Source organism: Psychrobacter sp. AOP3-A1-26, from assembly GCF_052378235.1.
Taxonomy (GTDB): Bacteria; Pseudomonadota; Gammaproteobacteria; order Pseudomonadales; family Moraxellaceae; genus Psychrobacter.
The window spans coordinates 1-57,671 of sequence record NZ_JBQSXN010000006.1; the positions used below are offsets into that span (position 1 = coordinate 1).

A 57,671-nucleotide genomic window follows, 5' to 3' on the forward strand; every position below is an offset into this window, starting at 1 on the left:
TACAAACTATGCAAGCTTGATGCAGTTAATCATATTTTGTGGATTTATTATTAACTATCAAATAACCGCTCATCTACCTGTTGACGAAATTTTTGTCCCGTTTTAAAGGTGACCACGCGACGTGCGGAAACAGCGACTGGCTCTCCAGTTTTGGGGTTACGCCCAGGACGGCTATTTTTATCTTTAAGCTCAAAGTTGCCAAAGCCTGAAAGCTTGACCTCTTTGCCATCAATCAAGCTATCTGACAGTTCATCAAAAAAGTTCTCTACTAAACAGCGGCCTTCTTGACGCGTCAAGTGAAGATGACTCATTAAATGCTCAATCATGTCAGATTTGGTTAAGGTGCTCACAGTACGACTCCTATGCTATGTCGTGATGTCGAATATCATGGTTTAGCGGTATGAGGGTTAATGTTGGCTATTATAAAGGTTTTCTGCCATGTTTTTAACACAGTCTGCATGAAAATCCTTTATTAATAACCACTTAACGTATTCTATAAATAACGGTTTTTATAATTAGCAACTGTTATGAATAGCAATGCCCTATAGCCCCAATAATCAAAAGGCTACAGAGCATTGTCATTCTTAATAGTAATTTTTAGCTATCACGCAACTGTACTGAGTGCTGTTCGGTTAGCGCTTGCACTACCTTGTCAGTAGCCGTTTTTACAGTATCATCAGATAGAGTCTGCATTTTATCCTGCCAAATTAAGGCAAAGGCTAAAGAACGTTGACCATCTGGTACTTTGTCGCCTTGATAGACATCAAATAACCATAGATCTCTCAATAGCGCGCCTGCCGCTGTGCGTATTGTCGATTCTAAGGTCTGTAAACTGATGTCGCTATCCACTAAGATGGCGATATCACGACGTACTTGCGGGAATTTACTTGGTGTGGTGATCTCGTACTGCTCACGAGCGAGGGTTAGCAATGGTGCCAAAGACAGTTGCGCGACCCACGTAGCAGGTAAGTCTAATTGTTTGGCGGTACTCGGATGTAATTGCCCTAACCAACCGATATATTGGTCATCAATATACAGCTTGGCGCTTTGTCCAGGATGCAAGAAGGCAAGCGCGCTACGCTCGTAGCGGATACGGGCGCTATCTATTTGCGCGGGTAATAATTGCTCAATATCGTGCTTAAGATCGTAAAAATCTAACGCACGGTTTTGATAAGCTTGTTCGTCCCAAACTTCACCGACCGCCACTAAAGCGATACTGGGTGTTTGTACTAAGTCACTAACACTATGACCGACGAAGCTTAGACCGGTTTCAAAGAAACGCACCCGTGATTGTTGACGATTGAGGTTATACTGCACACAAGGCAGTAAGCTCGATAGTAACGTACGGCGCATCACCGCCAAATCGCTAGAGATTGGATTGGCCAGTGCCAACACTTCACCTAGTGCGTCATCATCAAGTAAGGCTTCTAACTTTGCATCGCTAAAGCTAAAGCTAATCGCTTCCATATAGCCATTATCGACCAGCGCCAGCTTCATCTCGTGCGTCAAATCTGCGGTATCGTCATAATCCATGCTGACTTGCAAATGCGGCAATACGCTTGGGATATTGTCATAGCCATAGATACGCGCAATCTCTTCGATTAAATCCTCTTTGATACTCATATCAAAGCGATAAGATGGCGGTGTGCAAATCAGGCTACCCGCTTGCTGCTCTACCTCAAACCCTAATTGGGTTAAGATACGCACCATAACCGCTGGCTCAATCTCAATACCGATGACATCACGAACCTTAGTAATTGGTAAGTTAATTGGCGCACGAGCTGGCAGATGCTCGCTACTTTCAGCTTTTACTATTTGACCGGCTTGACTAGCTGTGACGCTAGTAATTAAATCACGAGCGCGTGCCAGTGCTAGCGCTGGCAACTCAAAATCGACCCCGCGCTCAAAACGTTGTGAAGCATCGGTATGCAAACCAAAACGGCGGGCGCGTGCAGCAATAGCTAGCTGATTAAAAAAGGCACTTTCTAAGACAATATTGGTGGTGCTATCGGTAACGCTACTACGCTGACCACCCATGATACCAGCAAGCGCTAGCGCACCTTTATCATCAGCAATGACTAATTCATCGCCAGTTAAGGTAATGGTTTGCTCATTTAATAAGGCAATAGTTTCCTCAGGCTGGGCCAAACGCACCACTATATCACCCTCGATAGTATCCGCATCAAACGCATGTAGCGGTTGACCCAACTCCATCAATACATAGTTGGTCACATCGACCAAAAAGTTATGCGAACGCAGTCCTGACTGTACGAGCGCATCTTGCATCCATTTTGGTGTCTCAATGCTACGATCAATATGACTGATTGATTGCAGTAAATAACGCGGACAAGCTTCGACTGCGTTTACGGTTACTGCGGGCGTAGTAATCGCAGTAACGTTATCAGTGTCCGCTACGTTGTCTGCAATTTCTGGCATTTGCACCGGCAAATCATTAATGACGGATATCTCGCGGGCAATACCGCGTACGCTAAAGCAGTCACCACGGTTTGGGGTGATGGAGATATCTAGGATTTGATTATCCAAACCCAAATACTCACGAATATTCATGCCAATTGGCGCATCAGCTGGCAATTCAAGCAGGCCATCAATGCTATCGGTTAAATCAATCTCAGAGGCACCGCATAGCATGCCGTTTGAATCTACACCACGTAGATTACCGTTCTTAATTTCAAAGCCCGCTTTACCATTACTGACATCATCACTTGGTAACACAGCACCAACAGTCGCAACGGGCGCTTTCATACCGACAGTGACATTAGGTGCGCCGCAAACGATTTGTAATGGCTCAGCTGCACCAATATTCACCTGCGTGACGCGCAGTTTATCGGCATCTGGATGTGGCTCAATACTGATCACTTCACCGACAACCACACCGCTAAAATCACGGGCAACCGCATAGCGATCGTCAATCTCAAGTCCTGCCATCGTTAACTGTTCGGCCAATTGTTCACTGGTATTACTAGGATTCACCCATTGACGTAGCCACTGTTCGCTAATTTTCATAAATATCTCGGATCAGAATTTCATAATAAAGATTTTGGAGTAAAGGTAGGCCTATTAATAACGACAATCTAGCCAAACTGCTTTAAGAAGCGCACGTCATTTTGAAAAAACAAACGTAAATCATCGATGCCGTAATACAACATTGCAAAGCGCTCAATCCCCATCCCAAAAGCAAAGCCAGTATATTTTTCGGCATCAATACCGCAGTTGGTCAGCACTTGTGGATGCACCATACCGCAGCCCATAACTTCAAGCCATTTACCATTATCATCTAGGATATCTACTTCAGCAGAAGGCTCGGTAAACGGGAAGAATGATGGGCGGAAACGCACGGTTAGCTCTTTGGCAAAAAACGCTTCTAAGAATTCACTAATCAAACCTTTTAGCTCAGCAAAGGTGCTCGATTCTGTGACCATCAGCCCTTCTAGTTGGTGAAACATTGGCGAATGGGTTTGATCTGAGTCGTTACGATAAACGCGACCGGGACAAATAATACGAATCGGCGGCTCATTTTTTTCCATGGTGCGAATTTGCACCGGACTGGTATGAGTGCGTAGCAGATAGTGCGCATCAAAGTAGAAAGTATCGTGCATGGCACGTGCTGGGTGATGCGAGGGAATATTGAGCGCTTCAAAGTTATAGTAATCGCTCTCAACTTCAGGACCAGTTGCCACATTAAAACCCGCTTGCACAAAATACTGCTGCATACGCTGGGTAATCATCGTCACTGGATGCAAATGGCCTTTTTGACCACCGCGAGCAGGTAAAGTGATATCAATACTTTCCGCTGCAAGCTTGGCATTTAATGCTGCTACTTCTAGCTGCTGCTGACGAGTTGTTAAGGTTTCTTGAATACGGCTACGAACTTGATGTAACCAGCCACCATAGGTTTTTTTATCATCAGCATCAAGTTTACCCATCTGCTTTGACCAGCCAGTTAATGGGCTTTTTTTGCCAGTCAGTTGCACACGCAAGTCTTGTAGCGTACGCGCATCGGTTACCTGAAGAATCAAAGCTTCAGCAGCACTAGCAAATTCAGTCAGTTGAGTTTCATTAAGCTCGCTTAGCTCTGTGGACAAGGTCGGTAGCGCCGACAAATCGGTGGTGGCAGCAGGGGTAGTCATAAGACGCATTCTTCCTGATTTAAACGGACTATTAATTACAGTAATTTGTAATTGTAGGGATTTGACCAAATATTGCAAACCATTTACCGATTCATTTTAAAATAAAAGCTAATCATATGAATGGCTTGAATATTTAGACAATTAGAAAAGCCGTTTGCAAAAACATGTATTCAGCTTTCATGCTCAAAACTGGCAGTAAGATAATGTTATATAAAAAAAGCCACCGACCAGCGGTAGCTTTTATTAATATCGACCTATTAATTAATATTATCTCTATCCATATAGATAATTGCTTATGGACAATCATTTAACAAGCAACATACCTAAATAGAATGGTTAATATTTATGCTAGTTCCGCTTTTGCTTTTTCAACCAATGCAGTGAAAGTCGCTGCATCATGCATAGCGATGTCAGCAAGTACGCGACGATCGATTGCGATGTTAGCTTTTTTCATGCCATTGATAAAGCGGCTATAGCTTAAGCCGTTTAAGCGTGCACCAGCATTGATACGTGCAATCCAAAGACGACGGAAAGTACGTTTTTTGTTGCGACGGTCACGATAAGCATATTGACCAGCTTTGGTCACTGCTTGTACCGCTACGCGGTAAACACGTGAACGGGCACCGTAGTAGCCTTTTGCGCGCTTTAGGATTTTTTTGTGACGACGATTCGCCTGTACACCACGTTTTACACGAGCCATAAATTACTCCAAGATTTCTTTAATTACTGTTAAACGAATCACGATGTCATTGAATAAATAGAATAATAGACATCGTTATCAGATTGCAAAGTCAGGTATTTTTAATTCAGTCGCTATTAATTAAAACAGTTCTTAATTAAAACAGTTCTTAATTAAACAGCGCTTAATTAAAGATAAACGACGATAGTCGACTAGAGGTATGGGCACATGCGACGAACTGCTGCTTCGTCAGATTTGTCCACCATCTTTAGGCCGCGCAACTGGCGAATACGCTTAGCTGATTTCTTGGTCAAGATATGGCTTTTGAAGGCTTGCTTACGCTTAAAGCCGTTCGCTGTTTTTTTGAAGCGTTTAGCTGCACCGCTTCTGGTTTTCATCTTAACTTTCATGATGACTTGCCTCTTTGTCTTTGATAGAACCTGGTCGTCAAATAGTCAATAACGAATAGTAGCTTTAAAAACAAGCACTAAACGGCTATTTGCCTCGAGGTGGGAGGCGCTATTTTAGCAGATAGTGCGCTGTTTTGCCAAGGAAAGTTTTTACCCCGCCCTAGTAGACAATCACTGAAAATGAAAATCATAAAACACCTCGCAATCTTTGCGCTCAAAACATTAATAAAACTGCAAATTTCCTGCCAAACCGATTGAATGTCCGCTTAAGCTGTGCTTAAGTAGAGACTGAATATTGCTATATTTTCAGCAACACTCTAACGAGCTATAAAATAACGTCGTTTATTACCTTTTTTAATCTCTATAGTAATGTATAGCACTTATCGTCTACCCTTAGCTTAGGAGACAAGGTGTCAAAAAAAGAGTTAGACTTTGACAACGACCTATTTGTCTTTGAGACGTTGATGCGTGTGCGTCACACCGAAATCGACACAGGTCAGCATTTAATGCTCGAATCATTGGTAGCGTTGCTCACTGAGGCGCGGTTGAGGTTTTTGCACTCGAGAGGTGTTCAAGATATCAACTCGGACTATCAAGGTTTGATTATTGATGAGTTACAGCTGAATATTAGCGGCCGTGTGCGGGTGCGTGAAGAGCTGTTATTTGAGGTAGGCGTTGAGCCGCGGTATGATAATGGCGGCAATATACTGATACGAGTGACACGTATGCATACTGGTGAAACGGTGGCTAAAGCAAAGCAGCATTTTATCAATTACGACTTTCGTCTTAATAAAATTAGCACCCTTGATAACAGCATTAAAAAAGCACTATACCCCCATCTATTTAGGATTTGATTTTTTCTTAAAACACTGTTTTCGTTTAAATAACTTTTTCACTTAATAAATAATTTTCTCCCTTAAATAGTATTACTAGTAACTCGTTACCTTTTTATTCCCATTTACTTATAAGACGACAGATACATGATGACTTTACCTGCTTGGCTAACTGCCGTAAATTTTAATGCTGATGGCTTAATTCCTGCAATTGCCCAAGATAATGAGTCTGGGCGTATTTTGATGATGGCTTGGATGAATGCCGAATCATTACAGTTGACGGCACAAACTCAAACAGCGGTTTATTTTTCGCGTTCGCGTGCCAAATTATGGCATAAGGGTGAGTCATCAGGGCATACTCAGCGAGTGCATGATATTCGTTTGGATTGCGACGCCGATGTGATTGTGCTTAGCGTCACTCAAGCAGGTGGTATCGCTTGTCATACCGGCCGTGAGTCTTGTTTTTATCAGCGTTTGGATTTGTCTGGGCAAACACCTAAATGGCAAACAGTCGATAAAGTATTAAAAGATCCTGCAGATATCTATAAATCTGATGCAGGTCTCAGCACTACACACCAAGACACCGCTGTTGATACAAAGACTGATATTGCTGATGGAGTTGATAACGCTGCTAATATTATGGGGAACTCGAATAACCAAGGTAAAGCTGCGATTCACTCTATTTTGCAGCAACTTGATACCGTATTGGCAGAGCGTAAACAAGCCGATGCCGACAGCTCTTATGTGGCAAGCTTATACGCCAAAGGGCTCAATAAGATACTAGAAAAAGTGGGTGAAGAAAGTACAGAAAGTATCATCGCTGCCAAAGATTTTGCCCATTGCGATGAGAGTAGAGACAAGGAGCAATATGATGAGGCGCGTCACGAGCTTATTTATGAAGTGGCCGATGTCTGGTTTCATACCTTGGTTGGCTTGGCATGGTTTGATATAGAATCAGATGCCGTGTTAAACGAGCTAGGACGACGCTTTGGTTTATCAGGTATCGATGAAAAGGCTGCTCGATAGTTTTTATAATTTTGATAGTCTCAGTCATGTGGGCAGTGGTTATAAACCACTGCCCTGTTTGATTATTGTTGCATTACCCTTTTTATAGTCAGTGCGAGTTATAATGTTCTTATAATCTGATGCTGTGCCATTTGACGTGATGCGTCTGTAGTTTTATTCAAAACATTCTTTCACATATCAATGGCTAAGTTCTCTCAAAATATTTTGTAGACATAAAAAACAAAACATAAGGATAGCATTATGGGTAGTTTTTCTATTACGCATTGGCTGATTTTATTGGTCGTCGTCGTTGTGGTATTTGGCACCTCTAAACTAAGAAATGCGGGCAAAGATTTGGGCGGCGCCGTCAAAGGCTTTAAAGAAGCCGTTAAAGACGAAAATACTGAACATGCTAAAAAACATGTTGTTCTTGACCATGACGGCAATGCGCGCCCAACAGACCCTCAGGCAACCAGAAAGGTTGATGAGGCTGACATCAACTCTAGCGCAACCGATGACAATCATAAGGTTTGATGTGTGCTGTACTTAAATAGTGATATTTAACCATTATGTTTGATATTGGATTCTCTGAGTTACTACTCTTTGGCGTTATTGCTTTAATTGTTTTGGGGCCAGAAAAGCTGCCCCAAGCAGCACGTACCGCTGGGCAATGGTATGCCAAGATTCGCCGTACGGTTTCTACTTTACAGTCTGAAATAGAAGCTGAGCTCGACCTGGCTGAAACTCGGCAACAAATGCAAAAAGAGCTGGCCAAAATCCGTCAGACCGAGGCGGATATGAGACGTGAAATGGCAGAAATGCGCGGTAATATAAAAGAATTTGAGTACTCTCAAAACCAACATTTAAAGGCAACACATAATGCAGTGGTCGATGATAAACAAGACAAAAGTGTTGATATTGAAAGCCAGCAAAGCAGCATTCAACCAGCCACGCCAAAAGAATTTGACTACCGCTATGAAAAAAACGAACAAAATGACAAGTCAGAAGTATCCGGCGATAGTTTAAAAGCTGACGCCAATGATACCAATGACACTATAGATCAAGTCACTCAAACCATCAGCACCAAGCCGTGGGAAAACATGTGGTTCCGTCTGGGCGCTTATGATAAAGCGCGTCGTCTACCTGCGCCGCCATACCTACCAAATTATAAAGCCGATATTTTGTTAAACAACCATTTAGACAGTCATTTAAACACACAGGCTGCTGCCCATGAGCAGGAGACTGACTAATGGATTTATTTAAACGCAAAAAATCGCGCCAAGAAAAAGTCGCTGACACAGGTGTAGAAGACACCAATGCATCGACTGATCAAAAAGACTCCGGAGACATCCTAAGCTCATTGGCCGATATGCCCATTACCGAGCATTTGATCGAGTTACGCCGCCATCTCATTAGAATATGCGTTGCTATATTAGTGATATTTTTGGCGTTAGTCGGATTTTCACGCGAGTTATACAATTTTTTATCGGATCCCTTGGTTGCGCAGCTGCCCGCCAATTCAACGATGATTGCCACAGACATTACCTCAAACTTTATGGCGCCTATTCGCCTGACTGTATTTGTCGCCGCATTTTTTGCTATGCCCTATATTTTGTATCAAATTTGGTCTTTTGTGGCACCCGGTTTGTATAAAAAAGAGAAAAAAATCGCCATTCCAGTACTGCTCTCCTCTATCTTTTTATTTTATGCTGGCGTGGCTTTTGCCTATTTTATAGTGCTTAAAGGCGTTCTAAAATTCTTTATCATGTTTGCGCCGCAGAATGTTCTGCCGATGACTGATATAGACAGTTATCTGAGCTTTGCACTCAAGTTATTTATGGTTTTTGGGCTGACTTTTGAGATTCCAGTCGTCACTTTACTATTGATATTGGTCGGTATCGTCTCCATTCAGAGCCTAGAGGATAAACGTCGTTATATTATTGTCGGCTGTTTTGCCGTTGCTGCTGTGGTCACTCCGCCTGATGGGGTATCGATGCTGATGCTAGCGATTCCCATGTGGTTATTGTTTGAGCTGGGGTTGTTTTTAGCAAAAGTCTTGATTAAAGAAGAGCGCAGCCCTGCTTTAACAAACGACACAGAATTAAATAAAGAATATTGAATTATGTCACTCGTTAGGCACTTATATAAAAGATACTTGTGCAAAAAACAGCCAATTCGTTAATCTGTTAATATAAATGCCTTATTGGCCAAATTATTCTCAGTTAATTTATCTTTATTATTGTCGCTTACGACGACCAGCACTTCATAGTGACAACGATTCATAACGACAACGATAATTACTCATCAGCCATTGTCTATGCAGTGGCTTTTTTTACCCCCATTATTTTTGATCATACTCTAGTCTTTTAGGTAGCTTTGTTATGTCCGCATCTATGCCAGCTTATATGAGCGATCCCACTGATGAGCAGCTGAACGCCCTTAATATGGCGATGGATCACAAGTCATTTAAAGTGGTCGCCTATGCCGGTGCCGGTAAAACGACGACGTTAAAACTGATTGGCGAACGCCTGCGCGGACGCGGTTTGTATTTAGCCTTTAATAAAGCAATCGCCAATGATGCGCGGCAGAAATTCCCAGGTCACGTTGACTGTCGCACCTTTCATTCGCTTGCTTATCGTCATGTTGCCCGTGATATCACCGCAAAACTGTCCTTGCCGCGTTTTTCACCCAAACGTCTTGGCGACGATTTGGGCTTGCAACCGGTACAAGTACGCAGACAGATGGATGGAGTAAATAAATACATTACTCTCACGCCAGCACGGCTAGCGCGATTCGTTAGCGATGCAGTGAGCAATTTTTGTAGTACCCACGCCAGTTATCCCGCACCAAGGCATATATTATTCCCAAGCTGGCTTGATGACTCAGATGCTGAGCAGCTGCGTGAGATGCTCTACCCTGCTGTAGAACAGCGTTGGCTACAGTCGATTGATGCGCGCCATCCTGCTGGTATCGGTCATGATATTTACTTAAAACTTTGGGCATTGTCCAAACCAAGTATCCCCGCGGACTTTATCTTATTTGATGAAGCGCAAGATGCGGACCCATTAATGATGGGGATTTTGACTCAGCAACCGAAACAAGTTATCTACGTAGGCGATGCGCATCAGCAAATTTATGAATGGCGCGGCGCAGTCAATGCGATGAAAAAGCTACCATTGCCGCAGACTTTATTGACTCAATCCTTTCGCTTTGGCGAACCGATTGCCGAAATTGCCAACACGCTACTTAAAGCATTACAAGAAGATGTACCGTTAAAAGGCAATCCAAACAAGCATTCTTCTACTGAAAAAGGCATGGTTCACAGTAAAAAAGATGCCATCCTTTGCCGCACCAATGCTGCGGCAATGTCACAATTATTAACTGGTCTAAAATTAGGTCACCGCGTAGCACTACAGGCCGATACCGATCGTATGCTTAAATTCTGTCAGGCAGCAGAAAACTTAAAAAATGGTAAATCCGCTTACGGTGTCCCTGAGCTGGCCTATTTTTATAACTGGGGTGATGTACAAGAATACTCTGAGACCAGCGAAGGCAGCGACTTAAAAACGCTAGTGAAGTTGGTCGATGACCATGGCACCAATGTATTGAGCCAAGCAGTCAACAGCTTAACCAGTATCGAAAATGCTGATTACGTCATCTCAACTGCGCATAAAGCCAAAGGGCTTGAATGGGGCAAAGTACAACTCGATGATGATTTTTATTATGATGTGACCACCAGTGCGGTAAAAATTAGCCCAGAAGAGCTGCGTTTGCTCTATGTTGCTTGTACGCGTGCGCAAAGCAATTTGGATATTCACAATATCAAAGACTTGATATCAGGATTACAGACGGGGAAAAAGGTCATTTTTGGCAACTCTTAGCTTTTTCACTTCCTTACTTTGATAATTCCTTAAAAGGAATAAAAAAATGAACAGCAAGCAATGAATAATAACCAACCATCTAGTTCGTTTAGTACGTTGTCACAACAACTTCAAATACGTCAAACAACCATACAACAGTTATTTGCTAATCCCGTTCGCCTACTTGCACCGATGGAAGGCTTAACTGATCCATTAATGCGGCAAATCCTAACTCAAATTGCGGCAGATTTAGGTCGTCCTTATGATTGGTCGGTCAGCGAGTTTATTCGTGTCACCCAGCATGTCTTGCCAGCCCATGTGTTTTATAAATACGTGCCCGAGCTGCATCATGAGGCCAAGACAGCATCGGGTACGCCGATTCATATTCAGCTACTCGGTAGCGAAGCGCAGCTGATGGCAGAAAACGCCGCTTACGCTTGCGAGCTTGGTGCGCCGGCAATTGACATCAATTTTGGTTGTCCTGCCAAAACCGTCAATAATCATCGTGGTGGTTCAATTTTGCTTGATGAGCCAGAAGTGATGTATGAAATCATCAATGCCGTACGCCAAGCCGTTCCTGCTCATATCCCCGTGTCAGCAAAAATTCGTTTGGGTTATACCGATAGCAGCCGTATGGACGATATTCGTGATGCGATTGCTGCTAGCGGCGCCGATTGGCTGACCATTCACGCACGGACCAAAACCCAAGGCTATAAGCCGCCTGCTTATTGGGATAAAATTCAAAACTTTAATACCTTAGCTATTCCAGTGATTGCCAATGGTGAGATATGGAATAGCGAGGACGCGCAAAACTGTATGGCGCAGGCAGGTACGACGCATTTAATGTTAGGTCGCGGTGCCGTTACCCGTCCCGACTTGATTACACAAATGGATAATGACAATCGTCAAAATCTGGATAAGACAGCGACACTGGTATGGCAGGATCTGATTGCTCATCAGATTAAGTTTCTAGAAGGTGCAGCGAAAAGTGATGTGGTGTTAGTCGGACGCTATAAGCAGTGGCTTGGTATGCTGACCAAGGGTTATAGCGAGGCGCAACTATTATGGGAAGGTATCAAACGAGAAAAAAACAAAGCAGTAATTATAAACGCGCTGCAAACCAGCGTACGCTAATAATCACTGCTTTTATACAACTATGAGTTCAATAAAGCTCGCCATATTAAAGGCTCAAAGAAGCAACAAGCTAAAAACTGACCCGAATGGCTAAATAAAATAGCATTAAGCAGCACGCAATAGATAACCCCCAAAGAATCGAGCGAAACGTTGCTAAGTTGGCAATATATGCGGCGCAATATCCAACACGAATCAGTACATATAGCCAGGCGACGGTGTTGATAATCAACTGCGGCACAAAGAACAACATGGCCACCACTACCGCTGCTAAAAATACCGGTAAAGTTTCATAACTGTTCTGCTGAGCCGCATTCGCACGCGCAGCGGCTCCCGTCGTATGTTGCAAAAAATCACGCGGATGCGCATTGTCAGCCAAATTAAAACCGCCAAAGACTTTTGCGATCAACGCCATCGCTAATGGTAACAAACTCGCCACCACCATCGCCCAAATGGCTGCTGCTGCAGTATCAGGAATTAAGCCAAAAAATACATTCATTAGTTTGTTCGCCCCTACCCTGCGATCATTTCAAAGTCGTGAGTGACATTCACCCCGCCCTGTACCAACATCCGGCTGGCTGAGCAATATTTTTCTGCTGATAAGTGAATAGCCTTTTCAACTTGCTTGTCTTTGATATCTTGACCGGTCACGATGAAGTGCATATGAATGTCGGTATAAACCGCTGGAACAGTTTCGGCACGTTGGGCAGTCAGCTCACAGCGCACGTCTGTCACTGCTTGGCGCGACTTTTGTAAAATTGCAACCACATCATAACTGGCACAACCACCTAGTCCTAATAAAATCAGCTCCATTGGGCTGGCGCCTTTTTCTTTATCGGCATCGATTTGGACGTTATGCCCTGACGGCGACACACCCATAAACGCTTTATTCTCTTGCCACGTAACGCTAGCTTTTGACTCTGACATCTTAAATGGTCCTTATTTTAGTTGGCGCGTTGTCTACTTTGTATTTCCTGAAAACATACTATCTTTCGCTAGTGTAGCATAAGCGAAAACGAGATTTTATGGACCATCCCCTTGGATTACTTTTATAAACAGTAACAGGGCTATTTTTTTATTAACGCTTTGCTGCATCACTGCCTCTGAAAGATAGTTTTCGATACACACATTGATAGTGACGCATCTTCCATACTGATCGCACTAATAACTATCGTTATTATAAGACCTTCCAAAAAACCTACAAAAGCCTGCTTATAAATAGCTGATTTTAAAGGATTAAACTTGTGAAACATTTTATAGCAAAATACTGTTACACATTTCGGTTGTTTCTTGGTTTAATAACGGTAATGAATCTTGTTTTGACATCGTATCGATAACTATCACCCTATAATAACTATGATTGCTATCACTGTACCTTGTTGAAACAAGTTATTTTTAAACAATTTAAAAAGGTTTAGTCATGATAGATGCAGACGGCTTTCGCGCCAATGTCGGCATCATCTTGGCAAATACACAAGGGCAGGTTCTGTGGGCAAAACGTATTGGTCACAACGCTTGGCAGTTCCCTCAAGGCGGCATCGACCGCGGGGAGACGCCGATGGATGCGATGTATCGCGAGCTCTGGGAGGAGGTCGGTTTACATCCGCGTCATGTGGATTTACTGGCGGTCACGCAAGACTGGTTGCGCTACCGCTTGCCAAAATGCTATGTGCGCCATGGGCAGTATCCTTTGTGTATTGGGCAAAAACAAAAATGGTTTTTGCTGCGCTTAGATGAGCCAAACACTCAACATATCCGCTTTGACGAAGGGAAACCAGAGTTCGACAACTGGCAGTGGGTCAGCTACTGGTACCCACTTGGACAAGTGATTCACTTTAAACGCGGGGTATACCGTCGCGCCTTGCAAGAATTGGTGCCCGAACTACCGCTTAAACAAGGACTAATCATTCCAAAACAAAACAACCATTTGTTGGTGGAATAATGTCGCTGATGGCTTCCACAGCTTTAGCATAAAAAATACCCGTATTGATGAACAATCAGTATGGGTATTTTTTATGCTAATTTTTCTCAATGAGAGCATTCGCGGCTGACGATTTTAGCTTGAATATCTGTACCTAAGGCATAATTTTTACGCACGGTTAAAATACTTTGTGTTCGTGTGCCGTAGCTTGGTGTGGTTTTACCATCGATAGCTGTATTACTAATTTCTGTTAAATTCGCCCCTTCAATATAAATAGACGACAGTGCTTGTTCTATTTTGATATCGACACCCGTATCTGGTAACGCATCTGCTGGTGCTTGAATACTATCTGATAGCACCTCAAAAGCGGCAGCTTGCCAGTATTGGTCATCGCTATCTTCGCTAATTAACGGCAGCACTTCTTGGCGTAGTCGACCGCGCAAGCGCTCAGTTTTAAACCAACCCTCTTCTGGTTGACCATTAGAAATCACATGTAGCCCTGCATATAACGGCGTGGGTGCATGACCCCGATTATTAACCATGACCGCTTGCATCGCATCACCAATAATAAGGTTAAACCCAGCATACTCTTGCAAACTTATTTGCCGTGCAAACTCCATCGGGCTTAAATTACTGGTCAAAAAATCAGCCACCAATGCCCCACGCGAGCGCTCATCATTGCTTGCCTGCACGCCATCGCGAAAGTTCAATACCGCCGCCCAACGTCCATTTTGCTCATAAGTAGCAAGCTGACTGCTCTGCTGTTTTTGCTTTTGATGCGCCTCTTGATGTGCTATTTGATGAATACCCAGCCAGGTGCCATCACTTTGTTTATCACGTCCCGCATAGATAGGCTTATCTGCCCACTGATGCAGCGGCTCTGTTGGACGCTGTAAAAATTCATCACGATTGGATAATAATACTAAAGGCAGCTCGTCAAATAACTGCCAAGCAATGGCAACGATACACATAGTTTTCCTTTTATATAAGAATTTCAATATAAAACAGGGTCGTTCAAAATAGCGTTCTGCTAGGGTAAATTTTCCTCGCTTGCTGTGTGCTTCGCACTCCAGAGGCCTCACAAAATTTATCACAGCAGCACTGCATTCCTTTTAAATTGAATCGATTGTATGATTCTGATTTAGCATTAATTCGTGCTTAACTTTTTATCGGCAGAGTAGCGGATTTGATACGTCGATTGCAGCACCTGTGATTGCTTACTCGGCAAATCAAACTCCCAAGCAACCATGCCCTTATTATCGTTCCAGTCTTTTTGGCTGACGGTTGGGCTGTGTGCCGCGGTTACTTTAATGCTGTCATCGCTACTGACCGGCTCAGCACTTAACACTTGCAAGCGCACACTACGATTGTGCTGATTGGTAAATTGATAAGCTTGAGTCGTCGTTTTGGTTTGCTGGCGGTTAAATACGCCTTTATCACCTTGTTTGTCTTCATCGGTCAACTGTTTTACCAGCAAGCTAGGATCAATGCCAAAACCAATACCCTGCTCTTTTAGATTCTGATAGCTGTAGCGCGACTGCCCAACATAGTTATCATCGCGGTATAGCTGCAACGAGCCATCCGCCCAAGCTGGAGTCAAAAACGGTGCTGATGCATACCAATAAGCGGCAGCCTCGGCGCCTGGTGTGCTACGTAACCATAGCTTACTGGTACCAGCTTGCTCGTCAATAATCGTGCGTACTCGCCTGCCATCACTGGGAATACTCACACGCTGCGGCAGTCGATACTCGGTGATGCCATTTTTATTTTGACTGCTAACGCTAAAACTCGGTAGCGGTGGCATATCTGCTCCAGACGCACCGCCATAACTGTCTCTCGCAGAAACGACGACTGGCGCAGATTCACTCTCCATCATGGGTTGTGCATAGCGAGCCAATTTATCTTGGCGCTCTTCGTACAATGATAAGCGCTCGACTCTTGGTAACTGGCTGGTGGTGGTTTGGTTGGGATTAACGCTACTTAAGATAACTGACACATTGTTCCAATTCTCGCCTGTTTGTTGGGCAATAATGGCGGAAGCAGTAATATTAAGTTGTTTACTATCTGTATTTAAGCGCGCTTGATAGGTCGGCTCCCAACTGGCGCCGCGTACCTGATAATGCAATTTAACAGTACTAGCAGCACGACTGGCAGTGCGTACACTCACTTGGGTCACATTCTTCTGCGTCTGGTTAGTACTACCTGCAACTAATTGCCCCAGAGTATCCTTGGCACGGGCTTCTTGCTGTTGTAGATCTACAATTCTTTTATTAATATTTGCCGCTTGCGTCTCTAAATCACGCGCATTATTAGCCAGCGTGCCAGTCGTATTTATTTGCGTCACTTTGGTCAAATTTTGCAAATAGGCTTTGGTTAAACGTGCCGCTTCTAACTCGGCGCTGATATCTGCTAAATTATTCTGCTGACTCTGTACTTTCGCATCACCTTGATACTGACATTGCGCCGCTTGCTCACCGCTCAAGGTTTCGATACTGACTTCGCCAATATTAATATTCCCTTGTGCTTGCACACTGATACTATCTGGTTCAATCGCCGGCGATAAACAAGAAAAAACCACTGTTTGCTCACCGCTACCGCTGATTGGCAAGGTACGCGTTACACTGGCTAAACCTTGATAAATCGTAATTTGTTCGATACTGCTGTTTGTCGCTTGCGCGGTTATTGGCACCAACATCGTGAACCCTGATGCCATCATACCAAGCAAGGATAACGGCAGTAATTTACCGCTACTTTTTAGGGTCAGCGCATCAATTGCAAATATTATTTTAGGTTTCTTATCTGGTATAAATGATAGCGTTGATGACGGTGGCTGCATGATGATTCCTTAAGAGTTGATGCGCTTTTTTTCATCTTATCGGTTTTTTTAGCGCTTTGCTATTCATTCAATCATCCATTCACTTATCGATTCATTTATCATAGTGTTCGCAAGGGTCGAATTTTGCTATTATGACCAACATTCTATTATCAATAATTATGATGCCTTTATGATGATTCATCCTCAGTATGATCCCGTGGCGCTGTCCTTGGGTCCAGTAGAAGTGCACTGGTATGGCTTAATGTACCTGCTGGCATTTGCCGCCGCTTATGGCCTAGCCTGGTATCGCAGTACCAAACGCGATAATTGGACCACCGATATGGTGTCCGATTTGGTCTTTTATGGTGCCCTTGGCGTTATTTTGGGCGGTCGTATTGGTTATGTGCTGTTTTATCAGTTCAGCGAGCTTTTACAAAATCCTGCTTACCTATTAAAAGTTTGGGAAGGCGGCATGTCTTTCCACGGCGGTTTTATCGGTGTCATGTTCGGCATGTGGTTCTTTGCGCGTAAATATAAAAAGACCGCCTTTCAAGTCTTCGACTTTATCGTGCCTTGCGTGCCAACTGGTTTATTATTTGGGCGTATCGGTAACTATATCAACGGTGAGCTTTGGGGACGCGTATCAGACGGTGGCTATAACTGGCTGACCTACTTTCCGCAAGCGGCGGCGTTTGATATGCAGCAATTACAAACCAACCCTGAGCTACAAGAATTGATGCTTGAGGTAAATGGACAGTACTTGCTACCTCGCCATCCATCGCAGCTATACGAAGCCTTTGCTGAAGGTCTGCTGTTGTTTATCTTCTTATGGTGGTATTCATCAAAGCCGCGCCCGCGTATGGCGGCCTCCGCTGTTTTCTTACTAGGCTATGGTATCAGTCGTTTTATCATTGAATTCTTCCGTCAGCCAGATGCTGATCAAGGATTTATTTTATTAGGCTGGATGACCAAGGGTCAGCTATTAAGTGCACCGATGATTATCGCCGGCTTAATCATGCTGATTTACGCTTATAAACGCGGTATTTATGATTGGGGTAAGCAGTCGGCTTATTAAGCCTGAACTTATCGAATAAGACATTTAAAATACGTTTTAATATGCACTTGAACCATGCAAAAGAGCACTTTTATGACCAATAATTACCATAACAGTAAAAACGAGCAAGCCTACTTAGATTTGCTACATTTAGTTCTAAATGAAGGTGCTGAAAAAGGTGACCGTACTGGAACCGGTACGTTAAGCCATTTTGGCGCCCAGCTACGTTTTAATTTAGCTGACGGCTTTCCATTATTAACCACCAAAAAAGTCCATTTTAAATCCATCGTTTATGAATTATTGTGGTTTTTAAGCGGTAGCACGCAAGTAGATTACTTGCAAGAAAACGGCGTGCGTATTTGGAATGAATGGGCAACGGCGGAACAGACTGCACGCTTTAACCGTCCTGCTGGCGACCTTGGGCCTGTTTATGGCCATCAATGGCGCAATTATGGTGCCAGTAAAACTGAGGATGGCAGCTACAACGCTGATGGCGTCGATCAAATCACCCAAGTCATCGAGCAAATAAAAACCAACCCCAACTCACGCCGTTTAATTGTATCAGGCTGGAATCCTGGTGAAGCAGAACAAGTCGCCTTGCCGCCTTGTCATACCCTATTTCAGTTCTTCGTCGCGGATAATAAACTGTCATGCCAGCTTTATCAGCGCTCAGCAGATTTATTCCTAGGTGTGCCGTTTAATATCGCCAGCTATGCACTCTTAACCCATATGGTGGCACAGGTTTGTGGTTTAGAAGTCGGTGAATTCATTTGGACCGGTGGTGATTGCCATATTTATCAAAACCATCGCGAACAAGTCGAATTACAGCTAACACGCTCGCTGTATACATTGCCAACATTGACGCTTAACCCTGATGTGAAAGATATTTTTGCTTTTAAATACGAAGACATTAGCGTCGATGGTTATGAATCACACCCTGCAATTAAGGCGAAGGTTGCCGTATAGCCTTTGTTTGGTTGATGTTCCCAAATAACAAAAGTATTTAAAAAAATAAAGAGGATAGGTTATGAGTTATGCCAACATTGAAGTTGCTCAAATAGCGGCCATCAGTCGCAATCGTTGTATCGGGAAAGGTAATGAGCTCCCGTGGCATATCTCTGCAGACTTACAGCATTTTAAAAGCATGACCACCAAACAAAATGATGGCGCGATACAAGGCATCGTCATTATGGGTCGTAAGACGTTTGAGTCGATGGGTAGCCGACCGCTTCCAAAACGTATCAGCTTTATTATCACCACTCAATTAGATTATGCGGAACAAAAAGGCTTAGAAGGTAGCGAGAAAGCTTATGTCATGCATAATTTAGACGATGCGCTGACGCAAGCAGCTAACCTTGCTCATAGTACTAATCTTGATACCATTTGGGTGATTGGCGGTGAACGCGTGTTTAGCGAAGCCTTAAGGTATACCGACCGTATTGAGCTGAGTCACGTAGATACTGAAATCACTGATGGCGATGCCTTTTATCCTGAGCTGCCAAGTGAATTTGCAGTCGCTAGAGAATCTGAGCAAATGCACGATGAAAAGAGTAGATTGGATTTTAAATTTGTGACTTATAAAAGAAAAGCTTAACTTTATTTAGCACGACTTTTATTCATAAGCTATAGTTAAAACATTTTAAAAACGCTACGATACTGCTTGTATGGTTTTTTTGCAGCCTCTGTCTGCATAGGCACAGCAAGCAAGGAAAAACTATACAAGCAGTATGTGGTGTATCGATATTACTTTTCATAGACTATATTAAAAAGACCGCTATCGTAAAATAGCGGTCTTTTTTTATTATCAACTGATTTATTCATGTAGTACTTTATAAATCGTCTTCGCTAATACTGGACCAATGCCTTGCACGCCTGATAGCTCTTGCTGTGAAGCTCCAAGCAATTGCTGTATGCCACCAAAATGATTAAGTAAGTCGCGACGACGCTTCTCACCGAGTCCCGGAATTACTTCTAGCACTGACGATGAACGACGCTTATCACGCTTTTTACGATGCGCAGTGATGGCAAAGCGATGCGCTTCATCACGAATATGCATCAATAGATGTAGCGCCTTGCTATCCATGGGCAAATCAAGCGGCTCATGATCGATAAAATGTAATACCTCAAGCCCTGCTTTACGTCCTTCGCCTTTTGCCACACTAATCAGCAAGGTATCGCCAAGAATACCCAATTCAGTCAGTACTTCTTTAGCGATGCCAAGCTGACCTTTACCGCCATCAATGAGCAATAAATCAGGCAACGGCTGCTTCTTATAACGGCGTGTCAGCACCTGTTTCATCGCCGCATAATCATCACCACCTTGGATATCATGAATCGCATACTGACGGTAATCACGGCGACGCGAGCCACCTTGGTCAAAGACCACGCAGCTACCGATGGTCGCCTCGCCCATGGTATGCGAGATATCAAAGCACTCAATGCGATCAATGGTACGGTCAGTGACCTCAGCCAAAACATCCTTTAATGCACCAAAACGCGCATGCAACTCTAAATAATCACCAAGTTTGGTTTTGAGCGCATTATTGGTGTTTAATTTTGCCAAATCCAACCATTCAGCGCGGTGTTCACGGACGCTGGTTTTGATGACGACCCTGCTTCCAAAATGGGTCGCTAATGCTTCGCTGACTGCGGTTTGATCTGGTAATTCATCGCTCAGTATAATCTCTGCTGGCAAATCATCGGTCACCTGAAAATAGAATGAGGTAATAAAGGCCGATAAATTATCCGCAAGTGGCTCACTGCTGTCGACATCAGGGAAATAGTTTTTGCTACCTAGCACCCGCCCGCCACGGACAGTCAACACATTGACGCAGGTTATACCTGCTTGGCTGGCAATTGCTATCACATCTGCCTCACCCTGCACGGTATAGACGGCCTGTTTCGCTTGTACTTCGCGCAGCATAGAAAGTTGGTCACGATAAAACACTGCTTTTTCAAAGTCTAATTCCTCAGCGGCGCCTTCCATTTTTTTAATCAGAGCACTATGGACATCACTAGAATCGCCCTTTAAAAAGCGAATGGTATTATTCACATCCTCTGCATATTCATCGGCTGACACCAAACCCACACAGGGCGCACGGCAACGTTTGATTTGATATTCAAGACAAGGGCGCTTGCGCTGCTTAAAAAAAGTATTGGTACATTGGCGCATTTGAAACATTTTTTGCATAAGCACCAGCGTCTCTTTTGCCGCATGTGCCGATGGAAATGGACCAAAAAACCGTCCTTTTTGGTGATTGCCTTTGCCACGCCCATAAGCCAGTCTCGGATAAGGCTTATCTGCTGAAATAAACACGTAAAGATAAGATTTATCATCGCGCAGTAGCACGTTATAAGGGGGACGATGTTCTTTAATTAGATTTTGCTCGAGCAGCAGTGCTTCGGTTTCGCTGCGGGTAATAATGGTTTCGATATTATGAATCCGTGCGACTAACGCGCGCGTCTTTGGATGGTCAATCGTCTTAGCAAAGTAGCTGTTTACACGGCTTTTCAGTGATTTTGCCTTACCGACATACAAAATATCGCCATTTTTACCCAGCATTTTATATACCCCTGGCAAATTTGGCAGGCGCTGAATTAAATGCTTAAGGCGGACTTTTTTATCGTCGACGGGACTCGTCGCGGAGACATTGACCATAGAATTTCGGACTCTTAAGTTAAAGCTCTCAAAATAGAATTAATAATACTATAGTTAAAATACTTTAAAAACGCTACGATACTGCGGGTATAGTTTTTTTGCAGCCTCTGTCTGCGTAGGCACAGCAAACAAGAAAAAACGGTACCTGCAGTACGTGATGTAGCGATATTACTTCTCACTGACTATATTAATGGGGCGACTAAAGCCATTTTGCAAGCCAGCCATTGATTGAGCAACCGCGCGTTGAACAACAGGCGCAAAAAAACCAGCACGAGGCTGGTTTTTTTCAGTAGTAAATCCATGCAAGACTAATGACGGAAATTCGACATTAATGCTGGAATACCTGGCAACATACCGACAAGGGCCATCACGCCTGTTAAGACTACAAAAGTAATCACGGGAATAATCCAGCGACTCATTTTGGTCAAATTGGCACTACGTTCTTTAGAACCAATTAAACCTAAATTATCGAGCACAAGGGTAATTGACCAACCAAAGGCTGGATTAACCAACGCTGAAGCAAAGACGACAATGGCAGCGGATTGGGTGGTTTTGCCTTCACGTGTCATCTCCATCCCTGCTTCAAGCAATGGAATAAAGACCCCAACAATGAGCGCCACGCACATGACCGGCTCCCAAATCGCTAAGTCCATGGGATAACCCCAAACGCCAGCAATAATACAGAAAATACCGGTTAAAACTGCACCGGCTGGGATCGGACGCTTGGCAATCGCTGCTGGCACAATGTAAGTGCCCCACGAAGAAGCAAAGTTTGCGCCACCGAGTACCGAGCCTGCTACCTGACGAATCGAGGCACTAGTCATCGTATCATCAATATCCATCAAAACCTTTTCAGTGCGTTGCGGATAGCTGATTTTTTGGAAGACCTGATGACCCAAAAAGTCTGGCGACCACATGGCAACGGCCAAGACGGCAAATGGTAACACCACGATAAAGCTCTCAACAGTGGGCAACCCTAGCATCCAACCGGTGTTTTCACCCCACCAATACATCGGATTCATGTTCGGTAGACCTGGCGCGGTTTCAAACGAAAATGGCGCACCCATGGCAAAAGCGACGCCACCACCTAATAAACAGCTGAGCGGAACGGCCAACCAACGCTTTTGGAAGTTTTCCAACACCGCATACAGTACGATAGTGAGTAAAATAACCACAAAGGCGATATGGGTCATACCGATGCCTTCTGCCCAAGCAAACAGGTTTTTCACCTGCGATGTGGTACCAATAAAGCCCAGATACAGCAGTAAACCACCGCACACGCCTTTACTGGTCAAGTTTGCCAGCAGACTGCCCCCTTTACTAATCGCTAGTAATAAACCAAAGGCACCAATCAGTAAGCCAAACGCCATCGGGTGACCACCAGCGGCCACCACAATAGGAATCAACGGGATTAAAGGTCCATGAGTACCAGCAAGGTTGGCAGTAGGGAGTAAAAAGCCTGAAAATAAGATGGCAAAAAACGCCACGATTAACAGCTCATAACGAACGTTTTCTAGGACAAAGGCATCACCCAAACCAAGCGGCCCTGCAAAGGTAGCAGCGATGGCGCCCACCATCACGACTTTACCAATGGTCGCTGCCATCGCTGGAATCGCATCTTCATACTCAAAACGATAATCACGGAAAGGTAAATTGGCACGCCAGCGCTTTGGTTTCATGATTTGTAGTTCATGATTTAGATAGGCGTCACGACTATCAAAGCTTGAGCTTGGCTTATGTAAATCGAGATAACTACCCAATTGCTCGCTGTCGTCAGTGGCTGGATTTGATGGTTGCTGATTAGACCCTGAAGAAGGGATCTGAGTATTACTCATCACATTTCCTTGTGTCGGCTGAGGCTTCGGTTGACTAACAATAACGTGATTTGGCGCCTTATAAAATAAAGCGTCACCACAAATTTCAGGCTATTGTATGCCATGAATCCTTGGAATGCGAGCATATAACCATGTAAAGATACTATACGTATTGTTATAATCAATAACTTAAAGTTTGCATTTATAATTTATCGAAACTGAATTCACGCTTTTTTCAATAAACTGACCGCAAAATAGGTGGCAGTAATGTTTACCCTTAATAGACGAGTCATTAGCGGTAACCCAGTAAACTTGGGAGCTGTGATTAATAGCAGTAACCCATATTCAGACTTTCGTTACATCAGCGCTGGTTACGCTTTAAGTCTAGCGCACTTGATGTTTTTTACTTATGATATTTAGCCTTAACCAACCAAAAAACTTAATCGCTATCATTAAAAAAGTCTAAAAAAGTAATAGGACAAATTTATGAGTGTACTACCCAGCAATTTTGAGACGCTAAAACGCAGGGCCAAACAAAGTATTATGCCGTTGTTGACACCGCATTTACTTAAACTACGTATCAATACCTATGCGCCATATATCGGTGCTGGTATAAAAATTGATTATATCAACCTTGATCAAGGTCTATGCGTGGTCAGCATGGGGCTGAACCCTATGAACAAAAACATCGTCGGTACGCAGTTTGGTGGTAGCTTATATTCGATGGTTGACCCGTTTTATATGTTGATGCTCATGCACCAATTGGGCAGCAGTTACGTGGTCTGGGACAAAAGCTCGCATATCGAGTTTGTTGCGCCCGGTAATAGCAAAGTCACTGCACGAATGAAAATCCCTAATAATGAAGTCACTACTATTCAGAAGCTGGCAAAAGAAGGTGAACCGGTATTTCGTGAATACCAAGTGGATATCGTTGATGATCAGCAAAAAACCATCGCCACCGTCACCAAAACGCTCTATATTCGACTGCGTAAGTACAGTAAATCTAAGGATCAAACTAACCGTATCGATAATGTCGATGCTTAGATTTAATCTTTTAGACTTAGATTTTATAGACTTAGATTTTATAGACTTAGATCTTGGACTTATCGCTACAGATACAAAAACCCCAACCTAGCCTTCGCATAGATTGGGGTTTTGTCTTTTTGGTATGGCCCGCTTATTTATAAATAAACCTATGAATAAGGGCTTGTATCTATTATTGCTTCATCGCTAAGCTGCACAATAAACAACTTAACCATGGTAGCAATTTTAAGCACAATGCTTAAAGTCAGATACTCGATACAGTCTAAGCGTCAGTTTTTGCCTGAGCAGCTTTAGGAGCACGAGCAACCAACTTTTCGCGGATACGTGCTGATTTACCAGAGCGCTCACGTAAGTAGTATAGTTTCGCACGACGAACTGCACCGCGGCGTTTCACCTGAATGCTATCGATAATTGGTGAATGCAGTTGGAATGCGCGCTCAACACCAACGCCACTTGAGATTTTACGTACGGTAAACGCTGAGTTTATACCGCGGTTACGCTTAGCAATTACAACGCCTTCAAAAGCCTGTAAACGCTCACGCTCACCTTCACGTACTTTTACTTGTACCACAACGGTATCGCCGGGTGCAAAGCTTGGGCGCTCAAGTAATTGAGCGTTTTCGATGACCTGAACCAATGGATGCTTGTTGCTCATGAGAGTTATCTCCTCACATTAGATAATAGAGGCTTAACGCATATCACCTGTTTGTAATAATTAATCATATCTCTTTATAGTGAGACACAACGTAAATGGGTTATAACCAACGGCCATAATGCGATGACTCGTTTTATTGTTGCTCAAAATTTTATTTCTTAACTGTTTATCTCGCTTAATGAAGATAAAGTCAGGTATTAACCCTCTACTTTTTATCTGCTTTTGCCAATGCTTTTAACCATTTTGCTTGCTCTACCGTTGGGGTAAACGCTTGCCATAGGTCTGGACGACGCGTTTGCGTGCGACTGACTTGCTGGCTAAAGCGCCACTTAGCGATATTGGCATGGTGACCTGAGAGTAGTACTTCAGGTACTGCCATACCCGCAAACTCATGCGGCTTAGTATAATGTGGACAATCAAGCAAACCATCGACGAACGAGTCTTGCTCAGCTGACTTGTCATCACCCATAATATCAGGCAGACGACGTATTACACTATCCATCAGCACCATGGCTGGTAGCTCGCCACCAGTCAATACATAATCACCCAGTGACACTTCCATATCAACATATTGCGACAATAAGCGCTCGTCAATGCCTTCGTAACGACCACATAATAAAATCATGCCGTCATACTCAGCCATATTGACTACGCTACTTTCGCTGAGTGTTTGCCCTTGTGGCGACATATAAATCACCGGACAATGCTCACTGTCGACACGGCAGCCATGCTGACTGGCTCGCAGGCGCGCATCCTCGATAGCTTTTGATAATGGCTCGGCCATCATCACCATCCCAGGACCGCCACCATACGGGCGCTCATCAATACGGCGATAGTTATCAGTGGTATAATCACGTGGATTAATGCATTCAATCGTCACTTGTTTCTGAGTGACTGCCCGTCCCGTGATACCAAACTCACGGATCGTCGCAAACATCTCAGGAAAAATACTAATGACAGAAAAATACATCTGATGTCTACTTGCACAGTGGCTAATAATGGCTGAATAAATCGGGGTAATTATCAAACGCGCTTAGCGATAGGACTAAAGGCCGTATCACTAAATGAAAGGCTTTATTAATAATCACTTGGCCATGCCACAAGCACTGTTTTTTCAGTCATATCGACTTCAATCACGGTTTGCTTGTGCCATGGAATCAGGCGCTCTTCATTGTCCAAACTGTCTGAGTTTGCCGTTACGCGCATGATGTCATGGGCACCGGTCTCAAACATTTCAGTGATAGTGCCTAGATATTCAGTCTGCTCATTTATCACGCGTAAGCTGACCAAATCCGACCAATAATACTCATCTTCAGCTGTTTCAGGTAAGACGTCTTGCTCAACCCAAACGGTAACCCCGTTCATGGTCTCAGCAACATTACGATCAGGAACTTGCTCAAACTGAGCCACAATTCCTGTTCCTTGCTCACGCCAAGCCTTAACAGTCAAAGGTTTCATACCAGTGGCCGTTTTCATCCACCACGGCTGCATGCCAAATATTGCCGTACGATCATCTGTATCACTAAAAACCCAAAGCCAACCTTTAATGCCATAAGGCTTCTTAAGCTGACCGATTTTCATAAGGCTACTAGCGTTTGGAACAGAGGACATAACGGCTAACCTAGCAATGATTAAAACAGCAATGATAAATACATTTCAATGAAAAGCGATAAACGCATTCAAAATGCGATAAACAGTTAATGGCGCACCCTGGTCAGACCAGTTACGCTATGTGTTCTAAAGCCTACTGATTGGCGCAAAAAATGCTATCAGTATCCAGCAACAAAAACTTAAGCAGTGGCTTCAGTTTGAGCAGCAGACTTGTTGTAAGCTTTTACTAATGAAGCAACGCGATCTGAAGGTTGTGCACCTTTTTCGATCCACGCATTGTACGCTTCTATGTTTAGGCGTACTGCTTCTTCAGACTCTTTAGCGAGTGGGTTAAAAAAGCCGATGTTTTCAATGTAGCGACCGTCACGCGCGCGGCGTTGATCAGCAACAACTACTTGATAAAATGGGCGTTTCTTGGCACCGCCCCGTGCTAAACGAATAACAACCATGTGAATTCTCTCTTTCGCAGGTATACCAAAAAGGGCATAATTATATCACAGTCTTATTTTATTGAAAACATAAACTGTGCTTATTTAATTATTTATTAACAATAGCTTAAATGCCAGTCGATGTAAAACATATTTGATAATGAGCGCTTATCTTTAACCCATAATTTGGTCTTTTCATCTGACTACCTTACTAAAATATACGGCTAACGAAGTCTGATTTAATATGCATTTAAGAGTTCATCATGGACAACTTATTTAATCAAAGCCCACAGTGTCAGCCTTTGATTATGCTACTCTGTAGGATAAATTAATGCTTTAAGCAAATATGTTCAACACGCTCTAGACCTAATAAAATCTAACCTTCAACACCTTGGATTTATATGACCACTCCAAACCCCAAGCCAAAATCACGTCGTAAAGGTTGGCTACCACGCTCTTATTCCAATACTTGGCTTACAACCTTGATGGTGGCTTTTATTGTCATCATCAGTGTTAGCTTATCGATTTTATTTTTTTGGCGTAGCCTGTATTTACCAGAGCTGAAGAGTCATGCGCGTTATTTGACCAGTGAGTTACGGCTAATGAATAGCGTCAATAAAGATTGGCAAGATCATCCTGAGGTGCGTCAGTGGATTTACCAGCACTCTCATGTGGTAGTAGTAGATAATCCGAGTGATTTTCCAGAGGTTTCAGACAAAGCCTTTGTCGGTGTTTTTACTGATGTGTTGCAGCGTGAAATCGGCGCGCAGTTGGGGCGACCGGTTGAGGTATATTTTAAGTTTAAACCGACCCCACAGCTTTGGGTACAGGATAGTCGTGATGACAGCTTTTGGATTCGCGAACCAGTGGTTTATTATTCCCAGTACAGTCCGACTCTATTGATATTGTTTTTAATTGGATTACCCATTCTAACGCTATTGACCATCATTTTATTGGCTCGACAATTAAATCGCCCATTGCGTTATTTACAGCGCGCAGCGACCAATTATATTCGCCTCGGTCACGCCACTACATTACCAACACAAAAAGGACCCACTGAGATACGCCAGGTAAATATGGCATTCAATCGCCTATTCACCACTTTAAATCAAGCACAAAAAGAACGTACGATTATGCTTGCGGGTATCTCACACGATTTGCGCACACCGCTAACTCGCATGCGTTTGACGGCTGAGATGCTGCCAGATGACTTTTTTCGTGAAGGGCTTATTTACGATATTGAGGATATGGATGCCATTCTGGAGCAGTTTATTTCATTTATGAAAGACGGTTCTGATGAGCCAGTCAGTCTCACCAATTTAGACACCATCTTTAATGAAATTATGGTGCAGTTTGCACCGATGGCGTTCATTTACCAATCAGAGTGTGACAAGGTCGTGCCTGTCCGTCCCATGTCTATTAAACGCCTTGTTATCAATCTGGTCAATAATGCCAAGCGTTACGGCAAGCCGCCTATTTATCTGTCAGCAACTGTGGTGCCGACATTTATAGAAACTGTTGAGGAGGAAGATAGCGATGTGATTAGTGAAAGCGTGGTCAACAAAGAAGCACAAGAACAATTAATGATATGCGTACGGGACTGTGGTGATGGCGTGGCAGATGACCACTTAGAGCGTATTATGCAGCCCTTTGAACGTGGCGAGACAGCGCGTACCACCCAAGGCAGCGGCTTAGGTCTAGCGATTGTCGATCGTATCGCACGGTTGCATCATGGTACGGTCGAGGCCATCAATCATCCTGACGGTGGTCTACAAGTATGCGTGCGTATTCCCCTACTTTCCAAAGTTGCTGGAGATAAAACCGTGGCAGCCCAAACAGAAGATATCTCTGATTCTAACGATACTGGACTGGATAAGCCTGAATAATATGAAAAATCGCTCAAGGGGTGTCGAATGGCTCTAGCTACCAGTCGTTCTAGGGCGTGTCCTAATATTGAATGTGCAACAGATCCTATTCTCTATTCCCAATAATAGGCGGGATATACTTAGCACTATTAGCAAACGTTAATGGTTGAGTAATGTCGTCTTTTGCGGCCTTTAAGGTTTGCGTCGTCGATGGCTGCTGCAAAAATAAATAATAGCCCAACGTTATCGCATTCAAAACCACCAAACCACCAAATAAATACGGCATCCCTTGCTCTCCTATATTTTAAGACCACTAAATGTATAAATGCGCTAATTAATGACATGCTCTGAAAATGAACAATTCTAAAACATAGCGGTATGTTTATACCATTGAGTTATTTACCGTCAAAATCGCGCTCGCTTTTTTCTTGGGTCAATTCATCAGCAGCAAGAATTTGTGTCAGAGGCTTGATGGGCCAAGTCATGACAAATCTAGCACCACCAAGCGTTCGGCTCTCGTCCACCTTCATACTACCATTAAACCAAAAAGCAATCCGCGACACGATAGACAAACCTAAACCATAGCCGCCAGATGCTCGTGTACGACTGTCATCTAAGCGTGAGAACGGAATAAACACTTTTTCACGATCTTCCTCTGGAATACCATGACCATCGTCTTCCACGCTGACAAAAGCATTGCCTTTTTTAACGCCGCCACTAATGATGATGGTGGTTTCAGCGTAGCGTAACGCATTACCGGCAAGGTTTTGGATCACACGATGTAAATAGCGCCGATCGGCGATAGCGGTAACTTTAGCACTCGGTAATTTACCGACGATATCAATATCTTTACCCAGCGCCTTGGTTTCGCGGACGATTTGCTCGATCAACTCTTTTAAGTTGACTGGCTCAAGATCAAGCTTTGGCGAGCCTTCTTCAAGTTTTGCATAGGTTAGAATTTCATCAATCAAACCATTAAGCGATTCAATATCTTCGTCGATATAGTCGCGCTGCATAAAGCGAGAATCTTCATCATCGGTATCAGCCAGCATATCTACGGCAAAACGAATACGCGCAACGGGCGTACGCAATTCGTGTGATACCGCGCGTGTCAATTCGCGCTGCGACTCAATCAAGCGCTTGATATGCGAAGTCATCGCATTAAATGTCGCTGATAACCGAGCAATCTCATCTTGGCCAATGACCTGTACTTTACTATCAAGGTTGCCTTTACTAACTTCATTGACACCAACTTGGATCAACTGCAATTTACGCTCAAGTGGAAAAATCAGCGCATAAACCCCTAAGCTGATCAAGAACATACTGATAAGAATCATACTAATAATCAGATTAAGGGGGAAGTAGTTAAATAACGGCACTGGACCAATCAAAATTGCCATGTCATTAATCTCAGATGGCACCACTACCCTGATAGCCGAATTGCTTTTGCTACTATTGGTATCTTGCAATGAGATGACGACTTCATCACGGCGTAAGCGTGCCATTTGATCTGAATCTAAATCAAGTGTATTGACGGCTTTGAACTCTAACGGAAAGGTAAACTTGTCTTCTAACTCAGCCAAACGGCTACGCTTATCAGATAAGGTGACATGATAAGAGAGATCATCTAACAAAAACACAGCGATGGCCCGCACTTGCTGCTCGGTAACTTGTGAGATACGTGCGGTTAAGACATTTTTATTGTCTGGTAACCGATAGTAAACATCGGCATAAATAGGTTGGCTGACATAACGGACGACAGTTTTACCACCCTCAAAACGACGCAATTCGCTGGCATTAAAATCCACCTTATCAATCGGTAAAACACTAAAAGTCGTGCCAAATAAACTACTAGCATCCGATAACCAATATTCACGCTGCGATGCCGTTTCTTGGTGAGCCAGACCTTCACTCACTATGTGAAAAGCGCCTGTTGCCATGCTTTCACGGTAAGATTGCACGCGTTCTTTATTGATCGTTTCCATCAATAGTTGGGCAAATAACGCCACGCATAAGCAGACTATGAGTAGTCCCGCATAAATACGAACAAAGATACTGTGTTTTAAAGAAGAGACTAATGACATACGTGCCGTGACCAACTTAATGAATAAAAACTGCTGATATCATTCAGTATATAAGCGCTGCATTATAAGTGATATCGAACATTATTGAGTATGGATGAACCCTGACTTATATATTTTAGCTGAGGTACGGTGCATCAAAAGCGCACCCACATCATAGCTATTTAATCAGAGCCATAATAATTGCTTAATTAAACCACATAACACTACATTTAAGTTCAAAAATTAAAACTTTGCCACAAAAAAACCAGCATATTTGCTGGTTTTTGATTAAATAATGATAAATGCTCAAGATTCTATTAAAATTCTGGGATTAATTGCCTTCTTTGACAAAGAGATAGCCTTTGCTACGTACAGTTTTAATACGTTTTGGATTCTCTGGGTCATCACCAATTTTAGGACGAATACGTGAGATACGCACGTCAATCGAGCGATCTTGACCATCATATTCGATACCACGTAGACGCTCAAAGATGTCTTCACGCGATAAGATACGACCAGCGTTAGACGCCAGTAACCACAACAAATCATATTCAGCACTGGTAAAGTCGACTAGCTCCTCACCTAGGTTAACTGAACGACCACCATTATCGATGACCAATTCGCCAAATTCTAAGCGCTGTGGCACATCTTCTGATGGCGCATTTTCTGAGCGGCGTAATAACGCACGGATACGTGCAAGCAATACACGCGGCTGAGCAGGCTTGGCGACATAATCATCAGCACCCATTTCAAGACCTAATACCTGATCCATATCTTCTGTGCGCGCCGTCAGCATCAAAATAGGGTTTTGGTAATGCGGGCGAACTTCACGGCAAACCGTAAGACCATCGCTACCAGGAAGCATGACATCCAGTACGACCATATCTGGTTGTTCATTGACGATACGGCGAATAGCACGATTGCCATCCGTTTCAATGGCGACTTCTAAACCATTTTTGACTAAGTAATCTTGAGTCAACATGGCCAAACGCTCATCATCCTCAACAATTAAGATTCGCGGAGTATTGTCTTCTTCATTCGTTGTCATTGTTATATCCTCTAATACATCTCATTTAAAAGCAGTAAAAGTAAGAGCGGTAAAATTAATAGCACCATAAAGTGGCACAATTGTGGTTTGTATAGCTGTTACAAACTTGGTAGCACAGTATACTATTAAACCTACGGCTTCCTATACTATAGCTTATAGTCGTTAACAAAACCTATAAACTACACCCATTAAAACTTTAGTTTACGTCCAAAAATTATGCTTTTTAAGCAAATAGCAGGGTGATAATAAAAACTGTTTTTCGTCCACTATCTTAATGGGCAAAAACAACCCTTTTTAGTCGCTTATATAGCAACATTAAGTTTAATTATCATTCGATATTTCCGATAGTAACATATCTAATATAACCATATATCGGCATTGTCGCTAGTGGCATTGTGGCAATCACCTAATATTAATTGCTTACGGTATTATTCACCATAAAAGCAATATATAGTTAAAATACTTTAAAAACGCTACGATACTGCGGGTATAGTTTTTTGCAGCCTCCGTCTGCGTAGGCACAGCAAGCAAGAAAAAACGGTACTTGCAGTACGTGATGTAGCGATATTACTTCTCACTGACTATAGTATTAAATAGCAGATATAAAAAAACAGCCCATGATGGACTGTCTTTTATAATTATAAACAACGCTGGAGTAAGAGTACTGCCTGACGTTATATATAATAAATTAAGCGCGGTTTTGGTACTTACGAATAGTTTGTAGCTGTCCCACTGACTCTGCCAATGAGGCCAAAGCCGCATTCGTTTGCACGGTATCAGATTGGTTGACCAACATTTGCTCGGCTTTTTTGCGTGCTTCAACGATTTTACTTTCGTCAAGATTGTGCGCGCGCATGGCAGTATCAGCCAATACTGTCACCATTTTTGGTTGTACTTCTAATACACCGCCTGATACATAAATGACTTCTTCTTCGCCGTTTGGCATTTGCACTCGCATTGCGCCTGGTTTTAGCAAGGTAATAAGCGGTGTATGACCTGGCAATACACCAATCTCGCCTTCGGTACCAGTAGCTATTAACATGCTAATTTCGCCTGAATACAACTCTTCACGAGCACTTACGACGCGACATTGTAACGTTGCCATACTTAATTCCTTACCATCAAAGCGCAATCAAAAAACAGTAAAAACTGCGATGCGTTACTGAGGAGTAGATATAAGGTTTATATTATACCTACCCGTTAGCGAATACTAATACAACTTACGCTGCAGAAGACTTCATTTTTTCAGCGTTAGCGACTACTTCATCGATGCCGCCAGCCATATAGAATGCTTGCTCTGGTAGATCATCGTACTCACCAGCGATGATTGCTTTAAAGCCAGCAATGGTATCGCGTAGTGCGACATATTTACCAGGCGCGCCAGTAAAGATTTCAGCAACGTGGAACGGCTGTGATAAGAAGCGCTGAATTTTACGCGCACGATAAACGGTTAGTTTATCTTCTTCCGATAGCTCATCCATACCCAAAATAGCGATAATGTCTTTAAGCTCTTTATAGCTCTGCAATACTTCTTGCACGCCGCGAGCAACACTATAATGCTCTTCGCTAATGACTTGTGGGTCTAGCTGACGTGACGTTGAGTCAAGTGGATCAACCGCAGGATAAATACCTTGTGAGGCAATATCACGGTTCAGTACCACGGTTGCATCCAAGTGAGCAAACGTCGTTGCAGGTGATGGATCGGTCAAGTCATCCGCAGGTACATATACCGCTTGTATTGAGGTAATCGAACCTGATTGCGTTGAGGTAATACGCTCTTGTAGCTGACCCATTTCTTCAGCAAGTGTTGGCTGATAACCAACCGCTGATGGCATACGGCCTAGCAATGCTGATACTTCAGTACCGGCAAGCGTATAACGATAGATATTATCAACGAAGAACAAAACGTCACGACCTTTGCCAGTAGCAGGATCTTTGGTATCACGGAAGTACTCAGCCATGGTCAAACCAGACAGAGCAACACGTAGACGGTTACCCGGTGGCTCATTCATCTGACCATAAATCATCGCCACTTTAGACTTAGTAAAGTCATCAGTATCAACAACACCAGCGTCTTGCATTTCGTGATAGAAATCATTGCCTTCACGCGTACGCTCACCAACACCCGCAAACACAGACAAGCCTTCGTGTTTCAGGGCGATGTTGTTAATTAACTCCATGATATTAACGGTTTTACCAACACCAGCACCACCAAACAGACCAACTTTACCACCTTTTGCAAACGGGCAAAGTAGATCAATAACTTTAATACCAGTTTCTAGCAATTCAGTGCTGTTAGACTGTTCCGCATAGCTTGGCGCTTCACGGTGAATAGACCATTTTTCGTCTGCGACTACTGGACCTTCTTCATCGATAGGACGACCAAGAACATCCATGATACGACCAAGTGTACCAACGCCTACTGGCACAGAAATTGGGCCACCAGTATTAGTCACTGGAAGGTTACGCTTTAGGCCTTCGGTTGAGCCCATCGCAATAGTACGCACGATACCATCGCCTAGTTGTTGCTGTACTTCTAGGGTGGTTGCAGTACCGTCTACTTCTAAAGCATCATAAATTTGAGGGACTTCGTTACGGTTGAACTCAACGTCAAGAACCGCGCCAATAATCTGTACAATACGACCGCTACTCATTGCGTTCTCCTGGAAATTCTGTATATAGTGTGTTTTATAAAGGGTTTCAACTATGAAACAGCAGCAGCACCGCCAACGATTTCCGATATTTCTCGGGTAATCGCCGCTTGACGCAGCTTGTTATAAACCAACTGTAAATCGTTAATTAGGTCACCAGCATTATCTGTCGCCGCTTTCATGGCAACCATACGTGAGGACTGCTCAGAGGCGATGTTTTCCATTACCGCTTGATAGACAATCGACTCAATATAACGACCAAGCAACTCATCAATCAACGTCTTGATATCAGGCTCGTAGATATAATCCCAGCTAAGTTCTGTCTGTATGCCGCTCTCTTCTTCGCTAAGCGCTTCCTCTGGTAAAGGTACCAGTTGATTGACGGTTGGCTTTTGAGTCATGGCATTAACGAACTGGTTATATACCACATAGATACGGTCTAAATTACCGTTGCTATAGTCTTCAAGCATGGCCTGAACGGGGGCGTTTAATTGCTCAAACGTTGGTTTGTCGCCATAATCGGTTACCGCTGAGGTGACTTTGCCACCAAAGTTTTTGAAGAAACTGACGCCTTTAGCACCAATAACCGCAAACTCGGCTTGTACAGACTGGTCTTGATATTGCTGGATATTTTTCATCAATGCTTTGAATAAGTTAATATTCAAACCACCCGCCAAACCGCGATCAGAGCTAATAACAATATAGCCAACTTTGTTGACTGGACGCGAGACCATATACGGATGTTTGTAGTCTGATGAGGCATGCACCAAATGTGAAATAACCCGGCGCATACTATCAGCATACGGGCGACCCACTTCCATGCGCTCTTGGGCACGGCGCATTTTACTTGCCGCTACCATTTGCATCGCACGAGTAATTTTTTGGGTGCTTTTAATACTGGTGACTTTGGCACGTATCTCTTTTAAGCTTGCCATAATGATTCCAATATAAGAGGGTTAAAAAGCATTGGCGCATGCGACAATTATTTAATATATAACATTAATCTAAAAAATAATACTTTATATCTTGTGCATGACGCGATGTAATGCCGTCAACGGTTAGAATAGTGGCGCTGCTATCTAAATAAAAAACTTATTAGACAGCGCGCCACTTTATTAGCTATAAACAACAGCCATAACCAATCAGGCTTAACCCGTTAACTGAGTATTTACTAACTTAATCGTTAGTAAATTAGTAACTGTGATTTTGTTTAAAGGTCTCGACTGCTGACTTTAAACGACCTGCAATATCATCATTATATTTTGCAGTGTCATCAATTTCTTTCATCAGCTCGCTTTGCTCATCATGCATATAGCGTAAGTAAGCTTCTTCAAAAGAACCTATTTTATTAACAGGAACATCTGATAAGAACCCTTCGTTTGACGCATAGATAACCGCAGACTGTTCAGCGATAGACATCGGCTGATACTGTTTCTGTTTCATCAGTTCAGTCACACGCTCACCATGGTCAAGCTGTTCGCGAGTCGCATCATCAAGGTCTGAGGCAAACTGAGCGAATGCCGCCAATTCACGATACTGAGCTAGAGCAGTACGAATACCACCAGAGAGTTTCTTAATGATCTTAGTCTGAGCTGCACCACCAACACGCGATACCGAGATACCAGCGTTGACTGCTGGACGGATACCTGAGTTAAATAAGCTTGACTCTAAGAAAATCTGACCATCAGTGATTGAAATCACGTTGGTCGGTACGAATGCTGATACGTCACCGGCTTGGGTCTCAATGATTGGTAGCGCGGTTAATGAACCAGTTTTACCAACTACTTCACCATTGGTGAATTTTTCTACATATTCAGCGTTTACACGTGATGCACGCTCAAGTAAACGTGAGTGTAAGTAGAATACATCCCCTGGATACGCTTCACGGCCTGGTGGACGACGTAATAGTAGTGAAATTTGACGATAAGCAACGGCTTGTTTTGACAAGTCATCAAATACAATCAGTGCATCTTCGCCGCGGTCACGGAAGTATTCACCCATCGTACAACCTGAGTACGGTGCGATATACTGTAGTGCTGCTGGCTCTGACGCTGAAGCAACCACAACTGTGGTGTATTCAAGTGCGCCAGTTTGCTCAAGTTTGCGTACCACGTTAGCGATGGTAGAACGTTTCTGACCAATTGCTACATATACACACTTAATGCCAGATGATTTCTGGGCGATGATCGCATCGATAGCCATCGCGGTTTTACCCGTCTGACGGTCACCAATGATAAGCTCACGCTGACCACGACCGATTGGAATCATGGTATCAACGGCTTTATAACCGGTCATTACTGGCTGATCTACTGATTGACGGTCGATAACGCCTGGGGCGATTTTTTCGACTTTGTCGGTCATTTTGGCATTGATAGGACCTTTGCCATCAATAGGATTTCCCAAGGCGTCAACAACACGGCCTAGCAGCTCAGGACCTACTGGTACTTCAAGGATACGACCAGTACAATAGGCTTTTTGACCTTCTTGCAGCTTTAGGTAATCACCAAGTACTACCGCGCCGACAGAATCACGCTCTAAGTTAAGCGCCATTCCGTAGATTTCGCCTTCAAACTCAATCATTTCGCCGTACATGGCATCTTCAAGACCATGAATCTGCACGATACCGTCAGATACTTTGACAATCGTGCCTTCATTCTTTGCAGTTGCACCCGCATCAAGGTCTTGAATACGCTGCTTAATCAGGTTACTGATTTCCGCTGGATTCAATTGTTGCATTGCCTTGTTTCCTTTAATTTATGATAACCCGCCCACTGACTTAAATGCTCTTATATCATGCACGCTCTATTGAGCTGCGTTGATGATTGGCATTAGGCAGTTAGCTGTGTTTTTAACTGTTGTAACTTGCCGCGCATCGAATCATCAATGATTTTGTCACCGACTTTGATCGTAGCGCCTGCCAATAAACTTGCATCAACCGACTCGTGAATCACCACGCTAGCATTTAGCGAGGTAGCGAGACGTGTTTGCAGCATATCACGCTGGGCATCGGTCAATGGATAGGCCGTGGTCACATATGCGTCAAGCTGCTTTAAGCTTATTGCCTTGTGACGGCGATAATGCTCATAAACTTCAGGAAGCAGCGCCAGACGCTCTTGTTCTGATAACTGTTTAACGAAGTTACTAAGTGCTACTGATACTTTTGGATAGCTGGCGTCGCTATCAGGGCGAACCCCTCTAGCCTCACCTAATAACTGCTTAAAAGCAGAATCATTAGCGCTAGCTACTTGTGTATCATAAAGATCGATCAAAGCAGCTGACTTATGCTCAGCAGAAACAGCTGGATTGTCTAGCCAAGTACTGAACGACTTGTCATTGACAACGCTAGCAGCAATAAATAAGAAGTTCTCCCACTCATTTACTGCCCCGTTTTCGTTGGCATAGTCAAACGCGGCTTTAGCGTACGGTCGTGCTAAGGTTGATAAGTCAGCCATTATATCCTCACAATTACAGCTTCGCCGCCAGTTGGTCTAACATACTGGCATGTTTTTGCACATCGACTTTGTCTTGCAAAATCTTTTCTGCACCAAGTACAGCCAGCTCAGCAACTTGGGCACGTAATGACTCACGCGCTTGATTGATTTCTTGGTCGATAGACGCTTGCGCTTGTTGACGAATGCGCTCGCCTTCCGCTTGGGCCTGCGTTTTGGCATCTTCGACAAGCTGGTTGGCACTCTTGTTCGCTTGCTCGATTAGAGCAGCAGCTTTGGTCTTTGCAAGATCAAGCTCCTGCTGGACATCTTGCTCCGCGGTTGCCAAATCTGCTTTTGCTTTTTCTGCGGCATTCAAGCCTTCAGCAATTTTACGCTGACGCTCATTGATGGCACCGATAAGTGGTGGCCACACAAACTTCATGCAGAACATCACAAAGATTGCAAAAGCAATGGCTTGACCGACGAGGGTAAAATTGATATTCACGTGATCACCTCTTTGTTAATGAAAAATCAGTTTCATTGATCATGTTTGGCAGTCAAATCTTGACTATATTTGCTAGTAAATCCTTGAGTACCAAACATTTACAACTGAGCTTTCGGATTAACCTGCTAGAGGGTTAGCGAACAACAATAGCATAGCAATACCAACACCGATCATCGGAATAGCATCAAGAAGACCTGCTACGATGAACATACGAGTTTGCAATTGTGAGCCAAGTTCTGGCTGACGTGCAACACCTTCTAGGAATTTACCACCTAGAATAGCAAAACCAATACCTGTACCTAGTGCACCTAAACCGATAAGTAGTGCTACTGCGATAACTGTGTAACCACCTAATACTGGATCCATGGATGTATCCTCATTTACCTATTGAATGTCTAATTAATGTTCAGTTGATGATGCAAGTGACATATAAACTATCGTCAGCATCATAAATACGAACGCTTGGAGGGTAATAATTAAGATGTGGAAAATAGCCCACGGTACTGATAACGCCCACTGAATCCAAAATGGCATTAGGGCAATCAGTATGAAAATCAACTCACCAGCATACATGTTACCGAATAGACGCAGACCTAATGAGATAGGCTTGGCTATTAAAGTAACAAACTCTAAGATAAAGTTGATGGGTATTAAAATAATTTGTACGATAGGATTCTTAGCACTGAACGGATGCAGTGTTAGCTCGCCAACAAAGCCGCCCAACCCTTTTTCTTTGATACTATAAAATAGTATCAGCGCAAAGACAGAGAATGACATGCCGAGCGTGATATTAGGATCAGTGGTTGGAACAATCTTAAAGAACACATGATGTGGATCACCTCCACCCGCCCCCATTGCTGCGCCGATTTGTCCGGCAAGCGCTGGGATAAAGTCTACCGGCAGCAAATCCATCAAGTTCATCAAGAAAATCCAAACGAAGATGGTTAATGCTAAAGGCGCAATCAGCTTTGAGGTGCCACTATAAGAGTCACGCACGTTGTTATCAACGAACTCAACGATCATCTCAACCGCGGCCTGAGTTTTACCCGGCACGCCTGAAGTGACCTTTCTAGCGACCATCCAAAAGATAGCGCAGAAAACAATGCCGAGACCAATTGACCAAAGCATAGAATCAAGGTGGATAGCTTTAAAACCCATTAATCCTGCTTCTTCGGCAGTATAGGCAACTTTCCAACCTTCGCCCGGCAGATAGCCGTACGTCCAGTTCGTTAAGTGATGAGAGATATAGTCTGTGGTTGTTTGCTCGCCTGCCATAATATAAGCTTCTTATTAGTCAACGATTTACTCAACTACCCAAAAATACGGTTGTCATCTGATGAGGTCTTTAGCGCTTGAACCTGCAGCATTTAAATGCAGATAAACAAACGACGCTAAAGCGCCTCTATAAGCAATAACATCCAACCCATAGTTCTGTTACTTATGCTAAATTTAATAGCTGATAATAAATTTTAGCTACCAAAAAAGGGCTCATCATTATTCAGTAGTAGCCCTTTAATATGTACAGAAAATTATCATATATTGTTTATTCAACTCTTCTAATCACGATAAACGCTTAATGCAGCGCTCGTAACCAAGATATTTAGCCGCCTATATTAATGCAGCGTTGTATTCGTGTAAAGTCAATTGTGACTTTTTTATCCGCTGTATGAGTAAGTTAGCTGTGAGTCGCGTTTGCTAAAAGGCTTTTGCGTCATTAATTAAATTGTAAGAATTTAATTAGTGACGCTATCAATAGCCAAATTAACGCTATTGCACCCACATTATTGGGTATTATATGCGTTTCAAACGCTCATTAGTAATGTCATCAGACAAATTTTCATGCTTCGACGTTATACAACTAGTCATAGAGAAGCTGGACAGCGGGGTGACTTGCTAGTGTCGGTTATAATTTGGCTATTTATATATACAAATCACCTCTATATAAATAAAAATCATTTATCAATACTAACGTATATGCCACAACATCCAACTGTGACTAATTTGCATTACCATAAAACCGATAAACAGCGCAGGCGCGGATAGGGGTTGTACGGTAATAAAAATTAGTGCGAAACCAAACACGGTCAACAGCCATTTGGCCATTTGACCCCGATATAGCTGGCTAACAATATATAAGCGCGCGCGATATCCGGTATACCAAAAAATAAAAAAAGCAAATACCACTTGAGTGGCAAAACTAAGTAGCGCACCAATAGCGGCGCTTTTTGCTACTACCAGCGCACTATGTAACCAAATAGTATCTAATATCCAAGCAATAATAATAAGGATAAATAGTATCCATGCTTGGCGCTTGATATAAATGCCAATCTTATCTTTTTGTGTGCGTTTGGCAGGCTTGGTCATCGGTAGTCCTATCGCCTTACAGGATTGGGGTAAGGTAGCAATCTAACACAGTCGCGACGCTGTTACTTTTATCCGTGAACGGCCCACTCTATAGGGGTTACCTTTTAACCAAAATAAAACGCCACTCATTATAAGGACCGACCGACCGTTAAGCAAGAAAAATATACCTTTTACCAGTCATCTATTCTTACTATCTGCAAATGATGCTCTAATCAATACTCTATCAAAAGCTTCTGTATAAGCGCTTTATGATATGCATTGATATATCTGCTGCGCCATCGCCTGCCAGCCGCTGACAAAGTCTTTGCTATTACTCATATCTTCTGCCTGAACGGTGGTCTGTACAGGTTGTAGTTTGGCTAACAATCCTTTAGCAGGTTGGCTTGGCGACACAAGGCACATTTTCTTGTCCGGGCGCTGCTCATTGAGCCAGCGTAATTGGCTCGCTCTTGGCGCTAAATGATGGTCAGTACTTAAGCTACCGATGAACGTTAGCTGTAAGCTGCTTTCGATATATTGATAAGCATCGTGATAAGCCCAATATGGTCGCACTTTTTGAGTAGCATTTTTATTGGTTGCTGCTACGGCTTTATCCAGTCGTTGAGCAAATTTTTGGGCATTGGCATGGTACAGCTTTTTATATTGCGGATTGGCATGACTATGAATCACCGCAAGAGCGCGAGTCATGGCTTTGGCATTATCAGGATCGAGCCAAATATGCGGGTCTAAGGTGTCAGCAATAGGTTTACCTTTTATATCGCGCAAAGGATGACGATGAAAAGCATCAAACTCAAACAATGCAATAGCATTGGGCGCGGTATTTAAGCTCGCTGCCAAGTTTTTTTCTAGTGGCTCACCAAACCAGACCACAAACTTACTGTCCTGAATGGCTTTGATATCGCCAGGACTGATACTACCATGGTGACCGACCTCCCCTGCCTGCAATAATTGCTTGGCAGGCGGCGCACCCTCAGTGACTGCCTGACTTAACAAAAACAAAGGATAGTTACTCACGCTGACTGTGGCGGCTTGGGCATTAACTGCCAAAGTGCCGAGCATTACTATTCCAGTAATGAGCAGTCGCTGTAGTATAATGCGTGAGCGTAAAGAGTCGTTAAAGACTGAGTTCATAGTCGGTTCTTTAATGTATGGATGATAGAAATATACGTAGATAAATTAAGACCGTTTATCTGATTTTGGTTTTAGTATGTTATACTATAACAATATAAATTACTATACTTAAAATGCCATTCCATTTTTAGGAGCTTGTGCTATGTCGACTACCTCACCTAATTGTGAGCATGTGCACGACGTGCAAGATTTTACGCCTCAGGATGTGTCTGAGCGCCTAATCGCCGCAAAAGAGCAGTGTCGTCTACGCGGTGTGCGCTTTACCCCCTTACGTCAGCAGATTTATACGCTGGTATTGCAAGCCAATAAACCAGTGGGTGCTTATGATTTAATCACCCAATTACAGCACATGCGTCTATCAGACAGCGATAATAAGATTGATAGCACAAAGAATGTTGCACCGCCGACGGTCTATCGCAGTTTAGAGTTTTTATTAAGCGAAGGTTTGGTACATCAACTGACCTCTATCAATGCGTATGTACCTTGCTGTCACCCAAGGGCGCAGCATACGGCAGCGTTTTTAATCTGTGAGCAGTGTCAGCGCGTACAAGAATGTAGCAGCTTGCCCGTACAAGAGATGATGGGCTTTGCTGAGCAAGATATTGGTTTTATCGTTGAACGCAGTGTCATTGAGCTGAGCGGTCGTTGCCAAATGTGCCAGTAAAATAACGACCCTTGATGATAAGTGTTTATCATCAAATTTTATGTATATCCTTTACTAACCCACTCGTTGTCATATTATGAGCCTGTCTACCTTACCGTTTAATCAACCGAGCGCTTCTGTTATTACTGGCAATAGCATTAATAGTGTTAGCAAACTGCTGAGCTTAAATAACGTTAGCTTTGATATTAACCAGCAACGCTTGCTGTCAAATATTAATATCGACATTGCTATTAACGAAACGGTCAGCCTTATCGGGCCTAATGGCGCGGGCAAGTCAACGTTGGTCAAACTTATTTTGGGCTTAATTGAGCCGACTGATGGACAGATTACACCCCACCAGAAATTACAGCTTGGCTATGTGCCGCAGCGGTTTGCTGTACCACCAATACTGCCATTACGTGTCCGCGATTTACTAGCACAAGCAGACAAAAAACGCTTAACGGCTGAGCAGCGGCAGTTTATCTTTGATAATTTATCATTGACCCATCTGCTATCGCGGCAAATGCTGCACCTTTCGGGTGGTGAAACGCAGCGGGTATTGCTGGCACGCGCATTATTAGAGAAGCCCAATTTATTAATTTTAGATGAACCGATGCAAGGGCTGGACCCTGATACCGAGGTTTGGCTGTATCAATTTATCGATGAATTACCAGAGTTTTTACGCTGTGCCATGCTGGTGGTATCGCATGATTTACATTGGGTGATGAAAGGCAGTCGACGGGTGATTTGTCTCAACAAGCATATCTGCTGTGAAGGTCAGCCCAGCGAGCTTGCTATTAGCAGCGAATTTCAAAAGCTGTTTGGCCATCATTATGAGCAGCCTTATGTACACCAACCGCACGCCTGTGAGCATCACGCGCCAAGCGAACTCGAATTATAATAAAGCCTTAAACCTTTATAAAAACTATTACGGATACTTATTATGAGCGCTTGGTTAGCCATCATTGCCCCTGCTTGGATTGCTGGCAGTATTTTAGCCTTATTATCAGCGCCTTTAGGTTGTTTGGTATTGTGGCGACGCATGGCATTTTTTGCTGACGCATTAGCTCATGGAACCTTACTTGGCGTGGCCTTGGCAGTCTGGTGGCAGTTGCCAATGGGTATAGGCATTGCATTAGTCAGTGTCATGGTGGTGCTGGGGCTGGTGCTCATTGATGATGAGCGTCTGCCCGTCGATGCGGTACTGGCAGTGGTTGCGGTGTCATTGCTATGTCTAGGCTTATTGGCTTTGACCCAGCTAACTGACCAGCAAGCAAACGTACTGGGGTTTTTATTTGGTAATTTGCTGGAGCTTGACTGGGCAGACTTACCGTTACTCGCTGGTAGCGTCATGGTTGGATTGGGTCTGCTTACCTATATATGGCCAGCGCAAATTAAGCTTGCCACCCACGAAGCATTGGCACGTATTCAGGGTATCAACCCCACACGCCAGCGGCTATTTTTTATGGGCGTACTAGCAGGGTTTTGTGCGATTGCTCTACAGGCGGTTGGTAGTTTATTAATCAGTGGTTTATTGGTTTTACCAGCACTGACGGCACGCTTATATTCAGCATCACCAAAACAAATGGTCATTATATCGCTAGTAATCGCGCAGCTTGGCGTCACTTTAGGCGTTTGGGGTAGCATTTGGTTGGATATTCAGACGGGTCTCTCTATCGTCTTGATATTAGCAATTTTATTCTTTATGGCGCTTGCTGTCTCAAAGCTAATGACCACAAGGTTTTGGTCAGCACGTCGCTAATCGCTTCGTAGTATGCGTAATATAAAGGCGGTTATTTACTGTTTTATCCAACTTTATTTTATCAATATAGCTAGAGCTTTCATTGACGTTATGTTATAAAATTGCCCTAATATGCCTATTGGTAATAACAGCTTGGTAATAGCAATGAGAAACCAATGACTATAACTCGTTCAATGTATTTATATTTATTCTAGCGATAATACTTATTTTGATTCGATAAGGGACTGACCCAATGCCAAGCTATCCTGTGAATAAAATCAGCACGCCAGATGCACAATTGAATATACTACAAATCACTGACTTGCATTTATCAACGCCTGTGGTCTCCACTGCCGATGATAATGATGAGGACAGTACTAAAAATGGCGAGGTAACGGTTTGTCAGCACCGTTTTGAGTCCGTGCTACAGCAAGCATTGAGTGGCGATATCCGCTGTGATTTGATTGTCGTGACTGGGGATTTGGTTAGTGAGGTAATTCCTGCTATCTATGACCATATTTTTAAGGTATTACAAGCAACGGGCATTCCTTTTGCTTGTATCGCTGGCAACCATGACGTCACTGATGAAAGGGGTAGTGACTTACCCTTTTTTCAGCGCGAGCTCATCGCACGGCCGACCGATTCACGTTTACTGAGCCAACATGTTATTGAAAGTGATCACTGGCAGGTTTTGTTATTAGATTCATCTATGGCTGGCAAAGTAGAAGGTGAAATTACCCCCGCCGCCATCGATTGGCTATGCGAGACCCTCAGCGCTTGTGATAAGCCTACATTAATTGCCGTGCACCACCACGTCATTCCTATAGATTCTGACTGGATTGATACCCATATGGCAGACAATAGCGAGAGTTTTTGGCAGCATATGGCAAAATTCGAGCAATTAAAAGTCATTATTAGTGGTCATACCCACCAAGAGCAAGTGCGTCATCGTCAGGGGGTTAGCGTTTATAGTACACCGTCTACCTGCTATCAGTTCAAACCCTTCGAAGATGATTTTTCCTACGACACAAACGCATTGCCAGGGTATCGTTGGTTGCAATTAGCCAACAATGGAAAGGTTGCAAGCTGGGTTGAAAGACTGGATACTTGATGCCCAGATTTATTGGCACCATTAACGCTGACAGCCCTTATTTTTTAGGCTTTTAGCTGATACTGCTTGATTGAACCATAAGATAGCTGACAAAGTAGAAATGTGGTCATTATAAAAAATAGCTTCATTATTATTAAAAACAATGTTACAACTTATAAAATAAAACGAAGACCACCTGATATTTAATAATAAGCAAAACTATAGTAGCTAGGATGGCTAGATCGACCACAAGCTAAGTTTCTACAGTCAGTAATATGCAGCACTATTTAAACCCTGTTATTTAAATAAAGCAGTTTAAATAAAAATAGACATAACCATATACCTGAACATTGATATGTTGCTATGAGCATTTTGAGATAACCGTACTATTAGATCAGCTGTGTTACTTGTGTTACCAAGTGGTAAAACGTTTTATAAAGGGACAAATTATAGCGTTTGGTAAATTAATAACGTCTTGTCTTTTGATACGTCGTTTTATTGAATCAATTTGAAAAAGTAGGATACCCATATGAGCACCGTGACTACGAATCCGAGTGAAGTTAAGTTTACTCCTTATGTGCCGGGCAAAGACGAAGAGTATATGTCTGATGCACAGTTAGAGCACTTTAAATCTATTTTATTGGACTGGAAAAACCAACTGATTGGTGAAGCGGATCGCACCAAGACTTATATCCAAGATGAGTCAAGTGCCATGCCAGACATCAATGACCGTGCTACCCAAGAAGAAGAGTTTGCCTTGGCGCTGCGTACACGTGACCGTGAGCGTAAGCTGATTCGCAAAATCGACAAATCTATGTCAGAAATCGAAAACGAAGACTATGGTTTTTGTGAAACTTGCGGGGTAGAGATTGGTCTGCGTCGTTTAGAGGCACGCCCAACAGCGACGCAATGTATCGACTGTAAGACTTTATCTGAAATTAAAGAACGCCAGAACCAAGGCGCTTAAGCAACCTACTGTTAATGTAGGTATAAAAATATAAGTACAAGCACGAGCGACCATATTAATATGGTCGCTCGTTGTGTTTTGGCTTAATAGCTTTGTCATTACTGGCTTTGAGATTGGCAACTGATAACCAATTCAAAACTTCGCATCTTAAAAAAAGCATGGCTGACACAATCAGCTATATCTTTAGAACTCATCCTGCTAACAAAACAGCCGCATTTAATAAATATCTTTTTACGCTAATTTTTATTATCCTACCTTCTATCCCATTTACCGATAACCATCAATTTTAAAGTCCATCCAAACTTCTATGTTAACTCAAACCTCATCATCACAGCCTATCGGTCGTTTTGCCCCCTCACCGACTGGTGAGTTACACCTTGGCTCACTAACGACAGCGATTGCCAGCTATTGCCATATAAAATCATTGGGTGGTAAATGGCTATTACGTATCGAAGATACTGATACCGAACGCTGTGACCGACAGTTTACTGAACAAATTTTAATTGATTTGGAAGCGCTTGGATTATACTGGGATGGCGATGTTATTTATCAGTCTGAACGCATTGATATTTATAATGATTACTTGTCTTCCTCTCTGCAATCGCTGACTTATGGCTGCCAATGCTCACGTAAAGATTTGGAGCAATATTGGGCACAAAAGGAACCAAGCAAGCATCACGATGCTGTCAGTTCGCTACAACCAAATAGGACGCGTTATCCGCGCCGCTGTGTCGGCGCTGACCTTGATAGACAACAACATAAGTTACGTATCCAACTGCCAGATTATAGGATTGGTTTCAACGATGGTATCCAAGGTATGCAGTGGGATAATCCGCAGCAAACATTAGGCGATATGGTGGTGCGCCGCCAAGATGGCATGATCAATTATATATTGGCAGCCAGCCTCGATGATGGTCTACAACAAATCACACATATTATGCGCGGTTTGGATATTTTACCCATGACCACGGCACAAATCAGTATCATGCAGGCCGCTGGTTTGCCTGCTATCGATCATTGGTCTCACTTGCCACTGATATGTCATTCTGATGGGCAAAAGCTCTCCAAGCAAAATCTGGCTCAACCCATCGATACTCGTAACCCAAGTCAGCTTATCACTGACGCTTTACAGCTCTTACAGCAACCAACGGTCGATAGAGATACACCTAGCAATATGCTAAGACAGGCCGTTGCCCAATGGGACAATACGCCACTACAGGGCAAACAGCAGTTAAATATACCCAATGGATAAAAGACGAAAAACAAGCAATAAAAAGCGCCACCAATAGCGACGCGTTTTAAACTATTCTAACGATACTAATAATAACGGCACTGGCTTTTTTCGATTTCAGGGCTTTCTTTGTAAATCTTCAGTAATAGCGCGACCATCACTAAACTAATCAGCATCGATGAGCCACCGTAACTGAAAAACGGCATGGTTAAACCTTTGGTCGGAATTGCGCCCATATTCATCGCCGCATTAATAATTGTCTGCGCAATAAACACCACACCGATACCAAAAGCGGTATAACTCATGCGCATCTGCCGACGCTTGAGCGCGTTATAACTGATACGCATCGCACTGCCGATAATCAGCGCCTCGAGCAACAGCACCATGCTAACCCCAACAAAGCCTAGCTCTTCACCAGTGATGGCCAATAAAAAGTCGGTATGAGCCTCGGGCAGATGCGACAGTTTTTGTACACTTTCGCCATAGCCAACACCTGTAAATTGCCCACGACCAAAAGCAATCAAACTGCGCGCCAGCTGATAATCCGTATCTTGTACATCATCAAACGGATCCATAAACGACATCACTCGGACTAACCGATACTCTGCTGTCGTAACCATCAACACAGCACCGCCAATAGCAGCAGCACCTAGCGCTAAGAAATGCTTGTAAGGGGCACCCGCAATATAAAAAATCGCAAAGAGCGTACCAAGTATCACCACAAAAGAACCAAAGTCTGGCTGCGATAATAACAGTATGGTGATGAGCGCGACCACTAACATAATCCGCAAAAAACCATCCAAACCATTACGGACCTCAAAAGAGCGACGCACCACAAAGTCAGAGACAAACACAATCATGACCAGTTTCGCTAACTCTGCTACCTGAAAATTAAAACCGCCTATCGTTAGCCAACGTTTGGAGCCATTGATAGGCGTACTGAACAAGGTCGCCACTAATAGCATGCCCGTAATACCCAGCAAAATAAACTGGGTTTCGGTTTTATATAGCAACCGTAAAGACACGCTATAATAAGGAACCGCAGCGATAATCAAACCTATCGTCATATACAGCAGTTGGTTTTTGAAAAAATGCAGCTCTGTCATTCCGCGACTGAGTGCAAAAGGAATAGAAGCAGAAGCCACCATCAATAAACTAAGCACCAGCATACAGCCGACACTCGATATTAAGATGGCGCGTGCTGACGGCATAGAAAGGATACCATCTGAGCCAGAGGCTGGCTTTGATTGAGAAGAAGAACGAAAAAAAGAAGAGATCGCCATAATTTTATATACACTAACGAACGAAAAAACACGGCGTCTATCAAACGCCACCGTTTAAAAAATAAAGTAGATCGCACCAGATAGCTGTCGTATCAGATAGCTAGGGCGTGTCCTCAATCTGACTGGTCATCATCGACAGTAGCAGCAATTTATAAGCAAAACAATCATTTATAGTTGATTCACTTTAAAACCGATATAAGTGCTACTGGAGTAAATTTTTTGCAGCCTTTAACCAGTAGTCATACTATCGGCACGCGCCAGATTTAGTTGGTCAACCAGTTGATTAAAATGCTCACCGCGAGCCGCATAACCGCTATATTGATCGAAACTGGCACAGGCTGGTGATAATAGCACCGCTTGCACTTGTGATAGGCTACTTACAGTTACTTGTTGAATGGTGTCAAAGGCATTTTCCAAAGACTGGCATTGGTGTAGCGCTACGTCATCACTTAAGTTGGCTGTACGCAGGTGCTGCTCAATTTGCTGACTATCTTCACCGATAAGCAGTAGTTGACTAACGTACTGATTGATAAAAGGGGTCAGCTCGCCAAATTCTTGACCTTTGCCTTGCCCACCCAAAATCAATAATAGCTTGCCGTCTTTTGGCGCATAGACTGCACCCAGCCCTTCGATAGCGGCCATCGTCGAGCCAATATTGGTGCCTTTTGAATCATTAAAATAATCAATATCAGCCACATTTGCCACATATTGGCAACGATGCTCAAGTCCAGTAAATTGTTGCAAGGTATCTAGCATGCTATCAACTGCCAATCCTGCCAGCTCGCCTAACGCTAACGCTGCTTGCGCATTGAGCAGATTATGACGGCCTTTAATCAACAGTTTATCTGCCGACAGTAGTTTTTCTGTACCGCGTGCAAGATAAATATCGCCTTCAGAGTCAGTGATGAGACCATATTGATTCTCGTCAGGGGCATGAATGCCCGTACTCACTCTGGGTAAATTATCAGCCACCAGTGGGCGCGTCAATGCGTCTTCACGGTTAATAACCACAGATTTTGCACCCTGAAAAATACGGTGCTTGGCTTGATGGTAGCCGAGCATATCGCCATGACGGTCTAAATGGTCAGGCGACATATTAAGCACCGTGGCGACTTGTGCGTTTAAATCGGTCACGGTTTCTAATTGAAAGCTGGACAGCTCAAGTACCGCCAACTCCATATCGGTATTATCCAGTAATGTTAGCGCTGGTACACCAATATTGCCACCGACACCGACATTGACCCCAGCATCTATCGCCATTTGCCCAACCAACGTGGTCACAGTGCTCTTAGCATTAGAGCCGGTAATCGCTACGATCGGTACCGTACAGGCATCACAAAATAGCTGAATATCACTGACCACTGGGACATTGGCTTGACGTGCGGCTGCAACGGCTTCGGTCGCCAGAGAAATACCAGGGCTAATAATAATCCGTGTGGCTTGCTGCAATAGCGCTGCGTCAATCGTACCAAACCGGCGGATATCAATCTCATCAGGTAACTGATCCGCTAGTCTAGGTACTGCCTGAGCATCAGTGACCGCTACTTGATAACCTTGCGCCACCAGATAGCGAGCGACAGATAACCCAGATTGCCCCAAACCAACCACGACTTGTAGACCACTGCCTTTATGAAGTAAGGCATCTGTTGCAGTGTTGGTGGTCATATCTATTCCTTCTATTAGATGTGCAAAATGGCATCAAAAAATCTAGCCTATAAAAAAGCCAAACGATACCATCAAGATGAGAAACATCATAACGGTATCGTTCAGATTTCGGTACTGGTTTTTTACGGCGTTATGCTATTATGCGCCTGTTTTTATATTAAGTGGCTAGTGCTATAATAGCTGCCCTAATCTGTCAGTGACCAGAGACTTACTCTGGCCGTTTTAGTTTAGCATGTTGTCACAGTTAGCGCGCTGTTGTCACTTCTCTTTGGCAAAATGGCTATTGTGGACGAATCATGCATGGACGGATCATGTCGAACGGCTACTTTTATTTGACAGATGATTTATTATCTTCTACCGCAGCAAGTCATTGCTGACTCTATTCGTTATTGTAGGTGTTGTTTTTGAATAGCCTACCTTAACTACCCAATTCCAAATAATTTTAGGTAAACTCACTAAATTTATCATCGTATCGATTATTGATGAGCGTATTAGTGATACCAGCAAGTAAATCAGTAGACATATTTATTACGATGTTTTTTATGACAGTACCTTTTATAACCGTGTTTCTTATGACCGTACCTTTTATGACAATGCCTCGATAATTCAATGCCGCAACATGACACAGCGCCTGTTGCCGTAAAAGAAAGATGAATAGCTATTCTTATAGCGACGCGATCATTTTATGAATGAGTAATGATTACTTTTTTTGCCTCTAACCCTATGCAGTTTACTTATGACATCTTTTATTGATAACTTACGTGACGAGTGGTTTTCCAATGTTCGCGGTGACGTTTTATCAGGCCTAGTCGTTGCACTGGCGCTAATCCCTGAGGCCATTGCCTTCTCTATTATCGCTGGCGTTGATCCAAAAGTCGGCTTGTATGCCTCATTTTGTATCGCGGTAGTGATTAGTTTCGTCGGTGGTCGTCCAGGCATGATTTCGGCGGCAACAGGGGCGATGGCACTGGTGATGGTCGATTTGGTCGCCGAGCATGGTTTGCAGTATTTATTGGCTGCCACCTTATTGTGCGGCGCTATTCAGGTAGTAATGGGCATCTTAAAGCTCGGGAATTTGATGCGTTTTGTTTCCCGCTCTGTGGTCATTGGCTTTGTCAATGCGCTAGCGATATTGATCTTTGCCGCCCAATTACCAGAGCTTAACCCAATGACTGAGCGCGTCGGTATGACCGTTTATATCATGACAGCAGCGGGCTTGGCGATAATTTACCTGTTCCCGCTCATTCCTAAAATTGGTCGGGTGATTCCATCGCCGCTTATTTGTATCGTGGGATTAACCGCGGTCGCGATGTATATGAACCTTGATATTCGTAACGTCGGTAGCATGGGTGACTTACCAGACTCCCTGCCGATGTTTTTGTTGCCTGACATTCCATTGAACCTAAACACCTTACTAATCATAGCCCCTTATTCTATCGCGTTGGCTATCGTTGGTTTGTTAGAATCTATGATGACGGCGACGATCGTTGACGAGTTAACAGATACCCCCAGTGATAAAAACCGTGAGTGTCGCGGTCAAGGGATTGCTAACGTGGTCTCAGGTTTCTTTGGCGGTATGGCAGGTTGTGCGATGATTGGTCAGTCAATGATTAACGTCAAATCTGGCGGACGTACGCGCCTATCTACTTTGATAGCAGGTATCGTCTTGCTCATTATGGTGGTGTTTTTGAGTGAATGGGTCAGCCAAATCCCAATGGCAGCGCTGGTCGCGGTGATGATTATGGTCTCTATCGGTACCTTTAACTGGCAGTCTATTCGCGAGTTCAAAACACACCCGATGTCCTTTAATATTGTCATGCTAGCGACGGTATTGACCACGGTCTTTACCCACAATTTAGCCTACGGTGTCGGCGTAGGTGTGCTGCTATCTGCATTGGCATTTGCCAATAAAATCGGTCAATTCTTAACCATATTTAGTGAATACGACGACAGTAGCAACACCCGCTATTATTATGTACAAGGACAGGTTTTCTTTGCGTCTACGACACAGTTTTTACATAGCTTCGACACCAAAGAAGCCTTGGATAGCATCCAGATTGATGTCAGCCAAGCCCATTTTTGGGACATTAGTGCCGTTGACACCTTGGATAAGCTGGTTATGCGCTTGCAACGCGAGGGCATTGATGTCAAAGTAGTTGGACTAAATAATGCCAGTCGTACGCTGATTGATCGCTTCTCTGTTCATGATCGCCGCGATATTGGTTTGCTGGATTGAGCAAAAAGTCTGCGTCTACATCCTACACTATCGTGTTAATCATCAATGTCTCATAAATAAACAGTTAAACAAACAATTGAATAGACAGCTGCATTGGTAAAGAGGATGAGGCGTGAGCATTGCCTCCCCACCCTTTTTACCAATGTAGCTGTATTTTTGGTATTGAAATGATGTGGTGCCCTTATGAGTAATTTGAAGCCAGATAGCGTGATTGCTTGCTTAGACTGTCCTGATCACGTGCAAGCCGTTTTAGATGCAACCATGTGGGCTTCAATCCGCCTACAAGTGCCGATCGGGCTACTACATTCAGTGCCAAGCTTACAACAAAAAGCTGCCGTTGATTACTCATGCTGTCTCAATATTGATGATGAAAACACTTTATTAGATCAATTCACTGCAAAAGAACATTCGAGTAATAGTGAACTAAAAGCCCAGGGTAAGCTTCTCTTACACCAAGCAACCACTTATTGCGCGCAGCAGCACCCCAAACTCAAAACCTATACATTGCACCGTCATGAACACCTCAATGAGAGTATCGATTATGTCGATGACAAAGCACAATTAATCGTTATCGGACATCATGTTACCTGTAAATCGACATTGAGCCAGTTAATTCGTGTCAGTCACTGCCCCATTTTGGTGACTCATGCCCCATTTTTGCTCCCTACTACCGCATTATTCGCCTTTGACAATAGCCCAACATCTCATAAATTGCTCAATTGGCTGTGCAAAACGCCGCTTATTCGGGCTTTAACCGTGCATATTGTCATGGTCGGAAAAGAAAACTCAGAGAATTGCGACGCGCTACGCGAAGCTTATGCACGCCTCAAACAAGCCGGCATCAAATCTAAAAAGGCTTTGCTAGATTGCCGTGATGTTACCGCGGCTTTAAATTACTATCAAAACGAGAATGATATTGGCCTACTAATGACAGGGGCATTTGGTCAATCCCGTCTGCGTGAATTACTCCAAGGTAGCGACACCAAAAAGCTACTAGGCAGCACCAAAACACCATACCTACTCTTCCCTAAAGCTTAGACCTAGATTCATCCATATAAGACAACAACCACACCTATCCTATTAAAAGCAGAGGCTTTACTCTAATATCAGTCTCTGCTTCTCACGCCATAATATTTCACCAAATCACCCTGTCAATTTATCAAATCAGTACATGAAATGGCAGGATAGCCTCCCCAAGCACCTAGAAAGTTGGTTATAATAAAGTTTTCGTTGGTTTAACGCTAAAGGTTGATTACTATTCTTTACGCTTATAGCAACGGGTTTTATTGTTACACTATGAGCAATTTTTTACCATTACCATAATTATTTTGAGCAAATACGGTTAATCCTGCCTTCCCCTTGAGTAGGTTTAGCCCAATCTTTGAATAACTCGTGGTAAGCATAGCCGCTGGTAAACATAGCCGCGATACAATAAGGCACAACACTTCTATCCATCAACTTATGGCATCACACAAATAAGGAATTTTTTATGAAGCTAATCACTGCGATCTTAAAACCATTTAAGCTCGATGATGTACGTGAAGCGCTTTCTGACATCGGTGTCAAAGGTGTCACTGTCACCGAAGTTAAAGGTTTCGGTCGCCAAAAAGGCCACACTGAGCTCTACCGCGGTGCAGAATACGTAGTGGATTTTTTACCCAAGGTAAAAGTCGAAGTGGCGGTCGTCGATGAAATGGTCGAGCCTGCTATCGAAGCCATCACTCGTATTGCAAGCACTGGCAAAATCGGCGATGGTAAGATATTTGTGACCAATCTTGAACAAGTCGTTCGTATACGTACGGGCGAGACAGGTCCTGACGCTATTTAAAGCCTGAGAACGAATAATAAGTACAGACTGATAGAGCATACTGATAACTGATTGCATCAATTCAAGGGGAATTAATATGCATTATGGAATCTCATCTCGAGCTTGTAATATAAACATGTTGAGCTTATACCAAAACTAGAACCATAAATTAAAGTTAGAGCCATAAAAAACCCCATAAAACCTTACGGTAATGTGGGATTTTTTATGGCTCAAGATTAAACTTGATAGTAAAAATAAGCGATGGACTTATTTCTTTTTCCACTGCTGACTACGTGAGAATGGACCAATATAACCTTTTAAATTTAACGTACTGCCACTTAGTTGTGCAGTCATACGGTAGTCCTTGCCTTTTTCAGGGTCAGTAATCGTACCACCGCTATATTTACCACCGCCATCAGCTTTCAGACCAGAGATAATGGTCATACCGACGTGTTTCTTACCTTTGGCTGAGTTAGTTGCGATGAGTTTACCTGTCAACACACCATTTGACTCAGTGATTTTGACCGTGCCTTTTGGCTTGCCATCGTCATAGGTCTGCCAGGTAGTATTGGCTAATGGATCAGCAGCAAATGCCATAGTGGCCATACTGATACCAGCCGCAGCTAAAGCAGTTTTTGTAAGTAATTTCATAAATTGACTCCCTTCATTTATACAGTGGTTACTCGAAACGTTATGTTTCTAATATTCTATGCTTATCCTTTGCTAGAATCTTTTTTAAAGCTTGACGGTTATATTTAATGACCGTGTCTACTCATAGGCTTTTGTCCAAAGATTTGAACGGTATAAGCGATGTCTTGACCCATTATAAGCAATTTTTAGATTTTGCCTAGTAATTTTTTTATACTTTATTATTTCTATAAAAACAAAACCATATCAAAGAGTTACAGGAAAGGGTTGTCTATTTCTTTGCCTGTCTGGTCATCCTTTTTCTTTGACTTAATATCATTGTTGTTATAAGGCTCGTTAGTCTCAAAAGCTTGCATAATTTTGGTTGTTAGCTCGTGTAACTGCTCAGCTTGCTGATATCCAGACGAATCCAACGTCAGATCAATATCTCCATAAATGATGATTTTATCTTTTTGGTTCTCGATAACCAGCTCTCCAATCTGCATACTTTGGTGGTCATTAGCAAATGGTTCAATCATTTATAATATCCTTTTTATAAATCGTATCTTACGTTATTTTTCAATATCATCCGTTTTTGATCACATACAGACGTTTCACGCCTGCAGTTGTGTGAGCACCCATTCTAGTATTGCCAACACAAACAATATCCAAGTGGGCTCTTCTACGGGCTCATCTGGTATGTCTGAACGTTCACCCGCCTTCAATGGTAAATCAAACGCTTGCGCTTTGGTCTGAGGGTCTAGTACGGGTAAGACATCGATACCAATCTCAGTAGTCAACGCATCGATACTAATGACTTCTATACGCTCTGATTCATCATTCGGTGCATAGTACACTCCCGCTTGATTGGTCGCTGGGATATAAACCGCTTTAAAAAAATGACTGGGCACCAGTACGCGGTCAGCAAGCTGTTTGGTTTTTTTGCCAGTAAATGCCACTCCTGTGATGGTATAAACTTCACCATACTGCTGGGTCAAATAGCGAGTGGCAGACTCAATATTACGCCAAATATAGCGATTATTACGTGGAGATTGCGGGGCAATATTAGCCAGACTAAAACTATCATACTGTTGGCTACGATTGGCCATATCACCATTAGGGGATAGATGACCGCGATCATAACCAGAGCCTGAATAATCAGACAGTTTAGCGCGCATGGACTTCGGTAAACGACTCTCTTCATGAAAGCTGTCTTCACGATCGATTTTTTTGGCTTGCTGCAAGCGCTTGCGGTCCAAATATTCGGCTGACCACAGCGGCGTACGCGATACACCAGAATACATGACAGCAAAACCATCAAAACATAATGACTGGGTATCTTTACTCAGTTTAGGATTAGTAAATTCGGGATAGATACCACCATAAAAGGACTGGCTACACTGGGTAAAATCGTCGGCGTACGCTGAGCTCATACTGAGTATAGCCGTAAACACTGTCATTATTATGTTATTTGTAAGCCTATATTTAGGCTTGCCAATACTTATCATTCAACTTTCTACCATTTATGCTTATTATTACGTGCATGCTATCCTAGCAGGCATCTAACAATCAAGAAAGATAGGGCGCAAGTGGTGACTTTTTAAATGGTATCCGCTATACTTAGCCAGTCAAAAATCAGTGTCGTCCAAAAACGCGCTGTCTAAACGGTGAAGTGGGTGAGTGGCTGAAACCGCACGCCTGGAAAGTGTGTATACGTTCATAGCGTATCGAGGGTTCGAATCCCTCCTTCACCGCCAATCTTATAAAACACTCCTTTTCCCACCTTGTCCTAAACACTCCCATATACCTCTGTAACCCTTTATAAATAACGCGTCTAGCGTTTTTTTTATGTCTAGTGTTTTCCCAATCTATCCGAATATAACCCACCTATCCCGTGGCTTGTGTTGGTCTATCTGTTGGTCTATGATTTCATTAGACCTCAAAAAGACCAACATTTAGGCTTTATAATTCAGCTTTAGACCAACGTTATATTTGTAACGCTTGAATTACAAGGCTTGGAAGCATAGGGAGTAGACCAACATGTTAAGCGATAGCAAAATCCGCAAGCTCAAACCAAGTGAAAAATGTACGCCTTCACGTCCTGACAAATATAGTGATCAGTATGGGCTACAGCTTTTAGTCCGTAGCACAAGCACAAAAACATGGATAAGCGCTTATCGCTTTGATGGTAAGCAGACACGCCTCACACTTGGCACTTACCCCATCATGTCACTCGCTGAAGCCAGACAAGCCAATA

Annotated in this window: 56 protein-coding genes and 1 tRNA gene (1 of these 57 running past the window's edge); 24 read left to right on the forward strand and 33 right to left on the reverse strand. The window is 43.3% G+C overall.

Annotation, left to right across the window (positions count from 1 at the left end; translation table 11 throughout):
• Positions 1-50: 50 nt before the first annotated feature.
• From ACT3TU_RS02115 to rpmI, 5 genes are all read right to left on the reverse strand, one after another.
• On the reverse strand, positions 51-350 hold the full coding sequence (locus ACT3TU_RS02115) for an integration host factor subunit alpha (RefSeq protein ID WP_192523950.1): 300 nt from the start codon (positions 348-350) through the stop codon (positions 51-53).
• Positions 351-597: 247 nt separating this feature from the next.
• Positions 598-3,024, reverse strand: coding sequence for a phenylalanine--tRNA ligase subunit beta (pheT, locus tag ACT3TU_RS02120; RefSeq protein ID WP_192523949.1), 2,427 nt, complete (start codon positions 3,022-3,024; stop codon positions 598-600).
• Between the two features lie 68 nt (positions 3,025-3,092).
• Positions 3,093-4,148 carry a phenylalanine--tRNA ligase subunit alpha gene (pheS, locus tag ACT3TU_RS02125; protein WP_192523948.1) on the reverse strand — a complete coding sequence of 352 codons (1,056 nt, stop codon included), beginning with the start codon at positions 4,146-4,148 and terminating at the stop codon, positions 3,093-3,095.
• Between the two features lie 343 nt (positions 4,149-4,491).
• On the reverse strand, positions 4,492-4,848 hold the full coding sequence (gene rplT / locus ACT3TU_RS02130; protein WP_011281252.1) for a 50S ribosomal protein L20: 357 nt from the start codon (positions 4,846-4,848) through the stop codon (positions 4,492-4,494).
• A gap of 191 nt (positions 4,849-5,039) precedes the next feature.
• A complete protein-coding gene (gene rpmI, locus ACT3TU_RS02135; RefSeq protein WP_192523947.1) occupies positions 5,040-5,237 on the reverse strand; it encodes a 50S ribosomal protein L35 in 198 nt (65 codons plus the stop codon).
• Positions 5,238-5,647: 410 nt separating this feature from the next.
• Here rpmI and ACT3TU_RS02140 point away from each other — a divergent pair, with 410 nt between their 5' ends.
• The 7 genes from ACT3TU_RS02140 (at position 5,648) to ACT3TU_RS02170 (ending at position 12,069) form a co-directional block, all read left to right on the forward strand.
• Entirely contained in the window at positions 5,648-6,091 is a 444-nt protein-coding gene (locus tag ACT3TU_RS02140) for a thioesterase family protein (protein ID WP_192523946.1), read from the forward strand.
• Positions 6,092-6,220: 129 nt separating this feature from the next.
• Positions 6,221-7,096, forward strand: coding sequence for a phosphoribosyl-AMP cyclohydrolase (gene hisI, locus ACT3TU_RS02145; protein WP_192523952.1), 876 nt, complete (start codon positions 6,221-6,223; stop codon positions 7,094-7,096).
• A gap of 240 nt (positions 7,097-7,336) precedes the next feature.
• Positions 7,337-7,609, forward strand: a complete 273-nt coding sequence (gene tatA, locus ACT3TU_RS02150) for a Sec-independent protein translocase subunit TatA (protein ID WP_192523945.1) — start codon at positions 7,337-7,339, stop codon at positions 7,607-7,609.
• A gap of 35 nt (positions 7,610-7,644) precedes the next feature.
• The gene (gene tatB, locus ACT3TU_RS02155; protein WP_192523944.1) at positions 7,645-8,325 is read left to right on the forward strand and encodes a Sec-independent protein translocase protein TatB; all 681 of its coding nucleotides are present in this window, start codon (positions 7,645-7,647) and stop codon (positions 8,323-8,325) included.
• The gene (gene tatC / locus ACT3TU_RS02160; RefSeq protein WP_192523943.1) at positions 8,325-9,194 is read left to right on the forward strand and encodes a twin-arginine translocase subunit TatC; all 870 of its coding nucleotides are present in this window, start codon (positions 8,325-8,327) and stop codon (positions 9,192-9,194) included. Before tatB ends, tatC begins: the two co-directional genes overlap by 1 nt.
• Positions 9,195-9,456: 262 nt before the next feature.
• A complete protein-coding gene (locus ACT3TU_RS02165; RefSeq protein WP_192523942.1) occupies positions 9,457-10,956 on the forward strand; it encodes a UvrD-helicase domain-containing protein in 1,500 nt (499 codons plus the stop codon).
• A 60-nt stretch (positions 10,957-11,016) separates the two neighbouring features.
• The gene (locus tag ACT3TU_RS02170; protein WP_192523941.1) at positions 11,017-12,069 is read left to right on the forward strand and encodes a tRNA dihydrouridine synthase; all 1,053 of its coding nucleotides are present in this window, start codon (positions 11,017-11,019) and stop codon (positions 12,067-12,069) included.
• 70 nt (positions 12,070-12,139) lie between these two features.
• Here ACT3TU_RS02170 and ACT3TU_RS02175 read toward each other — a convergent pair whose 3' ends face one another.
• Together ACT3TU_RS02175 and ACT3TU_RS02180 are read right to left on the reverse strand one after the other, a co-directional pair.
• The gene (locus tag ACT3TU_RS02175; protein WP_192523940.1) at positions 12,140-12,565 is read right to left on the reverse strand and encodes an MAPEG family protein; all 426 of its coding nucleotides are present in this window, start codon (positions 12,563-12,565) and stop codon (positions 12,140-12,142) included.
• Positions 12,566-12,579: 14 nt separating this feature from the next.
• Positions 12,580-12,993: an OsmC family protein gene (locus tag ACT3TU_RS02180; protein ID WP_192523939.1), complete on the reverse strand. Its 414-nt coding sequence runs from the start codon at positions 12,991-12,993 to the stop codon at positions 12,580-12,582.
• A 493-nt stretch (positions 12,994-13,486) separates the two neighbouring features.
• On the opposite strand from ACT3TU_RS02180, the gene ACT3TU_RS02185 reads away from it, so the two are divergent.
• Complete coding sequence (locus ACT3TU_RS02185) at positions 13,487-14,008, forward strand: RNA pyrophosphohydrolase (protein WP_192523938.1); 522 nt, start codon at positions 13,487-13,489, stop codon at positions 14,006-14,008.
• A gap of 86 nt (positions 14,009-14,094) precedes the next feature.
• On the opposite strand, the gene ACT3TU_RS02190 is transcribed toward ACT3TU_RS02185, so the two are convergent.
• Positions 14,095-14,958 carry an NRDE family protein gene (locus ACT3TU_RS02190; RefSeq protein WP_192523937.1) on the reverse strand — a complete coding sequence of 288 codons (864 nt, stop codon included), beginning with the start codon at positions 14,956-14,958 and terminating at the stop codon, positions 14,095-14,097.
• Between the two features lie 176 nt (positions 14,959-15,134).
• The gene (locus ACT3TU_RS02195) at positions 15,135-16,823 is read right to left on the reverse strand and encodes a DUF4139 domain-containing protein (protein ID WP_192523936.1); all 1,689 of its coding nucleotides are present in this window, start codon (positions 16,821-16,823) and stop codon (positions 15,135-15,137) included.
• Positions 16,824-16,992: 169 nt separating this feature from the next.
• On the opposite strand from ACT3TU_RS02195, the gene lgt reads away from it, so the two are divergent.
• The 3 genes from lgt to ACT3TU_RS02210 all read left to right on the forward strand — a co-directional run bounded on the left by lgt (position 16,993) and on the right by ACT3TU_RS02210 (position 19,450).
• Positions 16,993-17,877, forward strand: a complete 885-nt coding sequence (gene lgt / locus ACT3TU_RS02200; RefSeq protein ID WP_192523935.1) for a prolipoprotein diacylglyceryl transferase — start codon at positions 16,993-16,995, stop codon at positions 17,875-17,877.
• A gap of 72 nt (positions 17,878-17,949) precedes the next feature.
• Complete coding sequence (locus ACT3TU_RS02205) at positions 17,950-18,822, forward strand: thymidylate synthase (protein ID WP_192523934.1); 873 nt, start codon at positions 17,950-17,952, stop codon at positions 18,820-18,822.
• A 61-nt stretch (positions 18,823-18,883) separates the two neighbouring features.
• Entirely contained in the window at positions 18,884-19,450 is a 567-nt protein-coding gene (locus tag ACT3TU_RS02210) for a dihydrofolate reductase (RefSeq protein ID WP_192523933.1), read from the forward strand.
• Between the two features lie 219 nt (positions 19,451-19,669).
• Here the strand turns inward: ACT3TU_RS02210 and uvrC are convergent, their stop codons facing one another.
• Both uvrC and ACT3TU_RS02220 read right to left on the reverse strand, forming a co-directional pair.
• On the reverse strand, positions 19,670-21,514 hold the full coding sequence (uvrC, locus tag ACT3TU_RS02215; RefSeq protein ID WP_192523932.1) for an excinuclease ABC subunit UvrC: 1,845 nt from the start codon (positions 21,512-21,514) through the stop codon (positions 19,670-19,672).
• 308 nt (positions 21,515-21,822) lie between these two features.
• A complete protein-coding gene (locus tag ACT3TU_RS02220; RefSeq protein WP_192522996.1) occupies positions 21,823-23,349 on the reverse strand; it encodes a DUF3360 family protein in 1,527 nt (508 codons plus the stop codon).
• A gap of 465 nt (positions 23,350-23,814) precedes the next feature.
• On the opposite strand from ACT3TU_RS02220, the gene ACT3TU_RS02225 reads away from it, so the two are divergent.
• The gene (locus ACT3TU_RS02225; protein ID WP_192522995.1) at positions 23,815-24,372 is read left to right on the forward strand and encodes a DUF4442 domain-containing protein; all 558 of its coding nucleotides are present in this window, start codon (positions 23,815-23,817) and stop codon (positions 24,370-24,372) included.
• Between the two features lie 262 nt (positions 24,373-24,634).
• Here the strand turns inward: ACT3TU_RS02225 and rplS are convergent, their stop codons facing one another.
• From rplS to rpsP, 4 genes are all read right to left on the reverse strand, one after another.
• A complete protein-coding gene (gene rplS / locus ACT3TU_RS02230) occupies positions 24,635-25,027 on the reverse strand; it encodes a 50S ribosomal protein L19 (RefSeq protein ID WP_192522994.1) in 393 nt (130 codons plus the stop codon).
• 205 nt (positions 25,028-25,232) lie between these two features.
• Entirely contained in the window at positions 25,233-25,997 is a 765-nt protein-coding gene (gene trmD, locus ACT3TU_RS02235) for a tRNA (guanosine(37)-N1)-methyltransferase TrmD (protein ID WP_192522993.1), read from the reverse strand.
• A 107-nt stretch (positions 25,998-26,104) separates the two neighbouring features.
• Positions 26,105-26,638, reverse strand: coding sequence for a ribosome maturation factor RimM (gene rimM, locus ACT3TU_RS02240; RefSeq protein ID WP_192522992.1), 534 nt, complete (start codon positions 26,636-26,638; stop codon positions 26,105-26,107).
• 179 nt (positions 26,639-26,817) lie between these two features.
• Entirely contained in the window at positions 26,818-27,087 is a 270-nt protein-coding gene (rpsP, locus tag ACT3TU_RS02245) for a 30S ribosomal protein S16 (RefSeq protein WP_192522991.1), read from the reverse strand.
• 380 nt (positions 27,088-27,467) lie between these two features.
• Between rpsP and ACT3TU_RS02250 the strand changes: the two genes are divergently transcribed.
• Positions 27,468-28,952: an ATP-binding protein gene (locus ACT3TU_RS02250; protein WP_192522990.1), complete on the forward strand. Its 1,485-nt coding sequence runs from the start codon at positions 27,468-27,470 to the stop codon at positions 28,950-28,952.
• Between the two features lie 85 nt (positions 28,953-29,037).
• On the opposite strand, the gene ACT3TU_RS02255 is transcribed toward ACT3TU_RS02250, so the two are convergent.
• The 13 genes from ACT3TU_RS02255 to ACT3TU_RS02315 form a co-directional block, all read right to left on the reverse strand.
• Complete coding sequence (locus tag ACT3TU_RS02255; protein ID WP_192522989.1) at positions 29,038-29,217, reverse strand: hypothetical protein; 180 nt, start codon at positions 29,215-29,217, stop codon at positions 29,038-29,040.
• A 109-nt stretch (positions 29,218-29,326) separates the two neighbouring features.
• Positions 29,327-31,015, reverse strand: coding sequence for an ATP-binding protein (locus tag ACT3TU_RS02260; protein WP_192522988.1), 1,689 nt, complete (start codon positions 31,013-31,015; stop codon positions 29,327-29,329).
• A gap of 310 nt (positions 31,016-31,325) precedes the next feature.
• A complete protein-coding gene (locus ACT3TU_RS02265) occupies positions 31,326-32,042 on the reverse strand; it encodes a response regulator (RefSeq protein WP_192522987.1) in 717 nt (238 codons plus the stop codon).
• A gap of 688 nt (positions 32,043-32,730) precedes the next feature.
• A complete protein-coding gene (locus tag ACT3TU_RS02270; protein WP_192522986.1) occupies positions 32,731-33,147 on the reverse strand; it encodes a F0F1 ATP synthase subunit epsilon in 417 nt (138 codons plus the stop codon).
• 115 nt (positions 33,148-33,262) lie between these two features.
• Positions 33,263-34,696, reverse strand: coding sequence for a F0F1 ATP synthase subunit beta (gene atpD / locus ACT3TU_RS02275; RefSeq protein ID WP_192522985.1), 1,434 nt, complete (start codon positions 34,694-34,696; stop codon positions 33,263-33,265).
• A 50-nt stretch (positions 34,697-34,746) separates the two neighbouring features.
• A complete protein-coding gene (gene atpG, locus ACT3TU_RS02280) occupies positions 34,747-35,628 on the reverse strand; it encodes a F0F1 ATP synthase subunit gamma (protein WP_192522984.1) in 882 nt (293 codons plus the stop codon).
• Positions 35,629-35,884: 256 nt separating this feature from the next.
• The gene (gene atpA / locus ACT3TU_RS02285) at positions 35,885-37,429 is read right to left on the reverse strand and encodes a F0F1 ATP synthase subunit alpha (protein ID WP_192522983.1); all 1,545 of its coding nucleotides are present in this window, start codon (positions 37,427-37,429) and stop codon (positions 35,885-35,887) included.
• Positions 37,430-37,521: 92 nt separating this feature from the next.
• The gene (locus ACT3TU_RS02290) at positions 37,522-38,145 is read right to left on the reverse strand and encodes a F0F1 ATP synthase subunit delta (RefSeq protein ID WP_192522982.1); all 624 of its coding nucleotides are present in this window, start codon (positions 38,143-38,145) and stop codon (positions 37,522-37,524) included.
• Between the two features lie 13 nt (positions 38,146-38,158).
• Positions 38,159-38,629 carry a F0F1 ATP synthase subunit B gene (locus tag ACT3TU_RS02295; protein ID WP_192522981.1) on the reverse strand — a complete coding sequence of 157 codons (471 nt, stop codon included), beginning with the start codon at positions 38,627-38,629 and terminating at the stop codon, positions 38,159-38,161.
• Positions 38,630-38,746: 117 nt separating this feature from the next.
• Positions 38,747-38,995 carry a F0F1 ATP synthase subunit C gene (gene atpE / locus ACT3TU_RS02300; protein WP_010197960.1) on the reverse strand — a complete coding sequence of 83 codons (249 nt, stop codon included), beginning with the start codon at positions 38,993-38,995 and terminating at the stop codon, positions 38,747-38,749.
• Between the two features lie 33 nt (positions 38,996-39,028).
• Entirely contained in the window at positions 39,029-39,904 is an 876-nt protein-coding gene (atpB, locus tag ACT3TU_RS02305; RefSeq protein WP_192522980.1) for a F0F1 ATP synthase subunit A, read from the reverse strand.
• Positions 39,905-40,594: 690 nt separating this feature from the next.
• Entirely contained in the window at positions 40,595-40,993 is a 399-nt protein-coding gene (locus tag ACT3TU_RS02310; protein ID WP_192522979.1) for an ATP synthase subunit I, read from the reverse strand.
• 246 nt (positions 40,994-41,239) lie between these two features.
• Positions 41,240-42,124: a metal ABC transporter solute-binding protein, Zn/Mn family gene (locus tag ACT3TU_RS02315; RefSeq protein ID WP_192522978.1), complete on the reverse strand. Its 885-nt coding sequence runs from the start codon at positions 42,122-42,124 to the stop codon at positions 41,240-41,242.
• A 142-nt stretch (positions 42,125-42,266) separates the two neighbouring features.
• Here ACT3TU_RS02315 and ACT3TU_RS02320 point away from each other — a divergent pair, with 142 nt between their 5' ends.
• The 6 genes from ACT3TU_RS02320 to gluQRS all read left to right on the forward strand — a co-directional run bounded on the left by ACT3TU_RS02320 (position 42,267) and on the right by gluQRS (position 47,817).
• Complete coding sequence (locus ACT3TU_RS02320) at positions 42,267-42,788, forward strand: transcriptional repressor (protein ID WP_192522977.1); 522 nt, start codon at positions 42,267-42,269, stop codon at positions 42,786-42,788.
• Positions 42,789-42,864: 76 nt separating this feature from the next.
• Positions 42,865-43,668 carry a metal ABC transporter ATP-binding protein gene (locus ACT3TU_RS02325; RefSeq protein WP_225735179.1) on the forward strand — a complete coding sequence of 268 codons (804 nt, stop codon included), beginning with the start codon at positions 42,865-42,867 and terminating at the stop codon, positions 43,666-43,668.
• Between the two features lie 42 nt (positions 43,669-43,710).
• Positions 43,711-44,529 (forward strand): metal ABC transporter permease, encoded by an 819-nt coding sequence (locus ACT3TU_RS02330; RefSeq protein WP_192522976.1) that lies wholly within the window; start codon positions 43,711-43,713, stop codon positions 44,527-44,529.
• 232 nt (positions 44,530-44,761) lie between these two features.
• Entirely contained in the window at positions 44,762-45,619 is an 858-nt protein-coding gene (locus ACT3TU_RS02335; RefSeq protein ID WP_192522975.1) for a metallophosphoesterase, read from the forward strand.
• A gap of 508 nt (positions 45,620-46,127) precedes the next feature.
• Entirely contained in the window at positions 46,128-46,565 is a 438-nt protein-coding gene (gene dksA, locus ACT3TU_RS02340) for an RNA polymerase-binding protein DksA (protein ID WP_192522974.1), read from the forward strand.
• A gap of 307 nt (positions 46,566-46,872) precedes the next feature.
• Entirely contained in the window at positions 46,873-47,817 is a 945-nt protein-coding gene (gene gluQRS, locus ACT3TU_RS02345; protein ID WP_192522973.1) for a tRNA glutamyl-Q(34) synthetase GluQRS, read from the forward strand.
• A gap of 65 nt (positions 47,818-47,882) precedes the next feature.
• Here gluQRS and ACT3TU_RS02350 read toward each other — a convergent pair whose 3' ends face one another.
• Both ACT3TU_RS02350 and murD read right to left on the reverse strand, forming a co-directional pair.
• Positions 47,883-49,079: an FtsW/RodA/SpoVE family cell cycle protein gene (locus ACT3TU_RS02350; RefSeq protein ID WP_192522972.1), complete on the reverse strand. Its 1,197-nt coding sequence runs from the start codon at positions 49,077-49,079 to the stop codon at positions 47,883-47,885.
• Positions 49,080-49,307: 228 nt separating this feature from the next.
• Complete coding sequence (gene murD, locus ACT3TU_RS02355; RefSeq protein ID WP_192522971.1) at positions 49,308-50,744, reverse strand: UDP-N-acetylmuramoyl-L-alanine--D-glutamate ligase; 1,437 nt, start codon at positions 50,742-50,744, stop codon at positions 49,308-49,310.
• Positions 50,745-51,480: 736 nt separating this feature from the next.
• On the opposite strand from murD, the gene ACT3TU_RS02360 reads away from it, so the two are divergent.
• The 3 genes from ACT3TU_RS02360 to ACT3TU_RS02370 all read left to right on the forward strand — a co-directional run bounded on the left by ACT3TU_RS02360 (position 51,481) and on the right by ACT3TU_RS02370 (position 54,808).
• A complete protein-coding gene (locus tag ACT3TU_RS02360; protein ID WP_192522970.1) occupies positions 51,481-52,980 on the forward strand; it encodes a SulP family inorganic anion transporter in 1,500 nt (499 codons plus the stop codon).
• 183 nt (positions 52,981-53,163) lie between these two features.
• Positions 53,164-54,018, forward strand: a complete 855-nt coding sequence (locus ACT3TU_RS02365; protein WP_192522969.1) for a universal stress protein — start codon at positions 53,164-53,166, stop codon at positions 54,016-54,018.
• Between the two features lie 451 nt (positions 54,019-54,469).
• Positions 54,470-54,808: a P-II family nitrogen regulator gene (locus ACT3TU_RS02370; RefSeq protein WP_192522968.1), complete on the forward strand. Its 339-nt coding sequence runs from the start codon at positions 54,470-54,472 to the stop codon at positions 54,806-54,808.
• Positions 54,809-55,054: 246 nt separating this feature from the next.
• Here the strand turns inward: ACT3TU_RS02370 and ACT3TU_RS02375 are convergent, their stop codons facing one another.
• The 3 genes from ACT3TU_RS02375 to ACT3TU_RS02385 form a co-directional block, all read right to left on the reverse strand.
• Positions 55,055-55,438, reverse strand: a complete 384-nt coding sequence (locus tag ACT3TU_RS02375) for a DUF2147 domain-containing protein (RefSeq protein ID WP_192522967.1) — start codon at positions 55,436-55,438, stop codon at positions 55,055-55,057.
• 251 nt (positions 55,439-55,689) lie between these two features.
• On the reverse strand, positions 55,690-55,953 hold the full coding sequence (locus tag ACT3TU_RS02380) for a hypothetical protein (protein ID WP_192522966.1): 264 nt from the start codon (positions 55,951-55,953) through the stop codon (positions 55,690-55,692).
• Positions 55,954-56,028: 75 nt separating this feature from the next.
• Positions 56,029-56,847 carry a DNA/RNA non-specific endonuclease gene (locus ACT3TU_RS02385; protein WP_225735178.1) on the reverse strand — a complete coding sequence of 273 codons (819 nt, stop codon included), beginning with the start codon at positions 56,845-56,847 and terminating at the stop codon, positions 56,029-56,031.
• Between the two features lie 233 nt (positions 56,848-57,080).
• On the opposite strand from ACT3TU_RS02385, the gene ACT3TU_RS02390 reads away from it, so the two are divergent.
• Both ACT3TU_RS02390 and ACT3TU_RS02395 read left to right on the forward strand, forming a co-directional pair.
• Positions 57,081-57,171, forward strand: a tRNA-Ser gene (locus ACT3TU_RS02390).
• Positions 57,172-57,454: 283 nt separating this feature from the next.
• On the forward strand, positions 57,455-57,671 hold the 5' end (the start) of the coding sequence (locus ACT3TU_RS02395; RefSeq protein WP_192522964.1) for a tyrosine-type recombinase/integrase. Its footprint extends 1,145 nt past the window's final position; the window shows 217 of its 1,362 coding nt (coding positions 1-217); it begins with the start codon at positions 57,455-57,457; the stop codon falls past the right edge of the window.

Bases quoted from the DNA above. Each gene is read 5' to 3' on its own strand.
- pheT (WP_192523949.1), bottom strand. From the start codon at position 3,024: ATGAAAATTAGCGAACAGTGGCTACGTCAATGGGTGAATCCTAGTAAT.
- pheS (WP_192523948.1), bottom strand. From the start codon at position 4,148: ATGACTACCCCTGCTGCCACCACCGATTTGTCGGCGCTACCGACCTTG.
- rplT (WP_011281252.1), bottom strand. From the start codon at position 4,848: ATGGCTCGTGTAAAACGTGGTGTACAGGCGAATCGTCGTCACAAAAAA.
- rpmI (WP_192523947.1), bottom strand. From the start codon at position 5,237: ATGAAAGTTAAGATGAAAACCAGAAGCGGTGCAGCTAAACGCTTCAAA.
- hisI (WP_192523952.1), top strand. From the start codon at position 6,221: ATGACTTTACCTGCTTGGCTAACTGCCGTAAATTTTAATGCTGATGGC.
- tatA (WP_192523945.1), top strand. From the start codon at position 7,337: ATGGGTAGTTTTTCTATTACGCATTGGCTGATTTTATTGGTCGTCGTC.
- tatB (WP_192523944.1), top strand. From the start codon at position 7,645: ATGTTTGATATTGGATTCTCTGAGTTACTACTCTTTGGCGTTATTGCT.
- tatC (WP_192523943.1), top strand. From the start codon at position 8,325: ATGGATTTATTTAAACGCAAAAAATCGCGCCAAGAAAAAGTCGCTGAC.
- ACT3TU_RS02165 (WP_192523942.1), top strand. From the start codon at position 9,457: ATGTCCGCATCTATGCCAGCTTATATGAGCGATCCCACTGATGAGCAG.
- ACT3TU_RS02170 (WP_192523941.1), top strand. From the start codon at position 11,017: ATGAATAATAACCAACCATCTAGTTCGTTTAGTACGTTGTCACAACAA.
- ACT3TU_RS02175 (WP_192523940.1), bottom strand. From the start codon at position 12,565: ATGAATGTATTTTTTGGCTTAATTCCTGATACTGCAGCAGCAGCCATT.
- ACT3TU_RS02180 (WP_192523939.1), bottom strand. From the start codon at position 12,993: ATGTCAGAGTCAAAAGCTAGCGTTACGTGGCAAGAGAATAAAGCGTTT.
- ACT3TU_RS02185 (WP_192523938.1), top strand. From the start codon at position 13,487: ATGATAGATGCAGACGGCTTTCGCGCCAATGTCGGCATCATCTTGGCA.
- ACT3TU_RS02190 (WP_192523937.1), bottom strand. From the start codon at position 14,958: ATGTGTATCGTTGCCATTGCTTGGCAGTTATTTGACGAGCTGCCTTTA.
- ACT3TU_RS02195 (WP_192523936.1), bottom strand. From the start codon at position 16,823: ATGCAGCCACCGTCATCAACGCTATCATTTATACCAGATAAGAAACCT.
- lgt (WP_192523935.1), top strand. From the start codon at position 16,993: ATGATGATTCATCCTCAGTATGATCCCGTGGCGCTGTCCTTGGGTCCA.
- ACT3TU_RS02205 (WP_192523934.1), top strand. From the start codon at position 17,950: ATGACCAATAATTACCATAACAGTAAAAACGAGCAAGCCTACTTAGAT.
- ACT3TU_RS02210 (WP_192523933.1), top strand. From the start codon at position 18,884: ATGAGTTATGCCAACATTGAAGTTGCTCAAATAGCGGCCATCAGTCGC.
- uvrC (WP_192523932.1), bottom strand. From the start codon at position 21,514: ATGGTCAATGTCTCCGCGACGAGTCCCGTCGACGATAAAAAAGTCCGC.
- ACT3TU_RS02220 (WP_192522996.1), bottom strand. From the start codon at position 23,349: ATGAGTAATACTCAGATCCCTTCTTCAGGGTCTAATCAGCAACCATCA.
- ACT3TU_RS02225 (WP_192522995.1), top strand. From the start codon at position 23,815: ATGAGTGTACTACCCAGCAATTTTGAGACGCTAAAACGCAGGGCCAAA.
- rplS (WP_192522994.1), bottom strand. From the start codon at position 25,027: ATGAGCAACAAGCATCCATTGGTTCAGGTCATCGAAAACGCTCAATTA.
- trmD (WP_192522993.1), bottom strand. From the start codon at position 25,997: ATGTATTTTTCTGTCATTAGTATTTTTCCTGAGATGTTTGCGACGATC.
- rimM (WP_192522992.1), bottom strand. From the start codon at position 26,638: ATGTCCTCTGTTCCAAACGCTAGTAGCCTTATGAAAATCGGTCAGCTT.
- rpsP (WP_192522991.1), bottom strand. From the start codon at position 27,087: ATGGTTGTTATTCGTTTAGCACGGGGCGGTGCCAAGAAACGCCCATTT.
- ACT3TU_RS02250 (WP_192522990.1), top strand. From the start codon at position 27,468: ATGACCACTCCAAACCCCAAGCCAAAATCACGTCGTAAAGGTTGGCTA.
- ACT3TU_RS02255 (WP_192522989.1), bottom strand. From the start codon at position 29,217: ATGCCGTATTTATTTGGTGGTTTGGTGGTTTTGAATGCGATAACGTTG.
- ACT3TU_RS02260 (WP_192522988.1), bottom strand. From the start codon at position 31,015: ATGTCATTAGTCTCTTCTTTAAAACACAGTATCTTTGTTCGTATTTAT.
- ACT3TU_RS02265 (WP_192522987.1), bottom strand. From the start codon at position 32,042: ATGACAACGAATGAAGAAGACAATACTCCGCGAATCTTAATTGTTGAG.
- ACT3TU_RS02270 (WP_192522986.1), bottom strand. From the start codon at position 33,147: ATGGCAACGTTACAATGTCGCGTCGTAAGTGCTCGTGAAGAGTTGTAT.
- atpD (WP_192522985.1), bottom strand. From the start codon at position 34,696: ATGAGTAGCGGTCGTATTGTACAGATTATTGGCGCGGTTCTTGACGTT.
- atpG (WP_192522984.1), bottom strand. From the start codon at position 35,628: ATGGCAAGCTTAAAAGAGATACGTGCCAAAGTCACCAGTATTAAAAGC.
- atpA (WP_192522983.1), bottom strand. From the start codon at position 37,429: ATGCAACAATTGAATCCAGCGGAAATCAGTAACCTGATTAAGCAGCGT.
- ACT3TU_RS02290 (WP_192522982.1), bottom strand. From the start codon at position 38,145: ATGGCTGACTTATCAACCTTAGCACGACCGTACGCTAAAGCCGCGTTT.
- atpE (WP_010197960.1), bottom strand. From the start codon at position 38,995: ATGGATCCAGTATTAGGTGGTTACACAGTTATCGCAGTAGCACTACTT.
- atpB (WP_192522980.1), bottom strand. From the start codon at position 39,904: ATGGCAGGCGAGCAAACAACCACAGACTATATCTCTCATCACTTAACG.
- ACT3TU_RS02310 (WP_192522979.1), bottom strand. From the start codon at position 40,993: ATGACCAAGCCTGCCAAACGCACACAAAAAGATAAGATTGGCATTTAT.
- ACT3TU_RS02315 (WP_192522978.1), bottom strand. From the start codon at position 42,124: ATGAACTCAGTCTTTAACGACTCTTTACGCTCACGCATTATACTACAG.
- ACT3TU_RS02320 (WP_192522977.1), top strand. From the start codon at position 42,267: ATGTCGACTACCTCACCTAATTGTGAGCATGTGCACGACGTGCAAGAT.
- ACT3TU_RS02325 (WP_225735179.1), top strand. From the start codon at position 42,865: ATGAGCCTGTCTACCTTACCGTTTAATCAACCGAGCGCTTCTGTTATT.
- ACT3TU_RS02330 (WP_192522976.1), top strand. From the start codon at position 43,711: ATGAGCGCTTGGTTAGCCATCATTGCCCCTGCTTGGATTGCTGGCAGT.
- ACT3TU_RS02335 (WP_192522975.1), top strand. From the start codon at position 44,762: ATGCCAAGCTATCCTGTGAATAAAATCAGCACGCCAGATGCACAATTG.
- dksA (WP_192522974.1), top strand. From the start codon at position 46,128: ATGAGCACCGTGACTACGAATCCGAGTGAAGTTAAGTTTACTCCTTAT.
- gluQRS (WP_192522973.1), top strand. From the start codon at position 46,873: ATGTTAACTCAAACCTCATCATCACAGCCTATCGGTCGTTTTGCCCCC.
- ACT3TU_RS02350 (WP_192522972.1), bottom strand. From the start codon at position 49,079: ATGGCGATCTCTTCTTTTTTTCGTTCTTCTTCTCAATCAAAGCCAGCC.
- murD (WP_192522971.1), bottom strand. From the start codon at position 50,744: ATGACCACCAACACTGCAACAGATGCCTTACTTCATAAAGGCAGTGGT.
- ACT3TU_RS02360 (WP_192522970.1), top strand. From the start codon at position 51,481: ATGACATCTTTTATTGATAACTTACGTGACGAGTGGTTTTCCAATGTT.
- ACT3TU_RS02365 (WP_192522969.1), top strand. From the start codon at position 53,164: ATGAGTAATTTGAAGCCAGATAGCGTGATTGCTTGCTTAGACTGTCCT.
- ACT3TU_RS02370 (WP_192522968.1), top strand. From the start codon at position 54,470: ATGAAGCTAATCACTGCGATCTTAAAACCATTTAAGCTCGATGATGTA.
- ACT3TU_RS02375 (WP_192522967.1), bottom strand. From the start codon at position 55,438: ATGAAATTACTTACAAAAACTGCTTTAGCTGCGGCTGGTATCAGTATG.
- ACT3TU_RS02380 (WP_192522966.1), bottom strand. From the start codon at position 55,953: ATGATTGAACCATTTGCTAATGACCACCAAAGTATGCAGATTGGAGAG.
- ACT3TU_RS02385 (WP_225735178.1), bottom strand. From the start codon at position 56,847: ATGAGCTCAGCGTACGCCGACGATTTTACCCAGTGTAGCCAGTCCTTT.